56 protein-coding genes and 3 pseudogenes are annotated in these 56,457 nt (G+C 70.9%); 43 read left to right on the forward strand and 16 right to left on the reverse strand.

Annotated elements, in window-relative coordinates; translation table 11 throughout:
* Positions 1–1,220: transposase (locus H958_RS0100005; protein WP_081685452.1), on the reverse strand; the 1,220-nt coding region annotated here is incomplete at its 3' end.
* Between the two features lie 571 nt (positions 1,221–1,791).
* Here H958_RS0100005 and H958_RS0100010 point away from each other — a divergent pair.
* Together H958_RS0100010 and H958_RS0100015 are read left to right on the forward strand one after the other, a co-directional pair.
* Positions 1,792–2,802: an AAA family ATPase gene (locus H958_RS0100010; RefSeq protein ID WP_231379137.1), complete on the forward strand. Its 1,011-nt coding sequence runs from the start codon at positions 1,792–1,794 to the stop codon at positions 2,800–2,802.
* Positions 2,803–2,858: 56 nt separating this feature from the next.
* Positions 2,859–3,512, forward strand: a complete 654-nt coding sequence (locus H958_RS0100015) for a class I SAM-dependent methyltransferase (protein WP_028057151.1) — start codon at positions 2,859–2,861, stop codon at positions 3,510–3,512.
* Here the strand turns inward: H958_RS0100015 and H958_RS0100020 are convergent.
* Complete coding sequence (locus tag H958_RS0100020) at positions 3,505–4,440, reverse strand: SDR family oxidoreductase (protein ID WP_028057152.1); 936 nt, start codon at positions 4,438–4,440, stop codon at positions 3,505–3,507. The two genes, H958_RS0100015 and H958_RS0100020, sit on opposite strands and share 8 nt — an antisense overlap.
* An 89-nt stretch (positions 4,441–4,529) precedes the next feature.
* Here H958_RS0100020 and H958_RS0100025 point away from each other — a divergent pair, with 89 nt between their 5' ends.
* Complete coding sequence (locus H958_RS0100025; RefSeq protein ID WP_028057153.1) at positions 4,530–5,093, forward strand: TetR family transcriptional regulator; 564 nt, start codon at positions 4,530–4,532, stop codon at positions 5,091–5,093.
* A gap of 45 nt (positions 5,094–5,138) precedes the next feature.
* On the opposite strand, the gene H958_RS0100030 is transcribed toward H958_RS0100025, so the two are convergent.
* Positions 5,139–5,804 (reverse strand): response regulator transcription factor, encoded by a 666-nt coding sequence (locus tag H958_RS0100030; protein ID WP_196807129.1) that lies wholly within the window; start codon positions 5,802–5,804, stop codon positions 5,139–5,141.
* Between the two features lie 492 nt (positions 5,805–6,296).
* Between H958_RS0100030 and H958_RS33810 the strand changes: the two genes are divergently transcribed.
* Together H958_RS33810 and H958_RS0100040 are read left to right on the forward strand one after the other, a co-directional pair.
* Entirely contained in the window at positions 6,297–6,617 is a 321-nt protein-coding gene (locus tag H958_RS33810) for a hypothetical protein (RefSeq protein WP_037408754.1), read from the forward strand.
* A gap of 46 nt (positions 6,618–6,663) precedes the next feature.
* On the forward strand, positions 6,664–7,344 hold the full coding sequence (locus H958_RS0100040; protein ID WP_028057155.1) for a helicase-related protein: 681 nt from the start codon (positions 6,664–6,666) through the stop codon (positions 7,342–7,344).
* Positions 7,345–7,504: 160 nt separating this feature from the next.
* Here H958_RS0100040 and H958_RS0100045 read toward each other — a convergent pair whose 3' ends face one another.
* Entirely contained in the window at positions 7,505–7,978 is a 474-nt protein-coding gene (locus tag H958_RS0100045) for a hypothetical protein (protein ID WP_156027545.1), read from the reverse strand.
* Between the two features lie 610 nt (positions 7,979–8,588).
* On the opposite strand from H958_RS0100045, the gene H958_RS33815 reads away from it, so the two are divergent.
* The 4 genes and pseudogenes from H958_RS33815 to H958_RS47205 all read left to right on the forward strand — a co-directional run bounded on the left by H958_RS33815 (position 8,589) and on the right by H958_RS47205 (position 15,330).
* On the forward strand, positions 8,589–11,999 hold the full coding sequence (locus H958_RS33815; protein ID WP_051323621.1) for a WD40/YVTN/BNR-like repeat-containing protein: 3,411 nt from the start codon (positions 8,589–8,591) through the stop codon (positions 11,997–11,999).
* Positions 12,000–12,708: 709 nt separating this feature from the next.
* Positions 12,709–13,038, forward strand: a pseudogene (locus H958_RS42460) (ABC transporter permease); the annotation flags it as partial.
* Positions 13,039–13,147: 109 nt separating this feature from the next.
* Complete coding sequence (locus H958_RS33825; protein ID WP_156027548.1) at positions 13,148–14,791, forward strand: MFS transporter; 1,644 nt, start codon at positions 13,148–13,150, stop codon at positions 14,789–14,791.
* Complete coding sequence (locus tag H958_RS47205; RefSeq protein WP_196807130.1) at positions 14,743–15,330, forward strand: amidohydrolase family protein; 588 nt, start codon at positions 14,743–14,745, stop codon at positions 15,328–15,330. Before H958_RS33825 ends, H958_RS47205 begins: the two co-directional genes overlap by 49 nt.
* Before the next feature lie 16 nt (positions 15,331–15,346).
* Here the strand turns inward: H958_RS47205 and H958_RS0100070 are convergent, their stop codons facing one another.
* The 4 genes from H958_RS0100070 to H958_RS0100085 form a co-directional block, all read right to left on the reverse strand.
* Positions 15,347–16,264: an alpha/beta hydrolase gene (locus H958_RS0100070; protein WP_028057158.1), complete on the reverse strand. Its 918-nt coding sequence runs from the start codon at positions 16,262–16,264 to the stop codon at positions 15,347–15,349.
* A gap of 40 nt (positions 16,265–16,304) precedes the next feature.
* Entirely contained in the window at positions 16,305–17,864 is a 1,560-nt protein-coding gene (locus H958_RS33830) for an MFS transporter (protein WP_081685455.1), read from the reverse strand.
* 10 nt (positions 17,865–17,874) lie between these two features.
* Positions 17,875–19,407: a GMC family oxidoreductase gene (locus H958_RS33835; protein WP_051323624.1), complete on the reverse strand. Its 1,533-nt coding sequence runs from the start codon at positions 19,405–19,407 to the stop codon at positions 17,875–17,877.
* Between the two features lie 77 nt (positions 19,408–19,484).
* Positions 19,485–22,196, reverse strand: a complete 2,712-nt coding sequence (locus tag H958_RS0100085; RefSeq protein ID WP_196807131.1) for an ATP-binding protein — start codon at positions 22,194–22,196, stop codon at positions 19,485–19,487.
* A gap of 127 nt (positions 22,197–22,323) precedes the next feature.
* Here H958_RS0100085 and H958_RS0100090 point away from each other — a divergent pair, with 127 nt between their 5' ends.
* From H958_RS0100090 to H958_RS0100125, 9 genes are all read left to right on the forward strand, one after another.
* On the forward strand, positions 22,324–22,503 hold the full coding sequence (locus H958_RS0100090; protein ID WP_028057160.1) for a hypothetical protein: 180 nt from the start codon (positions 22,324–22,326) through the stop codon (positions 22,501–22,503).
* A 7-nt stretch (positions 22,504–22,510) separates the two neighbouring features.
* Positions 22,511–25,084, forward strand: coding sequence for a LuxR C-terminal-related transcriptional regulator (locus H958_RS0100095; RefSeq protein ID WP_156027550.1), 2,574 nt, complete (start codon positions 22,511–22,513; stop codon positions 25,082–25,084).
* 55 nt (positions 25,085–25,139) lie between these two features.
* A complete protein-coding gene (locus H958_RS33840; protein WP_051323625.1) occupies positions 25,140–25,394 on the forward strand; it encodes a hypothetical protein in 255 nt (84 codons plus the stop codon).
* Between the two features lie 94 nt (positions 25,395–25,488).
* Positions 25,489–28,086: a molybdopterin-dependent oxidoreductase gene (locus tag H958_RS0100105; protein ID WP_028057162.1), complete on the forward strand. Its 2,598-nt coding sequence runs from the start codon at positions 25,489–25,491 to the stop codon at positions 28,084–28,086.
* 12 nt (positions 28,087–28,098) lie between these two features.
* Positions 28,099–28,296, forward strand: a complete 198-nt coding sequence (locus tag H958_RS0100110; protein ID WP_028057163.1) for a CDGSH iron-sulfur domain-containing protein — start codon at positions 28,099–28,101, stop codon at positions 28,294–28,296.
* A gap of 4 nt (positions 28,297–28,300) precedes the next feature.
* Positions 28,301–28,483, forward strand: a complete 183-nt coding sequence (locus tag H958_RS48965; protein ID WP_196807132.1) for an NAD(P)-dependent oxidoreductase — start codon at positions 28,301–28,303, stop codon at positions 28,481–28,483.
* Positions 28,440–28,898 (forward strand): NADPH-dependent F420 reductase, encoded by a 459-nt coding sequence (locus H958_RS33845; protein ID WP_196807133.1) that lies wholly within the window; start codon positions 28,440–28,442, stop codon positions 28,896–28,898. Before H958_RS48965 ends, H958_RS33845 begins: the two co-directional genes overlap by 44 nt.
* Positions 28,899–28,982: 84 nt before the next feature.
* On the forward strand, positions 28,983–29,219 hold the full coding sequence (locus tag H958_RS0100120) for a hypothetical protein (RefSeq protein WP_028057164.1): 237 nt from the start codon (positions 28,983–28,985) through the stop codon (positions 29,217–29,219).
* Positions 29,220–29,433: 214 nt separating this feature from the next.
* A complete protein-coding gene (locus tag H958_RS0100125) occupies positions 29,434–30,171 on the forward strand; it encodes an SDR family oxidoreductase (RefSeq protein ID WP_196807134.1) in 738 nt (245 codons plus the stop codon).
* Between the two features lie 217 nt (positions 30,172–30,388).
* On the opposite strand, the gene H958_RS42465 is transcribed toward H958_RS0100125, so the two are convergent.
* Complete coding sequence (locus H958_RS42465) at positions 30,389–31,003, reverse strand: TetR/AcrR family transcriptional regulator (RefSeq protein WP_051323626.1); 615 nt, start codon at positions 31,001–31,003, stop codon at positions 30,389–30,391.
* Between the two features lie 98 nt (positions 31,004–31,101).
* On the opposite strand from H958_RS42465, the gene H958_RS0100135 reads away from it, so the two are divergent.
* The 5 genes and pseudogenes from H958_RS0100135 to H958_RS0100155 all read left to right on the forward strand — a co-directional run bounded on the left by H958_RS0100135 (position 31,102) and on the right by H958_RS0100155 (position 33,479).
* The gene (locus H958_RS0100135; RefSeq protein WP_028057166.1) at positions 31,102–31,452 is read left to right on the forward strand and encodes a hypothetical protein; all 351 of its coding nucleotides are present in this window, start codon (positions 31,102–31,104) and stop codon (positions 31,450–31,452) included.
* A pseudogene (locus tag H958_RS0100140) lies at positions 31,453–31,632 on the forward strand (MMPL family transporter); the annotation flags it as partial.
* A gap of 115 nt (positions 31,633–31,747) precedes the next feature.
* Complete coding sequence (locus tag H958_RS45760; protein ID WP_156027554.1) at positions 31,748–31,915, forward strand: hypothetical protein; 168 nt, start codon at positions 31,748–31,750, stop codon at positions 31,913–31,915.
* 88 nt (positions 31,916–32,003) lie between these two features.
* On the forward strand, positions 32,004–33,008 hold the full coding sequence (locus tag H958_RS0100150) for an alpha/beta fold hydrolase (RefSeq protein ID WP_231379140.1): 1,005 nt from the start codon (positions 32,004–32,006) through the stop codon (positions 33,006–33,008).
* 42 nt (positions 33,009–33,050) lie between these two features.
* Entirely contained in the window at positions 33,051–33,479 is a 429-nt protein-coding gene (locus H958_RS0100155; protein WP_051323627.1) for a GlcG/HbpS family heme-binding protein, read from the forward strand.
* Between the two features lie 152 nt (positions 33,480–33,631).
* Here H958_RS0100155 and H958_RS45765 read toward each other — a convergent pair whose 3' ends face one another.
* Positions 33,632–33,844, reverse strand: a complete 213-nt coding sequence (locus tag H958_RS45765; RefSeq protein WP_156027556.1) for a hypothetical protein — start codon at positions 33,842–33,844, stop codon at positions 33,632–33,634.
* Between the two features lie 188 nt (positions 33,845–34,032).
* On the opposite strand from H958_RS45765, the gene H958_RS0100160 reads away from it, so the two are divergent.
* Positions 34,033–34,356, forward strand: a complete 324-nt coding sequence (locus H958_RS0100160; protein WP_028057170.1) for a hypothetical protein — start codon at positions 34,033–34,035, stop codon at positions 34,354–34,356.
* Positions 34,357–34,674: 318 nt separating this feature from the next.
* Here H958_RS0100160 and H958_RS0100165 read toward each other — a convergent pair whose 3' ends face one another.
* From H958_RS0100165 to H958_RS0100180, 3 genes are all read right to left on the reverse strand, one after another.
* Entirely contained in the window at positions 34,675–35,025 is a 351-nt protein-coding gene (locus H958_RS0100165; RefSeq protein ID WP_196807135.1) for a DUF3024 domain-containing protein, read from the reverse strand.
* Positions 35,026–35,350: 325 nt separating this feature from the next.
* Positions 35,351–35,890, reverse strand: a complete 540-nt coding sequence (locus tag H958_RS0100175) for a DUF488 domain-containing protein (protein ID WP_028057173.1) — start codon at positions 35,888–35,890, stop codon at positions 35,351–35,353.
* Positions 35,891–35,893: 3 nt separating this feature from the next.
* On the reverse strand, positions 35,894–37,162 hold the full coding sequence (locus tag H958_RS0100180) for a cytochrome P450 (protein WP_051323628.1): 1,269 nt from the start codon (positions 37,160–37,162) through the stop codon (positions 35,894–35,896).
* A 354-nt stretch (positions 37,163–37,516) separates the two neighbouring features.
* Between H958_RS0100180 and H958_RS0100185 the strand changes: the two genes are divergently transcribed.
* From H958_RS0100185 to H958_RS0100225, 10 genes and pseudogenes are all read left to right on the forward strand, one after another.
* Positions 37,517–37,873 carry a VOC family protein gene (locus tag H958_RS0100185; RefSeq protein ID WP_028057175.1) on the forward strand — a complete coding sequence of 119 codons (357 nt, stop codon included), beginning with the start codon at positions 37,517–37,519 and terminating at the stop codon, positions 37,871–37,873.
* Between the two features lie 106 nt (positions 37,874–37,979).
* Positions 37,980–40,364, forward strand: a complete 2,385-nt coding sequence (locus H958_RS0100190; protein ID WP_037408758.1) for an ATP-binding cassette domain-containing protein — start codon at positions 37,980–37,982, stop codon at positions 40,362–40,364.
* A 76-nt stretch (positions 40,365–40,440) separates the two neighbouring features.
* The gene (locus H958_RS0100195) at positions 40,441–40,884 is read left to right on the forward strand and encodes a helix-turn-helix transcriptional regulator (RefSeq protein ID WP_028057177.1); all 444 of its coding nucleotides are present in this window, start codon (positions 40,441–40,443) and stop codon (positions 40,882–40,884) included.
* A gap of 10 nt (positions 40,885–40,894) precedes the next feature.
* The gene (locus H958_RS0100200) at positions 40,895–41,305 is read left to right on the forward strand and encodes a VOC family protein (RefSeq protein WP_028057178.1); all 411 of its coding nucleotides are present in this window, start codon (positions 40,895–40,897) and stop codon (positions 41,303–41,305) included.
* A 254-nt stretch (positions 41,306–41,559) separates the two neighbouring features.
* Positions 41,560–41,991, forward strand: a pseudogene (locus tag H958_RS48970) (ABC transporter ATP-binding protein); the annotation flags it as partial.
* 297 nt (positions 41,992–42,288) lie between these two features.
* Positions 42,289–43,062: an ABC transporter ATP-binding protein gene (locus H958_RS48975; RefSeq protein ID WP_037408901.1), complete on the forward strand. Its 774-nt coding sequence runs from the start codon at positions 42,289–42,291 to the stop codon at positions 43,060–43,062.
* Positions 43,059–43,955, forward strand: coding sequence for a branched-chain amino acid ABC transporter permease (locus H958_RS0100210; RefSeq protein ID WP_028057180.1), 897 nt, complete (start codon positions 43,059–43,061; stop codon positions 43,953–43,955). Before H958_RS48975 ends, H958_RS0100210 begins: the two co-directional genes overlap by 4 nt.
* Positions 43,948–45,024: a branched-chain amino acid ABC transporter permease gene (locus H958_RS33860; RefSeq protein WP_037408759.1), complete on the forward strand. Its 1,077-nt coding sequence runs from the start codon at positions 43,948–43,950 to the stop codon at positions 45,022–45,024. Before H958_RS0100210 ends, H958_RS33860 begins: the two co-directional genes overlap by 8 nt.
* On the forward strand, positions 45,021–46,277 hold the full coding sequence (locus tag H958_RS0100220) for an ABC transporter substrate-binding protein (RefSeq protein ID WP_028057181.1): 1,257 nt from the start codon (positions 45,021–45,023) through the stop codon (positions 46,275–46,277). The genes H958_RS33860 and H958_RS0100220 overlap by 4 nt, the downstream gene beginning before the upstream one ends.
* A 134-nt stretch (positions 46,278–46,411) precedes the next feature.
* The gene (locus H958_RS0100225; RefSeq protein WP_028057182.1) at positions 46,412–46,693 is read left to right on the forward strand and encodes a hypothetical protein; all 282 of its coding nucleotides are present in this window, start codon (positions 46,412–46,414) and stop codon (positions 46,691–46,693) included.
* On the opposite strand, the gene H958_RS33865 is transcribed toward H958_RS0100225, so the two are convergent.
* On the reverse strand, positions 46,621–48,543 hold the full coding sequence (locus H958_RS33865) for an alkaline phosphatase family protein (RefSeq protein ID WP_051323629.1): 1,923 nt from the start codon (positions 48,541–48,543) through the stop codon (positions 46,621–46,623). The genes H958_RS0100225 and H958_RS33865 overlap by 73 nt on opposite strands.
* A 46-nt stretch (positions 48,544–48,589) precedes the next feature.
* Between H958_RS33865 and H958_RS45770 the strand changes: the two genes are divergently transcribed.
* Complete coding sequence (locus H958_RS45770; protein ID WP_028057183.1) at positions 48,590–49,357, forward strand: Fpg/Nei family DNA glycosylase; 768 nt, start codon at positions 48,590–48,592, stop codon at positions 49,355–49,357.
* A complete protein-coding gene (locus tag H958_RS0100240) occupies positions 49,336–50,061 on the forward strand; it encodes a glycerophosphodiester phosphodiesterase (protein ID WP_028057184.1) in 726 nt (241 codons plus the stop codon). Before H958_RS45770 ends, H958_RS0100240 begins: the two co-directional genes overlap by 22 nt.
* A 46-nt stretch (positions 50,062–50,107) precedes the next feature.
* Here the strand turns inward: H958_RS0100240 and H958_RS0100245 are convergent, their stop codons facing one another.
* On the reverse strand, positions 50,108–50,581 hold the full coding sequence (locus H958_RS0100245; protein ID WP_028057185.1) for a hypothetical protein: 474 nt from the start codon (positions 50,579–50,581) through the stop codon (positions 50,108–50,110).
* A gap of 72 nt (positions 50,582–50,653) precedes the next feature.
* Here H958_RS0100245 and H958_RS0100250 point away from each other — a divergent pair, with 72 nt between their 5' ends.
* The 5 genes from H958_RS0100250 to H958_RS0100270 are packed head-to-tail and all read left to right on the forward strand — an operon-like array spanning position 50,654 to position 53,723.
* Positions 50,654–51,169 carry an RNA polymerase sigma factor gene (locus H958_RS0100250; protein ID WP_231379141.1) on the forward strand — a complete coding sequence of 172 codons (516 nt, stop codon included), beginning with the start codon at positions 50,654–50,656 and terminating at the stop codon, positions 51,167–51,169.
* Complete coding sequence (locus tag H958_RS0100255; RefSeq protein WP_028057187.1) at positions 51,162–52,178, forward strand: DUF4349 domain-containing protein; 1,017 nt, start codon at positions 51,162–51,164, stop codon at positions 52,176–52,178. Before H958_RS0100250 ends, H958_RS0100255 begins: the two co-directional genes overlap by 8 nt.
* 36 nt (positions 52,179–52,214) lie before the next feature.
* Positions 52,215–52,910: a Crp/Fnr family transcriptional regulator gene (locus H958_RS0100260; protein WP_028057188.1), complete on the forward strand. Its 696-nt coding sequence runs from the start codon at positions 52,215–52,217 to the stop codon at positions 52,908–52,910.
* A complete protein-coding gene (locus H958_RS0100265) occupies positions 52,900–53,313 on the forward strand; it encodes an NUDIX hydrolase (RefSeq protein WP_028057189.1) in 414 nt (137 codons plus the stop codon). The genes H958_RS0100260 and H958_RS0100265 overlap by 11 nt, the downstream gene beginning before the upstream one ends.
* 11 nt (positions 53,314–53,324) lie before the next feature.
* Positions 53,325–53,723, forward strand: a complete 399-nt coding sequence (locus H958_RS0100270) for an ASCH domain-containing protein (RefSeq protein WP_028057190.1) — start codon at positions 53,325–53,327, stop codon at positions 53,721–53,723.
* Here the strand turns inward: H958_RS0100270 and H958_RS0100275 are convergent.
* Positions 53,720–54,268, reverse strand: coding sequence for a hypothetical protein (locus H958_RS0100275; protein WP_156027562.1), 549 nt, complete (start codon positions 54,266–54,268; stop codon positions 53,720–53,722). The genes H958_RS0100270 and H958_RS0100275 overlap by 4 nt on opposite strands.
* Positions 54,269–54,471: 203 nt before the next feature.
* Here H958_RS0100275 and groES point away from each other — a divergent pair, with 203 nt between their 5' ends.
* Both groES and groL read left to right on the forward strand, forming a co-directional pair.
* Positions 54,472–54,759 (forward strand): co-chaperone GroES, encoded by a 288-nt coding sequence (groES, locus tag H958_RS0100280; protein WP_028057192.1) that lies wholly within the window; start codon positions 54,472–54,474, stop codon positions 54,757–54,759.
* A 15-nt stretch (positions 54,760–54,774) separates the two neighbouring features.
* The gene (gene groL / locus H958_RS0100285) at positions 54,775–56,403 is read left to right on the forward strand and encodes a chaperonin GroEL (RefSeq protein WP_028057193.1); all 1,629 of its coding nucleotides are present in this window, start codon (positions 54,775–54,777) and stop codon (positions 56,401–56,403) included.
* The last annotated feature ends 54 nt before the right edge of the window (positions 56,404–56,457 follow it).

Raw genomic sequence — 56,457 nt, forward strand, 5'->3', positions numbered from 1 at the left:
AGCCGCCGGTTGGTCTTGCGGGCGTGTGGGGCGTGGTGGCCGCTGATGAAGAGCCGGTCGGGTTCGGGCAGGTGCTGGCGGACGGGGCCGGCTGTGAAGCCGCCGTCGAGTGCGATCTCACGTGGCCGCAGGTTGAGCTCGCCGAGTCGCTGGCCGGTGGCCGGCAGCAGCTGGGACTCGTTGAGCGATCCGAGCCCGGTGCTGGCCGGCAGGATCAGGCCGCGGGCGCCGCGGCGCGTGTTCTCGCACAGCTCGGTGAGCTGCATGACGTAGCCGAACTCGGTCGGCTTGTTGAGCTTGCCCTTGCGGATCGGTCGGGCGTCGGGGTCGCTGATCGAGACCAGCCGGTCGGTGATTGGCTTGCCCGCGAGCCGCAGCTTGATCTGCGTGCAGACCTTCTCGGCCAGCACGCAGAACCGCTCGAGCCGGGCGGCCGCCGCCTGTTTGGCGGCAGCGCCGCGACCGCGGGCGCGTTCGCGCAAACGAGCGACGAGCCGGCGCGCTTCGCGGATCGAGGCGGCCAGCAGTTCGCCCGCTTCGCCGGTCAGCCGCAATGCCAGCGGCCTGCTGTGTCCGGTGCGGGCCGCGACCGAGCGGTTGACCCGGCGCAGCCGGCTCGCGATCGCGCGCGAGCGATCCTTGACCCGCGGCGCCCCGGCGCCGGCCAGCCCTCGCGCTTTGACGGCCTCGCGCGCGAGCGCCCGCGCGGCATCCTGCGCGAGCCCGAGGTCGGTCGGATAGCGGATGTCTGACTCCACGACGGTGGAATCGATCCGGCCGGCCCGCACGACGAAGCGCCGAGCGCCCGCCCGAGGGCTCGTCGCCTCGGCGATCACCTGCGAGCAGATGTCCTCGATCACGTCCGCGCCGAGGCGGCGCACGAGCTTGCGGATCGTTGACTCGTCCGGCACTCGGTCCCACAGCCCGATGCGACAGAACCGCCGCAGATGCAGCGAGTCGGAGACCTCCTTGACCAGCGTCTCATAGCCCCAGCCCGACCGCGCCTTGACGATCATCAACCGCACGAACCTGTCCATCGCCACCGTCGGGCGCCCGAACCCCACGGCCTCCGCGGCCCACGACGCCTCGATCGGCGCCAGCAGCCCCGGCGCGGCCAGCAACTCATCCAGGACCGCGAGATCCGCGGGCAGCTCGGCCACGTGCACCGGCAGCCCGAGATCAAACAACGACTCCACCTGTCCGCCCGACAAGCGCAGCACACTCAACCTCCGCAATCGCCCGATTTGCAGGTAAATAATCCCTGCAGCATCGGACGGAACCGCATCAGCGCCCGCGACTATTTCCGGGGGAAGTAGCTAGTACGAGTACATGGCGCCGAGTTACCCGCGCCCCGGCACCCGGCGTGACGGTGATGCCGGTCCGGTGTAGCGCTACATCAGGCGACCGCAGCAGAGATCGGATGCATCTGTAGATTACTCGCGCGTTGATCCGCGTCAAACGAACAGCTTCACCCGCCAACGCCGTCCTGCGCTCGGACCGCGCACAAGCGGCCCTTGAGGCTGCACGCGAGCATTTCAGCCAGGAGGACTCTCGCAGTCGCCAGGCGCGCTTCGAGTTTCCGCCTGTGCATCGCGAGGCAGGACCGGAGCTCGAGCGGACCTTCAACAGCAAGTGCGCGTTCTGCGAGTCGCCAGCCGGCGGAGAAATCCATCTCGACGTGCATCGGTTCCGGCCGTCACAGGAGGCTTCTGACCTCAAAGGTGAAGTCAGCCGAATGCACTACTGGTGGCTCGCGTACGAGTGGCAGAACCTCTACCTGGTGTGCGCGGAGTGCAACAGGTCGGCTGGCCCGGCGTTCCCGGTGGCGGGCCGGCGTGGGCGGATCGACGCGTCGGTGGCCGAGCTACGCCGCGTGGAGCGGTCGCGGTGCTCGACCCGTGCTTTGACAAGCCCGAGAAGCACCTTGCCTTCGATGACGACGGCTTCGTCATGCCGCGCTCCGAGCGAGGTTCGTTGACCATCGATGTCTTCCGGCTCAACCGCGACGCCCTGATCGCTGCCCGCGCGGCCGCGATCGCGGAGGCGCTCGCGTCCGCCCGCACAGCACTGGCGTCTAGGGAGCCACTGACGCAGCTCGCGCCGCTCGTCGACGTGATCCGGCCTTACGCCGGCGCTGTGCGGCCGGCGGTCCGGCGACTCCTGGAGCGCGAAGGGATCGCGCGGCAGCTCGGGCCGGAGCTCGGGCTTGCGGCGTCGCGACCGACCCGGATCGTGACCCCGGCCGTCAGTCCCGAGGTTCAGCCGGTGAAACTCGTCGGACTCTCACTGCGTAACGTGCGTGCGGTCGAGGAACTTGCCCTCGAGTTCCCTGCGGGCGTGGGCGGGTGGAACATGCTGCTCGGTGAGAACGGATCTGGGAAGACCACCGTCCTGCGCTCCATCGCACTCGGTCTCATGGGTGACGCTGCACGGGGCAGGCTTCACCTCAACGCAGACGAGTGGATTCGCGCAGGGGCCGATGTCGCCGAGATCACCCTCCATGTGGAAGGCGTCCGTGAGCCGCGACGGCTGACGATCCGCCGAGGGTCGAACCGGTTCGTGGCCCATGGTCCGGACTTTCCGGCTGCCATGGCGGCGTACGGCGCGGGACGCCTTCCACCGCACCGGGACAGTGGGACGCTCCCGCGGCGTTTGCGCGTCGGCCCCGAATCGAGAACCTGTTCTACCCCCACGCCTCTGGCTGCAGGCCGGCTGGACCGTTCGCACCGAGTCCGAGCGCGACGAGGTCCGGCGGCTTGTCGCCAAGTCCCGCGGGCGCCCCGGTCGGCTGACGCGCGATGAAGCACGGCGGCTCGGGCGGATCGCGGCGAAGGCGGCGCAAGCCCCGCGAAGCGCCAATGACCGGTTGCTGCAACTCCCGTGGCTGCGAATGGTTCTTCAGCGCCCGCTTCGCGCGCCGTGTCACGCAGCGCTATCGCAAGCGCGGTCTCGACAAGCCGTCGCGGCGGATCGTCGAGTTCCTCGAGGCGCGCGGGGTGCAGGGAGCCACGGTGCTCGAGATCGGCGGCGGCGTCGGCGAGATCCAGCTCGAGCTGCTCAAGCGCGGCGCGGCGCGCACCATCAACCTCGAGCTCTCGCCCGCCTACGACGAGCAGGCCGCCGAACTCGCGCGCGAAGCCGGCGTCGCGGACCGCGTCGACCGGCGCCTGCACGACATCGCCGTCGATCCGGACGGCGTGGAGGGCGCCGACGTCGTCGTCCTCAACCGGGTCGTCTGCTGCTACCCGGACTACGAGCGGCTGCTCGGCGCGGCGGCCGATCACGCGGACCGGCTGCTTGTCTTCAGCCACCCGCCGGGCAACCTACTGTGGCGCTCGATCGCCGCCGCGCAGAACCTCGCCTTCCGGGTGATGCGCCAGGAGTTCCGCTCCTTCGCGCATCCCCCGGCAGCGATGCTCGCCGTCCTGGAACACCACGGCCTGCGCCGCACATTCACCCGTCGCGGGCTCCCGTTCCGCGTCGCCGGGCTCGAGCGCGATCGCGTCAGCTGACGAGAGCGTGGAAGTAGTGGCCCTGCTCGAGGTCCTCGATCAGGCCGGGCTGCGTGGGCTGCCACTCCAGCTGCTCGCGGGTCAGGGCGCTGGAGGCCGGGGCGTCGATGCCGAGGAAGCCGGCGAGCCAGGTGAAGTGCTCGGCGGCGTCCTCGGGAGCGATCGAGGCCACGGGGAGATCGAGGTGGCTGCCGATCACTTCGGCGATGTCGCGCAGCGGCACGCCCTCATCGGCGACGGCGTGCAGCGTCGTTCCGGCGGGTGCGTTCTCGAGCGCGAGGCGGAACAGGCGGGCGGAGTCGAGCCGGTGCACGGCGGGCCAGCGGTTGGTTCCGTCGCCGATGTAGCCGGAGACGCCCTTGTCGCGAGCGATGCCGACGATCGTCGTCATGAAGCCGTTGTCGCCGTCGCCGTGATTGGTCGGCGGGAGCCGGACGACCGATGAGCGGACGCCCCGGCCGGCGAGCGAGAGCGTCAGCTCGGCGGTGCCCCACCGGGTCCGCGGGCCGGGGCTCATGGCGGCCACGGTCGACGCCGGCCCATGTCCGTCGCGCTCGGTCGCCAGGCGCCCCGGCGCGACCCCGAGCGTTCCGGAGGCGATCAAGAGCGGCCGGTCGGAGCCCGCGAGCGCGTCGCCGAAGGTCTCGACGGCGCGGCGATCCACGTCGGCGGCGCCCTGGAAGTCGCCCGAGAAGGCGCTCTCGTGCTTGAAGGCGAGGTGGATGACGCCGTCCGACGCGGCCGCTGCGCTGCGCAGGACGTCGAGGTCGTCGAGGGTGCCGCGTTGGACCTCGGCGCCCGCGGCGGTGAGGGCGTCGGCCGAGGCGTCGGAGCGAGCCAGCCCGACGACCTCATGGCCTGCGCCGATGAGCTCGCGAGTGACGGCGGAGCCGATCCAGCCGGACGCGCCGGTGACGAATACGCGCATGTTGAGCCTCCAAATGGGTCGATGTCAGTTGCTGTCATCACCGTAGCACGCGATGTCGGTCGCTGTCATCGCAATATGATGTGACGGGTATGGGCCGCTGGGAGCCAGACGCGCGCGGTCGCCTTGCGGAGGCGGCCATGGCGCTCTACCGAGAGCGCGGGTTCGACCAGACCACGGTGGTGGAGATCGCCGCGCGAGCCGGGCTCACGGAGCGGACGTTCTTTCGCCACTACGCCGACAAGCGCGAGGTCCTGTTCGCCGGCTCGCGGCGCCTGCAGGAGCTGATGGCGAGCGCGGTCGCGGACGCGCCCCAGTCCGCGGCTCCGATCCACGCCGTCGCCGCCGCCCTCGAGGCTGCCGCCGCGGTCCTCGAGGACCGCGAGTTCGCGCGGCAGCGCCAGGCGATCATCGTCGCCAATCCGGAGCTCCAGGAACGCGAGCTGATCAAACTCGCTTCGCTTGCCGCCGCGATCGCCGACGTGCTGCGCCGGCGTGGAGTGACCGAGCCTGCCGCCAGCCTCGCCGCCGAGGCGGGGATCGCCGTCTTCAGGGTCGCGTTCGAACGCTGGATCGACGAGACCAACCAACACGACCTGTCGGCACTCATCCGGGAGTCGCTGGGCGAGCTGGACGCCGTGACCGCCGGTAGGTGAGCGCCGATCCGGCTCGCGGCACGCTGACGGCGGCCACGAGTTGTATTAGAAGGAGTCGGCGATGCGGTACCCCACGCGCGGCGTGGTGGTGATGACCGGCGGCTCGCCGAGCTTGCGCCGCAGCCGGCCGATGGTCACGGCGACGGCGTTGCTGAACGGGTCGGCGTGCTCATCCCAGACGCGTTCGAGCAGGTCCTCGGCGCTGAGGTACGCCGGGCTGGCGCGCAGCAGCGCCTCGAGCAGCTCGAACTCCTTGACCGAGAGGTCGAGCGGCTTCCCGTCGCGCGTAACCGTGTGCCTCAGCGTGTCGAGCTCGATCCCTGCCGCGCGCAGCGTCGGAGCCTGCGCGGCGGGCCGGCGGCGGGCGAGGGCGCGGACGCGCAGCACGAGCTCTGGGAAGTGAAACGGCTTGGCGAGGTAGTCGTCGGCGCCGAGCATGAGCCCGCTGACGCGGTCGCCAGGCGCGTCGGCGGCGGTGGGCATCAGCACCATGACCCGCGTGTCGCGCTCGGCGATCATCCGGCACAGGTCGTCGCCGTGGATGCCCGGCAGGTCGCGGTCGAGGACGACGACGTCGTACCTGGTGAGGGCGAGCTTGGCCGCGGCCTCGAGCCCGTCGCGGGCGACGTCGGTGGCGATCGCCTGATCCCGCAGTCCTCCGGCGAGGACGTCGGCGAGCGGGTCCGCGTCCTCGACGATCAGGACCCTCATGCCGGAACCCTCGGCAGCGCGATCACGACCTCGAGGCCGCCGGTGCCGTCGGCCTAGCCGTGCCCGGGACACCTGTGCTCCGCTGACGAGGGCGACCCCATATGGGTCGCCCTTTTCGCTCCCGGACGAAGAGCGTCCACCACCATCGCGTCTGACATCACCCCAAGGGCCCCTCCCACGAGAGAAAGGCTCCGCCCGCGCGGGCGGACTCCGCGCTCCAGCACCCCTTCACGTAGGACGCAGATCGGGGGACGAAGGGCGGGAGAGGGGCGCCGACAACCGATCACGCACATACGCCTGTAGCTCAGGGCTCCGCACTCCACACCACGACCGCGACGTCAGCTCACCTCCGGCCGCGAGCCGGAGCGGGACGGTTTATCGGGAACAGCGAGTTCAAGTCCGGTGAGGAAGCGCCCACCGGCGATGTCGCTACTGGCGCGCACCGGCTACTGCTGAGAGACTCGCTCCGACATCGTCGACAAAGGAGGAGGCATGCCCGTCGCCGTCGTGCAGGACTGGGTTGAGGAGGAGACCGACCGCTCGACTACCAACTACAACGCCATCCACGAGCGCGTCATGCAGAGTGGACCGATCGAGGGCTTCCTGCTTCACACTGCGGGCTTCACCGGACGCGGATTTCGAATCTTCGAGGTCTGGGAGACCCGGGAGCATTACGACCGCTTCGTCGAGGAGCGGCTGATGCCGATCATCGAGGAGACCGCCCCCTCGGATGCCCGGCAGCCGGAGCTCACGGTCTACGAGCTGCATGGGTTCGTCGTCACACGTCATGCGGCCGAGGTGCCGGCCTTCTAGGCGGCCCTCCACGAACACCTGGTCGACGTCCCCGCGTGCAACAGTCGTGATCGATCCGACCGAGATGCGTGGACTCGGGTTCTGCGTATCGGTCGACCACGCCGAGTTCATGGCGCGCGCGTTCACCGACTCCGGCCTGCCGTCGCGCGCCCTGTCCGGGCGAACGCCTGAGGCCGATCGCGTCGCGACGCTTCGCGCGTTGGAGCGTGGGGAGTTGCGCGTGGTGTTTTCCGTCGATGTGCTCGGCGAAGGCGTCGATGTGCCGAGCGTGGACACCGTGCTCCTGCTGCGACCGACCGACGGCGCGACGGTGTTCACCCAGCAACTCGGGCGCGGCTTGCGCCGAGCCGAGAACAAGCCATATCTGACGGTGATCGACCTCATCGGCCAGCAACACCGCGAGTTCCGGTTCGATCGACGCCTCGGCGCCATCGTCGACCGCCGCCGCGGACCCCTGCGCCAGCAGCTCGACGCAGGATTCCCATTCCTTCCGTCAGGGTGTTCCGTCGATCTCGACCGCCAGAGCCCCTCGCCGGCGACGTTGCGGGCTATAGCGCCGATCGCGCCGCGCAGCAACGGACGGCGCCATCCGGCGGATCCGCCCCGTGGTCGAGGAGATCGTGGCGGTCATGCGGGCCAGCCGGCGTCGGACCTTCGTGGCGAGCGGCGTCGAGGCTTGGTCGTGGTGTCGTGGCGTCCCGGCTTGCGCATCACGAGGCGCCGTTGATGACCGATCACGATCTCGATCCGCGCGCATCGCCTCCGCGGCATGACGCAGAGCCCCATGCGAATTCGGCATCTCGGCTCATCGATCGGCGGCCTCCGCCGGTCTGCCGACTGCTGAACCGGGCACACCACGACTCTCAGGACCATTCCTCGACCGAGCCTTACGAGACCGTGTAGCGGATCTGCAGTTTGCCCTGGCAGAGGGTGATCACCCGGATATGGACCGTGTGCTTGCCGTTGTCCAGTTGGGCCTCAGCCTCTGCGGCCTCCTGGTCTTGGGCGAGCAGCGTATAGCTGTTCTGGACCAGGATGGCGGAGGCGTCGTCGCGCCGCTGGGACAGATCCTGCGGCCCGCCGTCGCTGACCGCGAAGTAGCTCATGGTGTTTTCGAATGGTCCGTCGGATTCGTAGACATGCGCGCCGTCGGGTAGCGAGAGATCGGCGGGTGGCTCGGTCTTGGGTTGCCCCTCGATGTCGCCGACCTGCGAGCACGGGAGGGCCTGGACTCCGCCGCTCGCGATGGCGGCCGCGGTCGACGTGCTGGTGTGCGATCGTGCCGGCTGCTGGTGGTCCCCGCAGCCCGCGACGACCAGCGCGAGCGCAGGCGCGATCAACACGATCGTACGTGAAACCACCTCAACCTCCCTCGGTTCGGACCCTGAGCGGATCGCAGCTTGCCGTACGGAGATGAGGGTCGCGTGCGGCTCGGCGAAACCCTAGCGCGGGAACGGCGACCTCTCCGCAGGCGAGGCGTGACGGGGCTCGCGGCCTCGATGCGCCTTGAATCCGAGCCACGAGAGGAACTTGAGAATCTTGCGTGTCACGTTTTCGAGCTTGGTGGAACCCTGGGGTCTGTAGGCGCCACGCGAGAATCTCGTCGGCCGAAGGGGTCGGGCGCTGCCGTGGGAGAGGTTGAAGCGCGAGCGTGACCGCAATGCGTCGCGGCGTGCTCGCGGAACGTCTGAGGGGGGAGTTCGCATGGGCAGATCACCATCGTGGCGACGCGTTCTGCTGTTGGCCGGCTTGGTTCCGTTGCTCGGCGCCGGTGCCGCAGTCGCTGTTGCGCTGCCGGCACCGCATGCTGCGCTGCCGGCACCGCATGCTGCGGTGCCGGCACCGCAGGCTGCGGCGGCGAAGGCGGCCGCGGCGGTGGCCGGGGATGTCGATCCGTCGTTGTACGGGTCGTTGCAGTGGCGGAACATCGGGCCTTACACGGGCGGCCGGTCGCTGGCGGTAGCGGGCAGTGTGGCGCGGCCGAACGAGTACTACTTCGGCGCGACCGGCGGCGGGCTGTGGAAGTCCACGAACGGCGGGACCGATTGGGCGCCGGTGACCGACGGGCAGATCACGAGCTCGTCGGTCGGGGCGATCGCGGTGTGCCCATCCAATCCGGACGTGGTCTACATCGGGACGGGCGAGACGGCCTCGCGCGGCGACATCATCTCCGGCGACGGCGTCTACAAGACGACCGACGGCGGTGCGACGTGGTCCCACCTGGGCCTCGCGGACACGGAGATGATCGCCAAGATCCGGCTGGACCCGAACGACTGCAACCGCGTGTTCGTCGCGGCGCTCGGGCATGAGTTCGGCAATAACACCGAGCGCGGCGTGTTCCGCTCGACCGACGGCGGCGCGAACTGGCAGAAGGTGCTCTATGTGAGCGCCCAGACGGGCGCCGGCGATCTGTCGATGGACCCGACAAACCCGAACGTGCTGTACGCGTCGATGTGGCAGACCTACCGGCGCTTCTGGACGTTCTCCAGCGGCGGCGACGAGAGCGGGCTGTACAAGTCCACCGACGGCGGCACGACGTGGACGAACATCACCAAGAACGCCGGGCTGCCGGCCGGGCCGCTGGGCAAGATCGGCGTGAGCGTCTCGCCGGCGAACCCGAATCGCGTGTACGCGCTGGTCGAGGCGCATGACGGCGGCCTGTACCGCTCCGACGACGCGGGCGCGACGTGGAAGCTCGCGACCAACGCGGCGGCGATCCGCCAGCGCGGCTTCTACTTCAACGCCGTCATCGCGGACACCACCAACGCGGATCGCGTGTATATCGGGAACGTGTCGTTCATGCGCTCCGACGACGCGGGGGCGACGTTCCGCACCGTCGGCACGCCGCACAGCGACAACCACGATCTGTGGATCGCGCCGGACAACGACCAGCGGCTGATCGAGGGCAACGACGGCGGCGCGGCGGTGTCGACCAACGGCGGGACCAACTTCACGGCCGAGGACTACTCGACGGCGCAGATCTACCAAGTGGTCACCACCAACGACAGCCCGTATCTGGTGTGCGGCGAGCAGCAGGACCGCAACTCGGTCTGCGTCTCGAGCACCGGCGGCACCGGCTCGTTCGGGATCGGCGGCGGCGAGAGCGGCCCGGTGGCCGTGGATCCGGCGGACTCGAACGTGTTCTATGCCGGCAACTACGACTGGCTTCTCACGCGCCTGGATCGCTCGGGGAAGAGCCAGATCGGCACCCGCCGGATCGACCCGTGGCCGGACAACCCGATGGGCTATCCGGCCAGCGCACTCAAGCAGCGGGCACAGTGGACGTTCCCGCTGGTGACCAATCCAGCCGAGCCGAAAGCGGTCTTCACCGGCTCGCAGTATCTGATGAAGTCGACCAACAACGGTCAGAGCTGGCAGCGGATCAGCCCGGACCTGACGTTGAACGACCCGTCAACGACGGGCGACTCCGGCGGTCCGATCACCAAGGACCAGACCAGCATCGAGTACTACGCGACGATCTTCTCGATCGCGCCCTCGACGGTCGATCCGAAGGTGATCTGGACGGGCTCGGACGATGGGCTGGTGCACGTGACGACCGACGGTGGGACGACGTGGAAGGACGTCACGCCCCCGGATCTCGGCAAGTTCACGCGCGTGAGCATGATCGACGCCGGCCACCAGGACACGCAGACGGCCTACGTCGCCGGGCAGCGCTACGCGACCGACGACGACACGAGCCCGTATGCGTACCGCACCCATGACGGCGGCAAGACGTGGACGAAGATCGTCACCGGCATACCGGCGGGCAACTTCCTGTGGACGATCCGCGAGGACCCGGTGAAGCCCGGCCTGCTGTACGCGACCACCGAGCACGGCGTCTACGTGTCCTTCAACGACGGCGACAGCTGGCAGTCGCTGAAGACCAACCTGCCGGACACGCGCGTATATGACCTGAAGGTCAAGAACGACGACCTCGTGATCGCCACGCACGGCCGCGGCTTCTACGTGCTCGACGACGCCGCCGCGCTGCTGCGCAGGCTCACTCCCACGACCACGCCGGCGGACATCGCCGACTTCCATCAGACGGTGCCGCCGGTCACGCCGATCCCCTCGGTCACGGCGCCGCCGGTGGTGATCCCGCCCACGACGCCCGCGGCCGACCAGGAGAACTCCCTGGCGGTCCTCAAGGATCCCAACAACGTCGTGCATGCTGTGAGCAGCAGCGTGTCGGTCAGCTACACGCTCAAGCAGGCTGTCACCTCGGCCCGCGCGGACTTCCTCGACGCGAGCGGCACGGTGATCAACAGCGTGACGCTGCCGACCACGGCCGGTACGCGCACGACGACCTGGAACCTGCGCTACGCCAGCGCCGTGAGCTTCCCCGGCCTGATCTACTGGGCGGGCAGCAACACGGGCCCAAGAGCGCCTCTGGGCAGCTACACCGTCCGGCTGACGACCGACGGGCAGGCTCTGTCGCAGTCCTTCGACATCCTCAAGGACTCGCGGCTGACGAACGTCAGCGACGCGGACATCCGGGCCGAGTTCGAGCTCGCCCTGAAGGTGCGCGACCGCACCAGCGACGCCAACCAGGGCGTGATCAACATCCGCGCCTGCACCGCCCAGGTCAACGCCGCCGTGGCCCAGGCCAACGACGGCTCGATCAGCTCGTCCGGCGCGGCGCTTGACACCTCGCTGTCAAGCGTCGAGAACGAGCTCTACCAGACGAAGTTGCAGGCGAGTGAGGACCCGCTCAACTTCCCGATCAAGCTCGACGACAAGATCTCCGCCCTGCGCGGGATCATCGAGAGCGTCGATGCGCGGCCGACCGATCAGACCTACCAGGTCTACGACGGACTCGCCGCGCAGCTGCAGACGCAGATGAGCCGGCTCGCCGGGATCGTCGCCACCGACGTCTGGAACTTCAACCAGATGCTCCAGGCCAAGGGGATCCCGCCGATCGCGTGCTCCTCGTTCACCGAGACCACGACCACCACCGGCACGGCCGGCGGCACCGTCCCGGCGACGCTCGCGCTCACGCTCGGCACGCCGCCGGCGTTCGGCTCGTTCACACCGGGCCTCGCGATGGACTACGGCGCGACGATGACCGCCAACGTGATCTCCACGGCCGGCGACGCCACGCTCAGCGTGGTCGACCCGAGCGCCACCGCGCCCGGCCATCTGGTCAACGGCGCGTTCTCGCTGCCGCAGGCACTGCAGGCGCACGCCTCCTCGCCCGGCGGCACCGCCGCGGCCGGCGGCGCGATCAGCGGCTCGCCGCTGACGCTGGAGACCTGGGCTGCGCCGATCAGCAACGACCCGGTCGCGGTCGCGTTCAAGCAGAGCATCGCCGCGAACGACGCCCTGCGGACAGGCAGCTACAGCAAGACGCTGACGTTCACGCTGTCCACCACCACGCCATAGGGCAACCGGCGGGGTGCGGCAGCGGCCGCACCCCGCCCCAGGTTTGGCCGGCGCCGTACTTGCCGGCCGGCCGGGACCCCATTTCCGAGATTTCGTCTTCGTACTGACTATGGATGACAAGACTTTGCGGCTCGCTTGCCGCGCCGAACGGACTGCCGGTGGGCGGCGCCGGGCGGACATCAGGTAGCCGTGGCTGCGGTTCGTGAACAGGCACTCCCGAAGCCGCTCGTCGGCGAGGGAGTGCTGGCGGCGCCGCGATCGCGCAATCGCCCGCGGCGCCGCGGTGCGTCCGGGAACTGGCGCTCGCTCGGCGCGAGCGGCCTGGCGATCCTGTTCGCGCTGCTGGGGTGGGAGACGATGGCGGCCAAGCACGTCGTGGCGTCCTACTCGCTGCCGACGCCGCACGCCGTCTGGACGGAGTGGTGGGCGCTGTCGCGCCGCGGCATCCTCTGGCACCACGTCTGGGCCACGGTCCACGTCGCGCTGTTCGGCTGGGCGTTCGCGTTCGTGGTCGCGCTGCTGTTCTCCTACCCGCTGTCGCGCTCGCCGCTGTTCGCGAGCATCCTGGCGCCCTACATCGCCGGCACGCAGGCGATGCCGATCCTCGCATTGGCGCCACTGCTGACGGTGTGGTTCGGGCTCGGGCTGTTCTCGAAGACGCTGATCTGCGCGGTGATCTGCTTCTTCCCGATGATGGGTCACGTTCTCGGTCGGGTTGCAGAACGTCGACCACACGCTGATCGACGCCGCCGCCACCGAGGGCGCCGGCCGCTGGAACAGCCTGCGCTACATCGAGCTGCCGCTCGCCACCCGCACGATGCTCGCCGGCGTCCGCATGGGGCTGTCGCTGTCCATGACCGGCGCGATCGTGGCGGAGTTCGTCTCGGCGAGCGCGGGCCTCGGCTACATGATGGAGCTGGGGCGCAACCAGTACGACGCACCCCTCGTGTTCGCCGCGGCCCTCACGCTGGTGCTGGTCGCCGTCGCCTTCTATGTCGTGGTCGGGCTGCTCGAGCGCGTGCTGATCGACTGGGAGTAGGCGTGCAGGGCCTCCATCACGGGCGCCACGACTGCCGGCACGGCCTGGTCGTTGCCGGGATGCAGCGCCCGGCAGATCTTGGTGACCCATTGCATGCGTGGAGCGCGGCATGAGCGTCGTCGAGGAAGCGAAGAAGTCGCGCCGGCACCGTATCGTCGAGGCGCGCCGGAAGCTGCCTGAGAACGTCCGGCTGCTGAGCTGGGTCTCGCTCGCCAACGACTCGGCAAGCGAGATGATGTACCCGATCGTGCCGCTGTTCCTGGCGCTCACGCTCGGTGCACCGGCGGTCCTGATCGGCCTGATCGAGGGCATCGCCGAGGCGATGGCACTCGGTTTCAAACTGCTGTCCGGTTGGTTGTCGGACCGCTCCGCCGAGCAGCGGCGGCGGCCGTGGATCGTGGCCGGCTACGGCGTCTCGACGTTCTCGCGGCTGGCGATCGCCGCCGCGCCGGCGTGGGGCTGGGTGCTCGGCGCGAAGGTCGTCGATCGCATCGGCAAGGGCACGCGCGGCACGCCGCGCGACGCGCTGATCCGCGACAGCACGCCGAAGGAGCTGGTCGGGTCGGCGTTCGGCTACCACCGCTCGATGGACACGGTGGGCGCGATCGTCGGCCCGCTGATCGCCGTCGTCGCCCTGCTGCTCGGCGCGTCGCTGCGCACGGTGCTGTGGATCGCGGTGCTGCCGGGCGCGGCGACGCTGATCCTGTTCCGGCTCATCCGCGAGGCGCCGCGCTCGGCCGCCAAGGCGCGCCCGGGCAAGCCGTCGCTGCGCTCGCTGCCGAGCTCGTTCTGGTCCGTGCTGCAGGTGTGGGTGATCTTCTCGCTCGGCAACTCGACCGACGCCTTCCTGCTGTTGCGCGCGCACGACCTCGGGCTCTCGACCGTCGCCGTCGTGCTCGCCTTCGCGCTCTACAACGTCGTCTACGCGGGCCTCTCGTGGCCGCTCGGCGCGCTCAGCGACCGGATCCCGCGCGAGCGCGTGCTGACCGCCGGCGTGATCGTCTTCGCGCTCGTCTACGTCGGCTTCGCCGTCGCGCCCGCGCCGTGGGCGGTGTGGCCGCTGCTGGCCATCTACGGCATCTACGTGGCCGCGACCGAAGGCGTCGGCCGCGCGTGGGTCGCCGACCACGTCGAGACCGGCTCGGTCGGCACCGCGTACGGCGTGTTCTTTTCCTCGACGGCCGCCGCGGCGCTCGTCGCCAGCCTCGCCGGCGGCGCGTTGTGGACGTACGTGAGCCCGCAGGCGCCGTTCGTCCTGGGCGCCTGCACGGCCGGCGTGGCGGCCGCGCTGCTGCTCGCCCGCGCGCTCCAGCGCGAGGTCGGGCCGCGCGTCGCCCGCACGTCGCTCGCGGGCCTCGCGATCGCCGTCGCGGTGGCCGCTGTGGCCTTCCACGCAAGCCTCGGCGACCTGTTCCGCCACAGCGGCGAGCAGGAGGTGCCGGTCGCCCTCGCGCGCGCCTGCGGCCCGGCGCCGACCACCCGGGTGGCGCCGCCCAGCGACGTCCCGACGCCGGCAGCCATCACGTTCACCAAAGTCGAGCGCGGCGCCCGCTACGAGGGCTTGAGCTCCGACACGCTACGCGAGGGCCACGACGCCTATCTGTCGGCGCTGCGCGCCGCCGGCTACCCGATCATCTTCGCGCAGGTCGACCCAGCCGACGCAGAGGTCGACTTCGTCGGCGGCTACGTGTCCTTCGTGCAGGAGTGCCGCGGCCGCGTCCACGTCACGTTGACCCTGGACCGAACTGGTTGACCTTGCGCAGCTTGCAGCGGCGAGGCGCGGTGGTGTTCGTCCATCCGACCGCGTCGCCGGACCCGATGGCCCATTCCCTCGGCCTGCCCGATGCGCTGCTCGACTACCCGGTCGACTCCTCGCGCGCGATCGCCAAGCTGCACTACAGCAACACGATCTCGCGGACGCCGGACGTCAAGTACGTGTTCTCGCACGGCGGCGGGACGGTCCCGTTCCTCGCGTCGCGCTTCGCGATCGTCGACGCCATGAACGTGATCCCCGGCGCGGAGGAGCGTGGGTCGTTCGCCGACACGGCCCGTCGCCTGTACTGGGACACCGCCTCGGCGTTCAGCGACCCGGTGCTCCACCTCCTGCGCTCGGTGACCGGCCTCCACAACGTCGTGTTCGGGACCGACTACCCGTATCCGCACGACGACATCTCCATCGGCGGCCTGCGGACGCTGAGACGCACGACCGAACTCGCCGAAGAGGAGCGCAACGCCATTCTCGGCGACACCGCGTCACGGCTGATTCCGCGCCTGGCACGCCAACCTGTCTGACCGGCCGGCAGGTCTCTCAGCCGGCGCTTGACCTGACTCCGACGCGGTCGAGCTGCGCCGACAGCAACCGTCCGGCTCTGTCCAGCGCCGCCGTCGCTTCGTCGAGGATCGGGTGATAGGCCTGGAAGACGTGGGGGACCCCGGGGGTGATGTCGAGCGTGACCTCGACGTCGGCGGTGATGGCTTGCTGCGCGAGGCGGATGGCGTCGTCGAGGAGCACCTCGTGCGTTCCGGCCTGGATGATCATGGGCGGGAGGCCGGAGAGGTCGGCGAAGATGGGGCTGATGAGGGCGAGGGCGGCGTCTTGTCCCGAGGTGTAGTCGGGGATTCGGGCTTGGAGGGCTTCGCGGCTGAGGAGCGGGTCGAGCTTGCTCTTGGTGTCCATGGTCGTCCCGGCCAGGGTGAGGTCGGCGTACGGTGACATGACCAAGGCGGCGGCCGGCAGGGGCAGCCCGTGCTCGCGGGCGTTGACCAGGGTGGCGATGGCGAGTCCGCCGCCGGCGGACTCTCCCGCCAGGACGATGTCCGAAGGGGCGATGCCGTTGTTCAGGAGCGCTTCATACGCTGCAAGGGCGTCGTCGACCGCTGCCGGGTAGGGGTGCTCGGGGGCGAGCCGGTAGTCGACGGAGATGGCCTTGGCCTGCGTCCGCCGGCCGACCTGCGAGGCCAGCTCGGCGGCGAGGAACGCGTCTCCCAGCACGTACACGCCGCCGTGGAAGTAGAGGACGACGTTGCGGGGTTCGATGCCGTCGACGGTGATCTCGGCGGTCGGGACGCCGCCCAGTGTGGCTGCGGTCACGGTCACGTCGGCGGGCAGCGGCTGCGCCGACAGCAGCTCTCGGAGCAGTCGGCGTTGCTCGTTGACGTCGCTGCCGGCGGGGAAGGCGGACTGGCGCAGGATCGCGTCGAGGGTCTCTCGCTGCTCGGTGCTCACGGAGGATCTCCCTTTGGTTGGTCTGGGTGGGCGCGCGCAGCTACGGACGCGGACGGGCGACCGTGTCGCGTACGCGGTGGCCCCATGTGGCGAGGCGCGTCAGGTAGCCGCAGTAGGGCGCGCCCGGGCAGCGCGCGACCGACATCGCGATGGTCGCGATGTGGGCGTCCTGCGGCTCGCGGCGGCGGCCCGGGAGCAGGACCAAGGCCAGCACCGCGGCGGCGGCGCACAGGATCGCGGCAACGACGAACGCTCCGGTGAAGCCGTGCGTCAGCGCCGCGGCCGGCGTCGATCCGCCGTCGAGCGCGTTCGTGATCCGTGACGTCGAGATGGCCGATAGGACGGCGAGGCCCAGCGACCCGCCGACCTGCTGGGTCGTATTGAGCAGACCCGAGGCGAGACCCGAGTCCTCGGCCGCGACGCCGGTCGTCGCGGCGATCGTGATCGGCACGAAGGCCATGCCGAGCCCGATGGCCATGACGATCATCGCGGGCAGGACGCGACCGGCGTAGTCGCCGTCGGGCTGCAGGCGGGTGAACAGCGCGAACCCGACGGTCGCGATCAGCAGCCCGAGGACGAGCACCGGCTTGGGCGTGAGGCGGTCGACCACCTGCGAGGCGAGCGCGGAGCTGGCGATCAGCGTGAGGCTGAGCGGCAGGTAGGCGACGCCGGTCTTGAGCGCGTTGTAGCCGAGCACCTGCTGCAGGTACAGCGTGCAGAAGAAGAACACGCAGAACAGCGCGGCGGCGACGAGCAGCATCGTCGCGTCGGCGGCCGCGAGGCTGCGGTTGGAGAAGATGCGCAGCGGGACCAGGGGGTTCTCGTGGCGGCGCTCGATCCACACGAAGCCGACCAGCAGCACGGCGGACACCGCGAGGCCTACGAGCGTCCGCGCTGACCCCCAGCCCCAGTCGTTGGACTTGATCAGCGTGAAGACGAGCGCCATCGTGCCCAGCGTGATGGCCGTCGCGCCCCCGAGGTCGTAGCCGTCGCGGACGCCCTCGGCACGGCTCTCGGCGAGCGACCGCCGCGCCAGCACGAGGACCGCGGCGCCCATCGGCAGGTTGACGAAGAAGACCCAGCGCCAGCTGAGCAGCTCGACGATCGCGCCCCCGAGCAGGAGGCCGACCGCGCCGCCGGCGCCGGCGATCGCGCCCCAGACGGCAAGCGCCCGGTTGCGCTCGGGCCCCTCCGCGAACGTCGTGAGGATGATCGACAGCGCCGCCGGCGAGACCAGCGCGCCGCCGAGTCCCTGCGCGCCGCGGGCGATCAGCAGCGTCGCCTCCGACTGCGACACCCCGCAGACGAGCGATGCGCCCGCGAACAACGAGATGCCGGCGATGAACAGGCGACGACGACCGAGTCGATCGGCCGCGCGCCCGCCGAGCAGCAGGAACCCGCCGAAGATCAGCGTGTACGCGTTGAGCACCCACGACAGGCTCTGCTCGGAGAAGCCGACGTCGCGCTGGATGCTCGGCAGCGCGACGTTCACGACACTCGCGTCGAGCACCACCATGAACTGGGCCACCGCGACGATGGCGAGCACCGCGTTGGGGCTCACCCGGACTGGGTTGGTAGGGGCGACTGTGACGTCGGACATGGCGAGCAGCTCAGACGATCGGAGTCGCGTGAACTCGACGCCGAGGCCCGCTCGTGTAGACGGCCCTCGCGATCCGCTCGGCGATCATGATCGTCGTGGGGTTGATCGCCACCGATGGAACGTCCGGGATGATCGATGCGTCGACCACACGGAGCGCATCGGTCCCGTTCACCGCGCCAAGCGAGCCCACCACCGCCCACGGGTCCTGGGCACCGCCCATGGGCGCAGTCGCGGTGGGGTGCCCGTAGGACGCGAGGTTGGACGCGATGGCGTGGGCGAGCTGAACGTCGGAGACTGCGTCGCCGGGCAGGATCTCGAGCTCGAGGAACTGCGCGAGTGCCGGGTTGCGGGCGATCCTGCGGGCCAGCCTCACGCCTTCGAGCATCCGGCGCGCGTCACGGTCTTCGGCGAGGAAGTTGCAGTCGATCTCAGGCTGCTCCCGCGGGTCGCGGCTGCGCAGCGTGAGGGTTCCGCGCGAGTCGGGCTTGGCGACGGCGACGCTCAGCGCGATCGATCCTCCGGTCGGGCTGTACTGGGGCGGCATCAGGTGCGTGACCGCGATGTGGAGGTCCAGTTCGTCGCCTCGAGCCTCGTTGGACGCTGTCCAGAGCAGGGCGCCGACCGCCGGCCGCATGTCGAGCGCATCCGTCTTGAGGGCGTAGGCGTTGTAGTAGAAGGGCTGGTCGTGCAGACGCTGCCCGACGGGTAGATCGGCCACGACCTCGATGCCGAGCTGCGCCAGGTCGGCCGCCGGACCGACGCCGGATCGCAGCAGGATCGCCGGGGTGCCGTATGCGCCGCCGGAGAGGATCACCTGGCCTGCAGGGATCTCGGTGCCGTCTGCCGTCAGGACGCCGGTCGCGCGGCGCCCGGCGAACAGGACGCGATCGACGAGCACGTCGCCAGAGATCTTCAGGTTGAGGCGGTTGCGAACCTCTTCGGTGAGATACACGAGGCCGGTGTTCTGCCGCACACCGTCGATGACGTCGACGGGGGACGCGCCGACGCCACTCGGATCCGGCGCGTTGAAGTCCTCGACCCGGGCGAACCCCTCCGCGACCGTCGCGTCGATGAACCCGCGCAACGAGGTGGTCAGATCGCCGTACCGCTGCTGCCGGATCGGGAACGGTCCCGTGCGTCCGCGGTCCGCGTCGTCGCCGTCGGGCGTGTTCTCCATCTCCCGGTAGGTTGCGAAGACGTCCTCGATCGTCCAATCGTCAAGGCCATGACGTTGCCAATCGCGGATGTCGCTCGGTCGTGCGCGCATCGCCACCGTGGCGTTGTGAGCCGAGCAGCCGCCGAGCACCTTTGCCCGCGCCGCCAAGATCTCCGGTGAGGCAGGCCCGCCGCGGGCGGTGAAGCCCCACTCGTGCTCGGGGTTGGCCGGCACGTGTGCCGCATCGGTCAGGTCGTCTGGATAGCCGTCGACGCCGTAGGCCCTGCCTGCCTCGAGCAACAGGACCGAGCGGGTCGGATCCTCGCTCAGGCGGTTGGCGAGGACGGCACCGGCTGCGCCTCCTCCCACAATCACCACGTCGGACATCGGCTTCGCTCTCCTCAGATCGACGGCCCGTATCGTGGCCGGCGAACGGGTGAGGCGTCATCGCCGGATTCCGGTGACTACGACAGTCGTTCCGCGAGCTGCGTGCGCGACTTGACGCCGAGCTTGCGGAACGCCTTGCGCAGGTGATACTCGACCGTGCTGGCGCTGATGAACAGATGCGCCGCGATCGCTCGGTTCGTCTCCCCTTGTCCGGCAAGGCGAGCGATCTGCGTCTCCTGTGGGGTCAGCTGATCCAGGGTGTTCACGGTCCGCTTGCGGGCACGCTCACCTGTCGCCTCCAGCTCGAGCCGTGCGCGCTCGGCGAACGCCTCCATCCCGGCGTCTCGGAAGAACTCGTGGGCGGTTCGCAGTTGCTCGCGCGCATCGAGACGTCGGCGCTGACGCCGGAGCCACTCGCCATAGAGGAGGTGGGTACGCGCGAGCTGAACGCGGATGCGTGTGCGACCGAGCCTGCTGATCGCCTCCAGGTAGAGCGCTTCGGCATCATCGCCATCGCTGAGCAATGCGCCTAGGCGAGCCTCTATCCCCAGCGCCCAGTCGGTGCCGGCGGCGCGAGTCGTCTCTTGGATCCGCTCGAAGGCACGCCGGGCACGCTCCGGCTGGCCGAGCCGAACGGCCGCCTCGATCAGCTCGGTCAGCGCCCAGATCGCCGGCCCTTCGGAGTAGAAGCGCTCGGCTGGAAGGACCGCGGCCAGCGCAGCTTCGTAGCGGCCGAGCCCGTTGTTGAGGCCTCCGCTGAGAAACTCGGCGTTCGTCAGGGCGATCCCCTCCCCCCGAGCCTCAGCGTCGCCGATCGTGGTTCGGATCAACTCCGAGAATTCGGCCTCGCGACCGCGCAGCGCGGCCAGCGACAGCGCGCCACTCGGGTCGGCGGCAACGCCGATCGCCTCGGTTGCCGCGCTCTGTTCCTCCGCGAGGATTGCGGCGGTTCTCAGCTCACCGAAGAACGCGTACACCGCGATGGCGGAACCGAGAAGGAACGCCAGCGCGGAGAGCGCACCCGTTCGGCGCGCCAGTTCGAGCTGCCGGGTGGACAGCACCATCCAGGCGTCGTCGTCCCACATGAACAACGAGATCAAGCTGGCAAACCACAACCACCGGGCGTCATTCGGCGACAGGTCGGACTCACGCTGGAAGGCGTCCAGCGCCTCCTTGAGCAATGGCGCCGCAGCCGCATATCCCTCGGTGGCTTGCACCGCCAACCCCTGTAGGAGCAGATCAGACGGCTGCGGCTTCTCAGGCCGCGGGCCGGCAAGCGCCGCCTCGCTGATCTCGACCAAGTCGCCGCCTCCGATCAAGCGGCCGGCGAACGTCGCCGCAGACAGGGCGTCCAGGTAGGTCGCCCGTGCGAGGCTGGGATCCACCTCCTGGAGCTCGCGCGCGGCCGCGAGCAGCAGCGGGGCGGCGTCGCTGCCTCGGCGCGCTGCGAACGCGACCTGAGCGCGCAGCAGGTGCGCGTGGGCAGCCAGAACGTCGTCGACCGCAGCGCCGGACTCGGCGGTTCTCAGAAGCTCGAGCGCGTCGTCGAGCGCGCCGGCTTGTAATTTCGTCTCCGCGGCGACCAGCGCGCGTCGCGCGCGGCGCCTGGGTTCGGGTGAAAGGGCGACCGCGCGCTCGAGGAAGGCTCCGGCGGCGGCGAGACCGCCACGTGCCTGCGCGCGTGCCGCGGAACGTTCAAGCTCGGCTGCAACCTCCTCATCAGGCTTGCCCGCGGCCTGCGCGCGGTGCCAGGCGCGCCGATCCGGGTCGATCTCCCGGTCGGTCGCCTCGGCGAGGGCGCGGTGAACCTCGCGTCGCGCGTTCGGCTCGGCGGATCTGTAGACGGCCGAGCGAACCAGTGGGTGGCGGAACGCCACTCGGGGAGACAGCGAGAGCATCTCTGCCGACTCGACGGCGTCCGCCGCCGACTCGGGGATCCCGAGCCGTTCGGCCGCCCGCCAGACCAGTGCCGGATCGCCCACGGGGTCAGCCGCCGCGACGAGCAGCAAGCGCCGCGCAGCGGGCGGCAGCTTCGCCAGCCGGCGCGTGTAGCGGTCCTCGATCCCGGCGGACACGGGCGCAGTCGTCGGCAGGCCGAATCCCCCCGCGAGCTGGGTCGGGCTCAGCCCGCGCGGCAGCTCCAGCAGGGCGAGCGGGTTCCCGCGCGTCTCAACGACGATCCGCTCGAGCACGCGTTCATCCAGCCGGACGGGCATGACCGAATCCAACAGCGCTCGCGCGTGCGTGCGCTCCAAAGCGGCGACGTGGAGCTCCGGCAAGCCCGAGAGCGTCGCGCCGAGCTCGCGCGTCGCGAACACGAGCGCGATCTTCTCCGCGACGAGACGACGCGCCACGAAGGCCAGGGTCCGCGCGGACGCACTGTCGAGCCATTGCGCATCGTCAACGGCGCAGACGAGTGCCTGCTCCTCGGCGGCTTCGGCAAGCAGGCCGAGGACCGCCAGGCCAACCAGGAATCGATCCGGCGCGGGTCCCGTCCTGAGTCCGAAGGCGACCTCGAGCGCGTCGTGCTGGGGCCGCGGCAACCGCTCCCTGAGATACAGGAACGGCGAACACAGCTGCTGAACCGCCGCGAACGGGAGCTCCATCTCGGCCTCGACCCCGACGGTCCGGGCGATCCGAAGCTCGCGCGCGGCCTCGACCGCGTACTCGAGCAGTGCGGTCTTGCCGACGCCCGCCTCGCCATGCATGACCAACACGCCGCCACGCCCCGCGCGCAGGCCGTCCAGCACCCGGTCGAGCATCTCGCGCTCGCGCTCGCGGCCGAACAACGTCCTCCCCGAGCTCAGAACCGGTGGCGGCGCTCCGCTCATCCGGCGTAAGGATGACCGAGTGGCGACGCTCGGCCAAGGACTAAGGATTCAAGGATTCGAACGCCCATCGGTAACGTCACGATCCATGGCCGTGGAGGCTGACGACAGAGGCCGGCTCTCGGGGAAGGTGTGCGTGATCACCGGCACGGGCGGAAGCATGGGCCGTGCGACGGCTCTGGCGTTCGCTCGGGAAGGCGCGTCGGTCGTTGGCTTCGACCTGACCGTCGATCCCGCGGGGGCGACCGTGGAGTCGATGGCGGGATGAAAGTCTGGTGACCGCGGGTCTTGACCCGGTCGCCGTCTCGAGCCTGCTCGAACGGCAAGAGCTCCTTCGGCTGCTGGAACGCGCCGTGACCAAGTGCGTCACGGTCATCTCGGCGCCGCCGGGAAGTGGGAAGACCTCGCTGTTGCGCGTCTGGGCAGCGCGCTCGACCGGCCATCGTCGCGTCGCGTTCGTGTCCGTGGACCGCGACGAACGAGATGCGGAGCGGTTCTGGCGCGCCGTCGTGGACGCACTCGCTCCCGAGACCCGAATTGCGCCACTCGACGCCGATCAGCTCGTCGAGAAGGTCCTGTCCGAGCTCGCCGAGCAGGTCGATCCGGTCGTGGTGATCGACGATCTCCACGAGCTGGCGTCGGCCGATGCCCTGAGGCAGCTCGAGCATCTGCTGGCGGTTCTGCCGAGCGCTGCGCGCGTGGTCCTGTCGTCTCGCCGGGATCCGCCGATCAGGCTGCACCAGCTGAGGCTGGCCGGCGAGGTGACGGAGATCCGCGACGGCGATCTCCGGTTCACGGAGCGCGAGACGCGCGAGCTGCTCGCCGCGTCCGAGATCCGTCTGTCCGACACGGGGGTGGCCGCCCTGCGTCAGCGCACGGAGGGCTGGGCGGCCGGCCTGCGGCTGGCCGTGCTCGCGCTCAGCGGCCACCCCGATCCCGAGCAGTTCGTGGCCGAGTTCTCGGGGACCGACCGGGCGATCGGGGAGTACCTGATGGCCGAGATGCTCGAAGGCCAGCCGAGCGAGGTTCGGAGCATGCTGTTGCGAACCTCGCTGGTCGACCGGATGAATGCCGAGCTCGCCGACCTGCTGGCCGGCCGGCAGGGCTCGGAGCAGATGCTGCTGGCGCTGGAGGAGGCCAACGCGTTCGTGGTGTCGCTGGACGCTCAGCGCACCTGGTTTCGCTACCACCATCTGCTGGCGGATTTCCTCCGCCTCGAGCTGCGCCGGACCTCAGCGGAGGAAGTGCCTGAGCTTCACCGCCGGGCCGCGCGGTGGTTCGCCGACAACGGGGACGTCGTCGAGGCGGTGCGGCACATGCTCGCGGCCGGGGATTGGCCCGAGGCGGCCCGGATGCTCGCCGACCACCTGTTCAGTCTGACGCTCGACGGCAAAGAGGGCGCGATCGGCTCGCTGCTCCAGTTGTTCCCCAGCGGCGCCTCGGCTGACCATCCCGATCTGGCCGTGGCACGCGCGGCAACGCACCTCGCCCAGGGACGATTGGAGCAAGCGGCCGCTCAGCTGGCAGTGGCCGAGTCTCAGGTCGACAACACGCGCCTCGCCGTGGCCATCGCCTCTCTCCGGCTGGCGCTGGCACGGCGCAGCGGCCGATTCACTGAAGTGATCGAGCAGGTGAACCTGCTCGACGCTTCGATCGCGGACGAACCGATCGCGATGAGTAGTGAGCTGCGGGGAGTCGCGTTGATGAATCTCGGGATCGTCGAGACCTGGTCTGGGCGACTCGCTGACGCTGAGCGGCACCTGGCCGAGGGAGCCGCGCTCGCCCAGGCGATCGGCCGGCCGTACCTGGAGGTCGTGTGCCGGGCGCATCAAGGGTTCCCGTCGAAGCGGGTCTCGGTCGCGTCCGCACGTGAGCGCGGCCGAGAAGCGGTGGCGCTCGCCGAGCACCATGGGTTTGACGAGCGGCCGATCCTCGCGCCGGCGTTCGGTGCGGTCGGCGGCATGGCGATCTGGATGGGCGAGTTCGACGAGGGCGAGCGCTGGCTACGCCGGGCGCGGGAGGTCGCCGCGGCCGACGTCGACCCGGCGCCCGCAGTGCTTCTGCATGTGGCGACGGGCATGTTGCACGCGGGTCGCGGGCAGCATCGATCCGCACTCGACGAGTTCGCGGCGGCGGCGCGTGCGCAGTCGCGGCTCACCGGCGCGCACGCGCTCGCGCCGCGCATCACCGGATGGCTCGCGTCGATGCAGGCTCGCGTCGGGATGCTCGACGAGGCGCGCGCGACGCTCGCTGGATTCGCCGCCGATACGGAGCGAATGGGTGCCCTCGCCAACGCGCGTGCCGTGATCAGCCTGGCGGAAGGGGACCCGGCCGCGGCGGTGGATGTACTGCGAGAGATCCGGTCGGGCGCGGTCGTTCCCCCGTTCACGCGCGTTGAAGCGCATCTGCTCGCGGGCACTGCGCACCTGAAGTTGGGCGAGCGCGACGCCGCGGTTGCCGCTGCCGAGGCAGCGCTCGCGGACGCCGAGCCGGACCGGCTGATCTTCCCGTTTGCACTGACCGAGGCGGCGGAGCTGCTCGGCGCGCTCCCGCGTCACGCCACGGCGCATGGCGCGCTGCTCGCCGACATCGTCGACGTGCTGCGAGGCACGCCGGCGACGAGCCCCGACCGAGAGCAGAGCGACGAGCTGAGCCCGAGCGAGCTCCGCGTACTGCGATATCTCCCGACCAACCTGACACGGCCCGACATAGCGCGCGAGCTGTACGTCTCCATCAACACGGTCAACACGCACGTCCGCAACATCTACTCCAAGCTCGGTGCGCACGATCGCTCATCCGCCGTCGCCCGCGCACGGGAGCTACGGCTCCTCTCAGCCGGACGCGCCTGAACATCACCGGAATCCGGCGGTGTCGACTCACTCGGTCGCGCTGCACGATGCTCGCATGGACACATCGCCGGGCCTGTACACGTTCCGTATCAAGGGCCGGCTCGGGGCCACGGGTCTGTCGGCCTTTCCCTCGATGGTGTCTCAGCCGGACGGCGGCGCGACCGTGCTCACCGGGTTGCTCGAGGATCGGTCCGCGGTGTTCGGCGTCATTGCGCAGATCGAGGCGCTGGGTCTCGAGCTCCTCGAGCTGCGGCGGATCCAGCCAGGACCCAGGACGCCTGAAACACGAATTCCAGAAGCACCGCTATGAGCAAGACGACGTTCCTCGGCGAGAAGCCGATCAACCGGGAATCACCAGCTTCGGGTGACGACGGCTCACCTGGGTCGCGGCGAGCCTGCGGCGTATGCAACTCGTTGTCAACGGCGCCGATGTCGAGATCGACGACCGGCACGCGAAGACCCCGCTGCTGTGGGTTCTGAGGGACGTCCTCGGCCTGCGTGGCACGAAGTTCGGGTGCGGCGCCGGCTTCTGCGCGGCCTGTACCGTCTTGGTCGACGGCCGCAACGTGAAGTCCTGCCAGACCACGACTGAACGCGCGGTCGGCAAGGCCGTGACGACGGTCGAGGGAGCCTCCGGTCCGGTCGTCGACGCGGTCCGCGACGCGTGGCACCGCGGCAACGTCGTGCAGTGCGGCTACTGCCAGCCCGGGCAGACCCTGGCCGCGGTGTCGTTGCTCGGGTCCGATCCCTCTCCCGACGACCCGAAGATCGACGAGTGGATGAGCGGGAACCTGTGCCGCTGCGGCACCTATCCGCGAATCCGAGCCGCCATTCACGAGGCCGCGGACACGCTCGCCGCGGGCGATGATCCGGCTCCGCTGGTCGCCCCGCCAGAGCTCGACGTGGGCCGCCTGACGCCCGAGGAGGCGAGCGACCCCGTCCATCCGTACATCCGGATCCATGCCGACGGGACGGTCGTGGCGTACTCGAGCCAGATCGAGATGGGGCAGGGGATCCACACGGGGCTGGCGACGATCGTCGCCGAGGAGCTCGACGCGGACTTCGATTCGGTCCGGGTCGTCAACGCCGCGAACGGAGCCGGGCCGAACGGCGACGTGTACGGGAATCCCGCCGCCGGCGGCGGCCTCCAGCTCACGGGCGCGTCCAATTCGATGCGGGGGTACTGGATCCGGTACCGGCTGGCGGCTGCGCAAGCACGGGCGCGACTCGTCGCCGCCGCGGCCGAGGCGTGGGATGCGCCCGCGGTTGAGCTCGAGGTCGAGAACGGCGTGGTGCGCGATAAGCGCGGCCGGCAGGCAGCCTTCGCCGAGCTGGCGGCGCGCGCCGAGCAGCTCCCGGTTCCGGAAGGCGTGGAGCCCAAGGACGCGGCCGACTACAAGTTGATCGGGCGCGAAGGGCGGTTGCGAGTCGACGCGGTACCGAAGATCCTCGGCGCCACCCATTTCACGATCGACCTCAGCCTCCCGGGGATGCTGACGGCGGTCGTCCTGCACCCGCCGAGGTTCGGCGCCACGGTTGCCGCGGTCGATGACCGGGCGGCGCTCGCCGAGCCCGGGGTGACTGCGGTCGTCCCGATCGACGAGGGCGTCGCGGTCGTCGCCGAGGCCATCGCCGACGCGCAGCGCGGACTGCGTGCCCTGGTCGTGGAGTGGGATGAGACTGACGCCGAGCGGCGGAGCACCACCGAGCTGCTGGCCGAGCACATGCGGCTGCTCGAGTCGGGCGAGAAGGCCGTGACGAGCCGGGACGACGGCGACGTCGACCGTGCCCTGGCCGATGCGGGCTCGACGATCGACGCGACGTACGCGCTGCCGTACCTCGCCCACGCCGCGATGGAGCCGAACAACGCGGCCTGCCGGATGCGCGAGGACGGCGTGCTCGACGTGTGGGCCGCGACCGAGGGCCCCCAGTACGTGAAGATGAACGCCGCCTCGATCGCCGGCGTCGACATCGAGCAGGTCGAGGTGCACGTCACCTTCGCCGGCGGATCGTTCGGACTGCACTCGAGCGCCGAACGCGACCCGGTGGCCGAAGCCGTGCAGATCGCGCGCGCGCTCGACTTCAAGCACCCGATCAAGGTGCAGTCGCTGCGCGAGGAGGAGTTCAAGGTCGGTCGCTACCGGGCGATGGCCGTCCACCGGGTGAGGGCCGGAGTCGATGCGGACGGTCGCCTCAGCGCTTGGCATCAGCAGATCGTCGCCGCACCGACGTCCGTCAATCTCCCGTTCGTCCGTGACGTCATGTTCACGAACGGCGTGGACTTCTTCACCACGACCGGCGCGGTCGACCCGCCCTACGCCGTCGAGAACTTCCGGGTCGAGTCGACCAACTTCGAGTCGCGGATCCCGACGATGGTCTGGCGCTCGGTCGGCAACTCGCACACCGAGTTCGCGCGCGAGTCGGCGATCGACGAGCTCGCGATCGCCGCCGGCCGCGATCCCGTCGACCTGCGACGAGAGCTGCTGGCCGGCAGCCCGCGCACGCTGCGCGCGCTCGAGCTCGCGGCGGAGGCCGCCGGCTGGGGAACCCCGCTGCCAGAGCGGCGGGCGCGCGGGATCACTTCCTCCGGCTTCATCGGCCACAGCGCCAACGTGACGGAGATCTCGCTCGACGACCGCGGGCGCGTCCGTGTCGACCGGATCGTGTTCGCGCTCGACTGCGGCAGAAACGTCAACCCCGACCTCATCCGCGCGCAGGTCGAGGGTGGGCTGCTGTGGGGGCTGAGCGCCGCGGCGTGGGGCGAGGTCGTTCTCGGCGAAGGCGGCGAGATCGTCACCCAGAACTTCGACCGCTACCCGATCCTGCGGATGCGCTCCGTTCCGCGGATCGAGATCCACCTGATCGAGTCGACCGAGGCGCCGACCGGCGTCGGCGAGGTCTCTGTCCCCTCGGTCGCGCCGGCCCTGGCGAACGCCATCGCCGCGCTCACCGGCACCCGAATCCGGAATCTCCCCTTCTCCAAGACCATCAAGATCGCCTAGAGAGGCCCCGCCATGCCCGACATCACCATCATCCCCAGCGAAAACGGTCCCTACATCGTCTCCGGCCCGGTAGCCATCGTCGCGCCCGACGGGCATGTGATCGACCACCCCGATCCGGTGGCGATGTGCCGCTGCGGCCACTCCTCCAACAAGCCGTTCTGCGATGGCACGCACGCCACGATCGACTTCGACGGGACCCTCGCGAACTGATCCGATGCAATCAGCGAACGTCAAGAGCGTCGGCATCATCGGCGCGGGCGGGATCGGCCAGGCGATGGCGCGGATCGCGCGCCGTGCCGGCCGGCCGGTCATGATCGCCAACCGGAAAGGGCCGCAGTCCGCTGACCTCACTGGTGCAGGAGCTCGGCGACGGGGTGTCGGCCGGGACGGTCGATGAAGTCGCAGGCGCGGACATCGTGGTGCTCGCGGTGATGTGGCCGGACGTCCCGCAGGCCGTCGATCGGCCGGCATGGGAGGGACGGATCTTGATCGACCCGACCAACGACTTCGACCCCAGCGACCTCAACGGGCGCACGTCCAGCGAAGTCGTCGCCGATCTCGTCGCCCCAGCTCGCGTGGTGAAGACCGCCAACATCTTCGCGGCCGACGTGCTCGCATCCGACCCACGCCAAGCCGGGGGTCAGCGTGTGATGTTCCTGTCAGGCGACGACGCCGACGCCAAACATGAGGTGGGCGGGCTGTTCGAGGCTGCCGGATTCTTCGTCATCGACCTCGGTGGGCTCCGCGAGGGGGGACAGATGCAGCAGTTCGGCGGTCCGCTCGCCGGCGAGAACCTGATCCGCTTCGCTTGAGTGGATCACCAGGATCCGGCGATGTCGGCTCACGACGCGTGATCGTCCCGCCGGTCACGGGATGAGGACGATCTTCCCCGCGATGTGACCGGCCTCCAGCTCGGTGTACGCCGCTCGAACCTCGTCGAGCGGTACACGCGCTGGATCGGCACGACGAGGTCACCCGCCGCTATCGCCTCTGCCAGTTCGGCCAGGGTCGCGGCGCTCGCCGCGGCCGCGCCGCCTTCGCCCTTGACGCCGTGCTTCTCGATCGAGGGGAAGTCGACGATCGTGTCGATCCGATCGGAGGCGATGCCGAGCTCGAGCGCCAGTTCGACGTAGCCGCCCCCGACGAGGCACCGGCGAGGTCCGACCCCTGGCCGCTGGGAAAGGTCGCGGGGAAGATCGCGCGAACCAGGCCCTCGCGGATCTTCCCCTCGCTCGGATTGATGCCGGCGGGTCGCTTGCTGGGAAGTCACGGAACCACCGGGATCCGGCGATGACGGAGCACCCGCGCGGTGGCGAGAATTCACACCCCGGCCGAATCGAGGATTCGATGCGCAAGATGCGAGCCAAGCAGCGAAGTGCGGTTGTGTTCGGAGCGCGCAATCTGGGTCGCGCGGTCATCGAGCTGCTGGTGAGCGACGGCTGGGCGGTGACCGGGGTCGCGCGGTCGCGACGCACGCTGGACGGCGTCAGCGAGTCCGGCGCGCTCGCGCTGGAGGCCGACGTGACAAACCCCGCGAGCGTGTACGGCGTGCTCGAGCAGGCGGCCGCTGCTCACGGTGGAGTCGATCTCGTGGTGAACGCTGCGGCCGCTTACGGCGGCGACCGCTCCGGGCCCTTCGGCGGCGGCCCGATTGCCGAGGCCGACCTCGACGGCTTCGACTCGTGGGCTGCGGCTCCGGCCCGCGCCGCGTTCTCGTTCTTGTCCGCCGGCGGGCAATTCGCGATCGCGCAGGGCCGCGCAGCGACGCTGGTGCAGGTCACCGGCGGCTCGGCACGGCGCGCGCTGCCGGGCCGCGGCCTGTGGGCGGCCGGATCGTTCGGCGTGCGAGCGATCACCAACGCCGCCGCGCTCGAGTTGCGCCCCCGCGGCATCCAGGTCACGTTGCTCATCGTCGACGCGGGCATCCAGCCGCTCGACGGGTCCACACGCGGCGGTGTCTCGCCGGAAGCCCTGGCCGATCCGCGCAGGATCGCCGACGCCGTCCTCTTCCTGGCCAACCAGGACGCGCGCTCCGCGTCACACGAGCTCCAGCTCACCCCGCTCGCCGAGAGCTGGACGCCCTGAAAATCGAGCGACGCTTGCAGCCAGCGTCCCTTATCGAGCCCCGTCCGCGCTCGAGGCTCACGATCTCGTCGCTGGGGTGGGGACGAGACCGGCCCGCGCAACGAGCTGTAGGAGCCGGCTGTGCCGCCCGCCGCCCGCCGCGGCGCGCGCGCCCGCCGTCGCGCTGCACGACGCGACCGCCCGCCGCACGCTGGCGCCGCCACCGGCGGCGTCTGGGTCATCCGCCGGCGACGCCCGAGCCTGAGGCAGGTGGAGCCGCGGCGGCTGGAGCGCCGCGCGCGGCGTCCCACGCGGCGAGGCCGGCGCGCAGGACGGCCTCGAGGTCCGCGTCGCTGAACGGCGCCTCGCGCCGCAGGCGCGTGCCGAGGATGCCGCCGCGGACGGTGCCGAGCGCGCAGCGGACCGCCAGAAGCTCGCGCGGATCGCCGGCGGCCAACGCATGCTCGAGCCGCTCCACGCGCGCGCGGATGTCGAGCCGCTCGGCGGTGTCGTGCGTGGCCGACGGGTCGTCGGCGAGGATCGCGAACGTGGGGTTCGGATCGGCGAGGAACGCGATCATGCGCCGCAGCGCCTCCTCGCGGTTGAGCGGACGCTGGTGCTCGGCCCAGCCGGCGATCTCGTCGAGCTCACGCAGCCGCGGCTCGACGAGCGCGGCAAGCACGTCGAGCTTGCCGGGGAAGTGGTAGTAGAGCGCCGCCTTCGTCATCGAGACACGCTCCGCGATGTCGCGAATCGACGTTCCTGCATAGCCGCGTTCGGCGAAGAGATCCTGGGCGGCGGCGAGGATCCGCTGCTGCGTAGCCTCCGCCGTCGAGCCGATCGTGCGGGCCATAGTGGCTGGAATTTTACCCGCCGCTCGTTTAATTCCTGGACACCAAGGACGCCGGCAAGCCGCTGACGGCGGCCGAGCAGGCCAAGGTCGGCCGGCTTGTGAAGGGCAGCGAGGGCAAGCACATCGGCACCGTCGAGCGCGTCGTCGCCGGCCAGCCGTCGCCGAACAAGCTCGTGCAGACGATCGCGCTCCAGATGCCGGACGTCACGCAGTCCAATCAGGACGAGCTGCTGGACTCGGTCAAGACGCTGCGCGACGACATCAAGCCGCTCGTCGCGGGCACCGGACTGCGCGCGGAGACGGCCGGCCAGGTCGCTCAGAGCTACGACCAGCGCGAGGCGTCCGGCAACGCCGACGCGGTCGTCGCGCTCGGCATCGTCAGGCGAACCGGACCCATCAACGCCCGCCGAGCGTGTCGGTCAAGCGGCGGACCGCCTCGAAGGCGCTGAGTGTCGCAGATGGGCTTCGCGATCGCGTTCGGCATCCTCGTCGCGGCGTTCGCGATGGCGACGTTCTGCACGCCGCCGATCACGGCGCTGATCGGCCACGCCGCGTGGTGGCCGGGCCACGCCGACGAGGCGCGCGAGGACGACGACATCGCGCTCGAGCCGGTGCGCGAACCGGTCTGAGCTGGAGGGCGCGAACATCCGCCCGGATCGCGAAGGCGGGAGGAGTGACCGCTTGCAATCCCGGCGCAGGCGAGGAACATGGAGAGACCCAGCTCCCCGAAGGAGGTCACGGAGCATGTGTTACGACTACCTGCGCCGCCACCGCCGCGAGGCGGATGAGAGCGCGAGCATATGGCAGGACTTCGAGCGGACGCGTCCGATCGCCGACCCTGAGACGCCGCCCGACGTGACGTCGCCGGAGCCGACCGAGGCGCACGAGGAGACCGCGGTCTCCGAACGCTGACCGTGCGGCCGGGCCGCGTGAGCATCAGCGGCCCGGCCGGTCCGCGAGGGGTGCGCGGCTCGATTGCTGGGGCGATGCCCACGCCGCGATGAGCATGCCGCCACTGTGCCCGACGTGCGGCCAGCCGGCGAGCGAGGCGCTCGGCGGCCCGGCGCACGACTGGGAATGCCGGAACGAGGCGTGCCCCGAGTTCGGCCAGCCGGTCGATCTGCGCGCCCGCGTACGCCCGTCATGGGTGCCGGGCGAGCTGTATCCCTTCGCGGATCACTACGCCGAGGCGGCGGGCTGTGTCGTGCATTACGTCGACGAGGGGACGGGGCCGCCGTTGTTGATGTTGCACGGCAATCCGACGTGGTCGTTCTTGTACCGCGAGATCATCGCCGGCGTGCGTGATCGCTTCCGCTGCGTCGCCGTCGACTATCCGGGGTTCGGGCTCTCGCAGCCGCGGCGCGGGTACCGGTTCACGCCGGCGGAGCATGCCGACGCGTTGGAGCAGTTGGTGCTGCGGCTGGACTTGCGCGGGGTCACGCTGATGGTGCAGGACTGGGGCGGTCCGATCGGGTTCGGGGTCGCGACGCGTCATCCGGAGCGCTTCGCGGCGTTCGTGATCGGCAATACGTGGGCGTGGCCGAAGGCCGATCCGGCGACGCAGGCGTTCTCGCGCTTCCTGGGCGGCGCGGTCGGGCGCCGGTTGATCCTCAACCGCAATCTGTTCGTGGAGGGCGCGCTCGGGCGCGGCGTGCGCCGGCCGCTGCCCGCGGCGGCGATGGATGCGTATCGGGGCCCGTTTCCGACGCCTGGTTCGCGCTGGCCGACGGCGGTGTTCCCGCGCGAGATCCTGGCGAGCCGGCCGTTTCTCGCGGATGTCGAGCAGCGTCTACCGGTGCTGCGTGATCGTGGCGCGCTGATCGTGTGGCCGACGCGCGACGTCGCGTTCCGAGGGCGCGAGCGGCGCCGCTGGGAGCAGCTGTTCCCGGATCACCGGACGGTGATGCTCGAGGGCGCCGGCCATTACATCCAGGAGGACGCCCCGGACGAGATCGTCGCGGCGATCCGCGAACACGCCGCGCCGGTCATCACGACCGGCGGCTGATCGAGCGGGAGTACCGCGACTCCGACGGAAGAAAGGTTGTGAATGTCTTCCGAGTCTTTCACCCATAAGAAGAAGGACGTCAGCCTCGATGCGGCGCGCCACGTCATCGACAGCGCTCGCCGAGCCGCCGAGGCGATCGGCGTTGCCATGAACATTGCGGTCGTGGACGACGGGAACAATCTCGTCGCATTCGAGCGCATGGACGGAGCCTGGCTCGGAAGCATCGACATCGCTCAGGGAAAGGCGTACACGGCGCGGGCGTTCGACATGTCGACCAGGGACCTCGCCCCACTGTGCCAGCCCGGGCAGTCGCTCTTCGGGATCCACGCCACCAACGACGGACGACTCGTCGTCTTCCCGGGCGGGATTCCGCTCGAGAAGAACGGCGAAGTCGTCGGCGCGATCGGGGTGAGTGGCGGCGCGGTCGAGCAGGACCAGGTGGTCGCGGAGGCCGGAGCAGAGGCGTTCTAAGCAGGACGCGGCCACGAAAGGAAGCGGACGCCGAGCCCGACACGCAGAAGGCGGTCCAGATGACCCGCCGGAGCAGCTCCGAGAACCGTTGCCCGCCGCGCTCGGCGAGCTGGTCGGTCAGCCCGTTACGCCGGGCCGTCGCACTGACGAGCTCATCCACCACTACAAGCGCGCGAGCAGAAGCTGTGGAGCTTCTGCACCGGCCCCGCGTCGAAGCGGGCAAGGCCTTCGCGCACGCGGTCGATCAGCCGCGCCAGCTCCTGCTCGTGGTTGGCGCCGACGGCGGCGCGCGCGGCACGTCGCTCGGCCTTGGACGACGTCGGCCGCCCACCGGTGCCCGGAGCGTTGGGAGCGATTGCGGTCACGCTACTCCCCGACGCTGCCGGATGCACGCCACGGGCGCCGGACAGGAGCGATGATTGCCGGCGGCGCGTGGCGGCGAATCGATCCGAGCTCATGGCGATCATGCCTGCCGATGGCCAACCGCGCCCGTAGTCGCCGCGCACGCGGCCGAACCAGCCCGGAGCGTCCCGGGACGGCCGCTCGTGCGGCGATGGAGGACGAGCGCTCGCTGCTCGACGCGATCGCCGGTGGCGAGCTCGATGCCCACCTCGGCGCGCTCGCGGCGGCGATCGACGCGCGCCGGCAGCTGCGCTACACCGTCGACTCGAGCCACGTCCTCGCGACGCTCTGCGTCGGTGACCGCGTGCGAATCAACGACCGGATCCGCCCGCGCTACCTCGCCGGACTCGGCGCGACGATCATCGAGCTCGACGACCATGCCGCCGCTATCCGTCTCGACCACCCCGTCGGGCGCTTCGAGAGCGGGCGCGTCCGCTGCCCGCCGCTGGCGCTCGAGAAGCTCCCGCCGGGCTGAGCGGACTGACCGCGCCCGCGGTGCGGCACGAGCCGAGAATCCGCGGGCGCGCGGAGAGGCCGCGGGCTCGCGGCCGCCCTGCGGGATCGGCGAACTGGCCGAGACGCAGGCCGGCAGCCGACCGCTCGCTGGCGCGTCGGCGGCATCCCAGTCACGCGAGTCGCACCTCGCTGTGAGGTGTAGCGCCACGGGAATCGCGCCTTCGCATCGAGCCTCGGACGCGCCGCTCGGGCTACTTCGGCCTGCCGCAGGGGAAGATCGAGGTCGACGGTGGCCACCACGCTGTGCCTGAGCGCCGTGCTCGCCGTTGTGAGCCGCTCAGCCCCAGAAGATGCAGGTCGGGTCCTCGCCGATCTCGGCGAGAAGCGGTCCGACGTCCGGCGCGGGCTCGACGTCGTTGTAGAGGAACCAGCGCTCGTTGCGGTCGGCGGCGTAGAGCGACCAGGTCCGAGAGCGCTCGTCGTAGCGGAGCTGGGCGATCTTCATGCTCGTCCAGTCCGGGCCGACGAGCTCGCTCCACGGCGGCCGCCGCTCGACGATCGTGATGCTGTTGCCGCGAACGGAGTGCTCCAGGCGGACCTCGTCGCGGGCGTGCTCGGGGACGCGGTTCTCGCAGAACAGCGAGACGTGACGCATCGCGTCGTCGCGGATCGCTGCCGGCATCGGCATGCGACAACCGTACCTCGCCGCGGTTTGTGACGACTCTGCGAGGAGGGGCCGATCCGCGCCCGGCTTGTCGGCATTCGCGACGACAACCCGGGACTGGACGGGCACCCGTCGCGCAACTCCGGTGAGCAGGGCTAATGGGAGTCGGTCCAGTATGTGAAGCGCAAGATGCGGGCCGCCGGATACGACGTCAAGATCCAGTCGTACACGTTCACGTACACGTCGTTCGCCGGGACGCCGACGTGGCACCAGAGTACGCCCGCCGCGCGGAACTGTCCGGCGCCCGCCGAGCGACACGGGAGCGGACGCGAATCCGCGTTCAACTGCGCTACAGCCCGGGAAGGGCGCCCTGTGCCGGAGGATAGGTGACGGTGCCGTCGGCCGTGACGACGGCGAACGGCGGCAGTTCGTGCTCGGCGAGGCCGCCGTCGGACGCGATGTGGCAGACGGTCCAGCCGAGCGCGGTGAGCCGGTCGGCGATCAGGCGGCGATGGCAGCGCCACCACGGCGCTTCGGCGCACATCGCCGCGGTGGGGCGCTCTTCGGCGAGCGCGCACAGCTCCGCGAGCCCGGCGGCGAACTCGTCCGTCAGCGCGTAGTCGGCGTAGCCGCGGAACGCCGGGTGCTCCCAGCCGCCGTTGGGTGAGCCGGGGCTTGCCCGGCGCCGTCCGCCCAGCGCGGGGAGGTGGCGGTAGTCGATGGCGCGCTGCGCGAGCTCGCCGGCGAGGGTCTCGAGGTTGAAGTGCGGATGGCGGCTGGATCGCGGCGTGCGCCGCACGTCGGCGACGCGCTCGACGCGGTGCTCGGCCAGGAGCGCGGCGAACGTTTCGAGCGGGTGCGTCGAGTGGCCGATGGTGAACGCCCGCATCCGCTAGCGCCGGCGCACGACGACTCGCGTGCCGTGGCGAGGCGAGAACGTGACGTTGCGCCGCGCCACCAGCTCGCGCCGCCGGCTCGCGGGGCGCAGCTCGAAGCGATTCAGGATCTCGTCGAGCACGGTGCGCATCTCGAGCTCCGCGAACGCCGCGCCGATGCAGCGTCGCACGCCCCCGCCGAACGGGATCCAGGCGTACGTGGAGGGCGCGTTCTCGAGGAACCGCTCGGGCCGGAACGCGTAGGGCTCCGGGTACTCCTGCGGGCGCGTGTGGGTGAGCCAGATGGCCGGCGTCACGTCGGTGCCCGCGGGGAGCGAGAGCCCGTCGACGTCGAGATCAGCGACAAGGCGCCGGCCGGCGATCGGCACGACAGGACGCAGGCGCAAGGACTCCGAGACGACCGCGCGCAGGTACGGGTCACCGTCCGTTCGCGCGCGGGCGATCACGTGGGGGTTATGGGCGAGCAGGTCCAGCGCCCACGCGAGGCCGGTGGCGGTCGTCTCGTGGCCGGCGATCAGGAGCGTCATCAGCTGGTCGCGGATCTCCCGGTCGTCCATGCCGGTCCCGTCCTCGAAGCGGGAGTGGACGAGCAGCGAGCAGATGTCCTCGCCCGCGGCCGCCCGGCGGCGCTGCGCGATTTCGGCCAGCAGCAGCTGGTCGATCTCGTCCGCGTTCTCGCGCAGGCGCTCGAGCGGCCGGCGGCGCCCGAACAGCACCGACACCTGCAGCCCGGTGGAGGTGGTGCCGGCGAGCAGATCGCGCAGCAGCGGCCTGAGCTGCTCGCGGCGCTCGTGGTCGGCGACGCCGAACACGGCGCGCATGATCACGTCGAGCGTGATCGCCTGCATGCCCGGATGCACGGGGAACGGCCGGCCTTCCGGCCACGCGGCGAGCTCGCGCGCCGCCGCCTTGCGCATCACGGTCTCGTAGGTGCGCATCCGCTCGCCGTGAAATGGCGGCAGCATCAGCCGCCGGCGCGACAGGTGCTCCTCGCCCTCCAGCAGCAGCAGCGACCGCGCGCCGACGAGCGGCTGAAGCGTGACCGTGCGCCCGGGCGGCAACCCGTGCCGGCGCTCGCTGTACAGCGCGCGGATGACGTCGGGCCGCGAGACCATGACGAGCGGGGCGCGGAAGCCCCGCAACGTCACGCTGAAGGCGTCGCCGTAGCGGCGCCGGCAGTCCTCGAGGAACCGGATCGGCCGCGCCACCCAGCGCGCCGTCTGCACGATCGGCGACTCCGTCGGTCCGGCGGGAAGTGCGCTCACGTTTCGACCGTACTGGCCGGACGACCCACATGCCACGGGCAACTCACGATGCGGAGGGCGTGAAGTCGCCGTCGCGGAGGTCTGTTTCGGGGTCGCTTGGCACCTTCAGCACGCGACCAGATCGATCAGGAATCGAGAAGCGCGGTCACCTGGCCGCCCTTAGCATGACCCGCATGGACATTACGATTCACGCGTCCTTGTCCCCGCACGACGACCCGGACGCATCGCTCGCCTGAGACCGACCGGAAGCCTCCCGCGATCAAGCGGAACTCCCCGTTGGCCGCGCCACCGCTTCAGGGGCCGACGGTCGAGTCCGCGCCTTGCCGTTCGTGACCCACGACTTCAGGAGTGACCATGACCGATTCTTCCACGCAGGGAATCAAGACCGTGCTGCATCCCGTGTCCGACCTGGCGACGGCCAAGGCGGTGTACGCCGCCCTGCTCGGCGTAGCGCCGCAGACCGACGGGTCCTACTACGTCGGCTTCGACGCCGGGGGCCAGCACATCGGGCTGGTGCCGGGCGGTGGACCGCAGGGCATGACCTCACCGGTGGCCTACTGGCACGTGCCGGACATCGAGGCCAAGCTGGCCGAGGTCACCGCCGCGGGTGCCACCGTGAAGGAACCCGCGCACGACGTCGGTGGAGGCCGCCTGGTGGCGACCGTCACCGACCCCGATGGCAACGTCCTCGGGTTGCTTCAGGACCGGTGAGCGCCGACCCCCGCTCCCGCCAGGCGTCCTGCTCGAAGCCGAGCCAGGCGACGCCGACGGAGACCGCGAAGGCGGCCCCGCCTAACAGATGGAGAGACGATTGAGCATGGCCACGAGAACGGACACGCAGTCGCCTGCGCTGCACGTTGCCGACAACCACGATCTGATCCGCGTGCATGGCGCGCGCGTCAACAACCTCAAGGACATCAGCGTCGAGATCCCGAAGCGCCGGCTGACGGCGTTCACCGGCGTCTCCGGCTCGGGCAAGAGCTCGCTGGTGTTCAGCACGATCGCCGCGGAGTCGCAGCGGCTGATCAACGAGACCTACAGCGCCTTCGTGCAGGGCTTCATGCCGACGCTCGCCCGGCCCGAGGTCGACGTACTCGAAGGGCTGACGACGGCGATCATCGTCGACCAGGAGCGGATGGGAGCCAATTCTCGCTCGACCGTCGGCACCGCGACCGATGCCGACGCGATGCTGCGCATACTCTTCAGCCGGCTCGGGGAGCCGCACATCGGCGGCCCGGGCGCGTACTCGTTCAACGTCGCGTCCGCCCACGGGAGCGGCGGGATCACGGTCGAGCGCGGCGACAAGACGATCACCCGGTCGGCAAGCTTCAGCCGCACCGGCGGCATGTGCCCGCGCTGCGAGGGCCGCGGCTCGGTCAGCGACTTCGATCTGTCCGCGCTCTACGACGACGCCAAGTCGCTCAACGAGGGCGCGCTCACGATCCCCGGCTACAGCATGGACGGCTGGTACGGCCGGATCTTCCGCGGCTCCGGCTTCTTCGACGCGGACAAGCCGATCAAGAAGTTCAACAAGCGCGAGCTCCACGACCTGCTCTACAAGGAGCCGACCAAGATCAAGGTCGAGGGGATCAACCTGACCTACTCGGGGCTGATCCCGGCGATCCAGAAATCGATGCTCTCCAAGGACGTCGACGCGATGCAGCCGCACGTCCGCGCCTTCGTGGAGCGGGCGGTGGTGTTCACCACCTGCCCCGACTGCGACGGCACCCGGCTCAGCGAGGCGGCCCGGTCCTCGAAGATCGACGGCGTCAGCATCGCCGACGTCTCCGCGATGCAGATCACCGATCTCGCGAAGTGGGTCGCGAGCCTGGAGGAGCCGTCCGTCGCGCCGCTGCTGGAGTCGCTGCGGCACACACTCGACTCGTTCGTCGAGATCGGTCTGGGCTACCTCTCGCTCAACCGCCCGTCAGGCACGTTGTCGGGTGGCGAGGCGCAGCGCACCAAGATGATCCGCCACCTCGGGTCCTCGCTCACCGACGTCACCTACGTCTTCGACGAGCCGACGATCGGCCTGCACCCGCACGACATCGAGCGGATGAACGACCTGCTGCTGCAGCTGCGGGACAAGGGCAACACGGTGCTCGTCGTAGAGCACAAGCCGGAGACGATCGCGATCGCCGACCACGTCGTCGACCTCGGCCCGGGCGCCGGCACCGAGGGCGGCGAGGTCGTGTTCGAGGGCACCGTCGAGGGGCTGCGGACCAGCAGCACGATCACCGGGCGGCACCTGGACGACCGCGCCTCCCTGAAGCCATCGGTGCGCACGCCGTCGGGGGCGCTGGAGGTGCGCGGCGCGACCACTCACAACCTGCAGGACGTCGACGTCGACATCCCGCTCGGCGTGCTCGCCGTCATCACCGGCGTGGCGGGCTCGGGCAAGAGCTCGCTGATCCAGGGCTCGGTGTCCGGACGGGACGGAGTGGTCTCGGTCGACCAGGGCGCGATCCGCGGCTCGCGCCGGAGCAACCCCGCGACGTATACCGGCCTGCTGGACCCGATCCGCAAGGCGTTCGCGAAGGCCAACGGCGTCAAGCCGGCGCTGTTCAGCGCCAACTCCGAGGGCGCCTGCCCGAATTGCAACGGCGCCGGGGTCGTCTATACCGACCTGGCGATGATGGCCGGCGTCGCCACCACCTGCGAGGAGTGCGAGGGGAAGCGGTTCCAGGCCGAGGTGCTGGAGTACACCCTCGGCGGCAAGGACATCAGCCAGGTGCTGGCGATGCCGGTCAGCGACGCCGAGCGGTTCTTCGCCGAGGGCGAGGCGCGCACGCCGGCGGCACACAAGATCCTGACCCGGCTCGCCGACGTCGGCCTGGGCTACCTCAGCCTCGGCCAGCCGCTCACCACGCTGTCCGGCGGCGAGCGGCAGCGGCTCAAGCTGGCCACCCGCATTGGCGAGAAGTGCGGCGTCTACGTCCTCGACGAGCCGACCAGCGGCCTCCACCTCGCCGACGTGGAGCAGCTGCTCGGCATGCTCGACCGGCTCGTCGACTCCGGCAAGTCGGTCATCGTCATCGAGCACCACCAGGCTGTCATGGCGCACGCCGACTGGATCATCGACCTCGGCCCCGGCGCCGGCCACGACGGCGGCCGGATCGTCTTCGAGGGCACGCCCGCCGACCTCGTCGCCGCCCGCTCCACCCTCACCGGCGAGCACCTCGCGGCCTACGTCGGCACCTGACCGGGGCCTTCGCGGACACCGTAAGACGATTCGCCGGCTTGGGAGTGGGGCGGGCGCGACGTGGCATGATTTCGCAGTGACCAGCAGACCCGCCGCGGCGCAGAACCTGCGCGACCTCGCGCGGCTGCGCCGCGTCCGCGACCGGATCGACCGGGAGTACGCGCAGCCGCTGGACGTCGAGGCGCTCGCCCGCGGCGTGCACATGTCGGCCGGGCACCTCAGCCGCCAGTTCCGGCTCGCCTACGGCGAGTCGCCGTATGGCTACCTGATGACGCGGCGGATCGAGCGCGCGATGGCGCTGCTGCGTCGTGGCGACCTCAGCGTCACCGAGGTCTGTTTCGAGGTCGGCTGCTCGTCGCTGGGCACGTTCAGCACCCGCTTCACCGAGCTGGTCGGTATGCCGCCCAGCACCTACCGGCGCGACGCGGCGGGCGCGACGGCGGGGATGCCGCCGTGCGTCGCGAAACAGGTGACGAGACCGATCAGGAATCGAGAAGCGCGGTCACCGAGCCGCAACTAGCCTGACCGCCATGGACATCACCATTCACGCGAGCTTCCTCCCGCACCACGACCCGGCCGCCTCCCTGGCCTTCTATCGCGACACCCTCGGCTTCGAGGTCCGTAACGACGTCGGGTACAACGGGATGCGCTGGATCACGGTCGGCCCCGCCGACAAGCCCGGCACCTCCATCGTCCTGTACCCGCCGGCCGCCACCCCCGGCATCACCGACGACGAGCGCCGCACCATCGCCGAGATGATGGCCAAGGGCACCTACGCCAGCATCAACCTCGCCACCGCCGACCTCGACGGCACCTTCGCGCGGCTGCAGGCCGGCGACGCCGAAGTCGTCCAGGAGCCGACCGATCAACCGTACGGGGTCCGCGACTGCGCCTTCCGCGATCCCGCGGGCAACCTGCTCCGGATCCAGGAACTGCGCTGAGCCGTCGGGCGATCGCAGGCATGGCGCGTTGGCGCTCCCTCGCGCGCATACCGAAGGTAAGCGGCTGACCTGGGAGGCGGCGCGGACGCCGGATCGCTTGCTTGCGTCCCCCCGGGGGTAGGACGCGCCACGAGGCGAGTGAAGTGAGGGCACGCACCGCGAGGCTGCCCGGGACCAGTAAGGACACCGCCGCTCCCGCGCTTGAAGTCGACGACCTGCACGTCGCCTACGGGGGAGTGAACGCGCTGCGGGGTGTGACCCTCGCCGTGGCGCCCGGCGCGATCGTCGCGGTGCTCGGCAACAACGGCGCCGGCAAGAGCACGCTGCTGCGGGCGATCTCCGGGACGCTGCAGCTCCAGGGCGGCTCGATCCAGCGAGGCTCCGTGCGGCACGAGGGGCGAGCGCTGTCGCACATGGATCCGGCCGACATCGTCCGCGCCGGCGTCGTGCAGGTGCCGGAGGGGCGTCGCGTGTTCGCCGAGCTCACGGTGGAGGAGAACCTGCGTGCCGGCGGCCTCTCCTCGCGCGGGCGCGCCCGCAGGTCCGCGGCGAGGGCGCGCGTGTACGAGCTGTTCCCGCGACTCGACGAGCGCCGCAGGCAGCGGGCCGGCCTGCTGTCCGGCGGCGAGCAGCAGATGCTGGCGATCGGCCGGGCGCTGATGTCCGAGCCGCGCGTCCTGCTGCTCGACGAGCCGTCGCTCGGACTCGCGCCGCAGGTCGTCGAGCGGATCGGCGAGATCGTGGTGAAGATCAACGAGCAGGGCACTGCGGTCGTGCTGGTCGAGCAGAACGCGGCGATGGCGCTCGAGATCGCCGACCACGGCTACGTGCTCGAGGTGGGTCGCGTCGGCCTCGAGGGCCCGGCCGCCGAGCTCGCCGCCAGCGACGAGGTCCGCGCCCGCTATCTCGGGACCGGCGGCGAAGCTGCCGCGCCTGCGGTCGAGCACGGGTCTGCGCCGCCCGCGCGCCGCGCCGCCCGCGACCTGGTCGCCGAAGGCGTGACCGTCCGCTTCGGCGGGCTCACCGCCCTCGACGACGTGTCGCTGACCGTGGCGGCGGGATCGGCGCACGCGCTGATCGGGCCCAACGGCGCCGGCAAGTCGACGCTGCTGAACGTGCTCACCGGCGTCTACCGGGTCAGCGCGGGCACCGTGCGCTACGGCGACGCGTGCCTGACCGGCCTCCGGCCGCCGCGCATCGCGGCGCTCGGTGTCAGCCGCACGTTCCAGAACATCGCGCTCTCGCCGACCTCGACGGTGCGCGACAACCTCCTGCTGGGGCGCCACCGGTTGACGCGGACCGGCTTCGTCGCCGCCGGCCTGCGGCTGCCGCGTGCGCGTCGCGAGGAGGCCGAGCAGGAGCGCTTCGTGGCCGGGATCGCCGAGCTGCTGCAGCTCGAGGACGGCCTCGACCGCCTGGTGAGCGGGCTTGCCTACGGCGACCGCAAGCGCGTCGAGCTGGCGCGCGCCCTGTGCACGGAGCCGTCGCTGCTGCTGCTCGACGAGCCCGTCGCGGGCATGAACGCCGACGAGTCCCTGCGCATGGCGCAGTCGATCGCCCGCCTGCGCGAGGCGCTCGGCATCTCGATCCTGCTCGTCGAGCACGACATGCAGTTCGTCATGGGCCTGGCGGATCGAGTGACCGTGCTCGACTTCGGACGCGCGATCGCCGACGGCCCACCTGACAAGGTCCAGCGCGATCCCGAGGTCCTGCGCGCGTACCTCGGCGCGCATGAGCGGACGGAGGAGACGCTGTGAGCCAGTTCCTCGAGCTTCTGATCGGCGGCCTGTCGCTCGGCTGCATCTACGCGCTGATCGCCATGGGCTTCGTCGTCGTGTTCAAGGCGACGAAGGTCGTGAACTTCGCGCACGCGTCGGTGCTCATGCTCGGGGCGTATCTCGTCGCGCGGTGGCACGGGAGCCTCGGGTTCTTCGGCGCCGTCGCGCTGGCCGCGGTGATCTGCGCGCTGGTCGCGGCATTGTGCGATGTGCTCCTGGTCCGGCCGCTGCGGCACAACCGCGGCGGCGTGGACGCGCTCGCGATCCTGACGATCGGCATCAACATCGTGCTCGGCACCGAGTTGACGCGGCGTGTCGGGACCGACCTGCTGCCGACGGGCGCGCCGTGGGGATCCGACGTGACGCACGTGCTCGGCGTCGCGGTACCGCAGACGCGCATCGTGGCCGCGAGCGTGGCGATCGTGCTGATGGCGGGCCTCTGGGCGGCCTTCACCTACAGCGACTGGGGCGTGGCGATGCGCTCGACCGCGGCCGACCCGGAGACCGCCGCGCTGATGGGGATCCGCCTCTCCCGCGTCGCTGCCGGGGCGTGGGCGCTCGGCGGCGTGCTCGCGGCGATCGGGGGCGCGTTCTTCACGAGCTTTCCGGCGGCGGGCGTCAACAACGCCACGGGGCTGCTTGCGCTGACCGCGATCCCCGCCGCCGTGCTCGGCGGGCTCGACTCGGCGGCCGGCGCGGTGGTGGGAGGGCTGACGATCGGCGTCGCGACGACCTTCGCGGCCGGTTACCAGGACGAGATCGCGTTCCTCGGCCGCGGGCTGTCCGAGGTGATTCCGTACATCGTCCTGTTCGCGGTGCTCCTGTGGCGGCCCTCGGGGCTCTTCGGCACGCGGGAGATCACCCGTGTCTGAGCGCCTCCGGACGATGCTGGTCCCTGCGGCGCTCGTGCTGTTCCTGCTGTGGCTGCCGCAGTACGCCGAGAGCTTCTGGCTCCAGACCGGCCTGTTCGCGATGTCGGCGGCGATCGGCGCGATCGGGCTGACTCTCCTGGTCGGCGTGACGGGCCAGCTGTCGCTGGCGCACGCCTTCTTCGTCGCCATCGGGGCGTACGGCTACTGCTTCCTTGCCGGTGGCGGCGCCGCCGCCGGGGCGAGCGGCGGGCCCGGCGGCGCCGGCCTTCCGCCGTGGCTGGCGATGATCGGCGCGGTGCTGCTCGCCGGGCTGGCGGGCGCGCTGTTCAGCCCGATCGCCGGGCGCCTGCGCGGCATCTACCTGGGCTTGGCCTCGCTCGGGCTCGTGTTCATCGGCCAGCACATCCTGTTCAACGCCAAGGACATCACGGGCGGGTTCAACGGGAGAGACGCGAAGCCGTTCAGCGTCTTCGGCTTCACGTTCGCCGACACGAACCCGGACCGCTTCGTCGTCTTCGGCGTGCCGTACGGCCAGCTCGAGCGCCTCTGGTACCTCGGGCTCGTGCTCGTGGCGCTTGCCTGGTGGTTCGCGCACAACCTCGTGTGCAGCCGGCCGGGGCGCGCCATGCACACGGTGCGCGACAGCGAGGTCGCCGCGGCCGTGATGGGCGTCAGCGTCCCCGGCTACAAGGCCGCCGCCTTCACCGTGAGCTCGATGTACGCGGGCCTCGCGGGCGTCTTCCTCGCACTTGCGTTCGGGCGGATCGTGCCCGACTCGTTCGGCTTCCTGGTCTCGATCGACTTCCTCGTGATGATCGTCATCGGAGGCCTCGGGTCGATCGGCGGCGCCGTGGCCGGCGGCCTCATCGTCTCCGCGCTGCCGCTGCTGCTCGACCACTACAGCGGCTCGCTGCCGCTCGTGGCGGAGGCCGGCGGCGACGGGCTGCAGCCGTCCGAAGCCGCGCGCTTCCTCTATGGCGCCGCCGTCGTCGCGGTCGTCATCTATGCGCCGCACGGGCTCGCGGGACTGAGCCACCGGCGCCTCCAAGCCAAGGAGAAGGTCCCATGAGTCGTTCCATCCAGTGCATCATCGGCGTCCTGCTCGCGCTCTCACTGGCGGCCTGCGGCAGCAAGGGCGAGGAGTCGGGCGGCGGCGGGAACGCGACCGGATCGGTCAAGACCGGTCCGGGGGTGACCGACAAGACGATCACGCTGGGGCTCCTCACCGACCTGTCCGGCGTGTTCGCGCCGCTCGGGAAGCCGATCGTCCAGTCGACCCAGCTCTACTGGAAGGAGCGCAACGCCCAGGGCGGCGTGTGCAACCGCACGGTCAAGCTCGTGGTCAAGGACCATGGCTACGACCCGCAGAAGGCGGTCGTGCAGTACCGCGAGATGGCGAGCGGCGTCGCCGGGTTGCAACAGCTGCTGGGGTCGCCGATCACCGCCGCGCTGCTGCCCACGCTCAAGTCGGACAAGATGCTGGCGCTGCTCGCCGCGTGGCCGTCGTCGCTGCTCCCCAACGACAACATCGTCATCACCGGCACGACGTACGACGTCGAGATGATCAACGGGCTCGAGTACCTGCTCCAGAAGGGCAAGCTCAAGCAAGGGGACAAGATCGGGCACGTCTACTTCGAGGGCGAGTACGGCGAGAACGGCCTGAAGGGCTCCAAGTACTTCGCTTCCAAGCACGGCATGACGGTCGTCGAGCAGAAGATCAAGGCGACCGACGAGGACATGTCCGGCCAGGTCGCCGCGCTCAAGCGCGCGGGCGTCAAGGCGATCGCCGTGACCACCGCGCCGACGCAGCTGGCGTCGCTCGCGGGCATCGGCGCGGCGCAGGGACTCAAGGTCCCGATCCTCGGCAACAACCCGACCTACGACCCCGCGCTGCTGAACACGCCCGCGGCCAAGGCGCTGAAGTCCAACGCCTACATCGTCACCTCGATCGCGACGTTCAACCTCGACAAGCCCGCCGTCAAGAAGACCTCCGCCGACTTCGAGAAGGCGTATCCGAAGGCGCTCCCGAAGGCCTCGGTGCCGTTCGGCAATGCGCAGTCGAGGCTGATGGACGAGATCCTCGGCAAGGCGTGCGAGAACAAGGACCTGAGCCGGCAGGGCCTCGTCACGGCCGCCCACCAACTGTCCGGTGTGGACATGGGTGGGCTGACCGCCGCGCCGCTGGACTACACGAAGCCGGGGCAACCGTCGGAGCGGGCGGTCTACATCACGCGACCGGCAAATGTCCCGGGCGGTCTGCAGGCCGATCCGGAGACCTACGAGTCAGACACGGCCAAGAACTACGACGTCGGCGCCCAGTAGCGCGCCTCGGCCGGCAATGCGGCGCGAGCGACCAGCGTCGCGACGCGCCGCACGCCGGCCTGCGGTCCTGTCACGTGAGATGAGCAGCGGCCCGGCCACTGATACCGACATGGGCGAGGCGTAGCGTTCGAGCCATGGACGAACGCGCACGGCGGGTGAGCGAGCTGCTGCACGAGGTCGGAGAGGTCCACCACGCCGTGTACCGCATCACCGACGGCGCCGACGAGGACTGGGCGTCGTTCTACGCCGACTGGCTGACGCGCCATTCGGAGCTGGGCGACGTGCTCGGTGCGCTGCCGGTCCGCAGCCAGCTGGTGCACGCGCTGGTCGAATGCGACCGCGACTACACGGCCGGCGCGCCCGCGGAGCGCTGGGAGGACTGGTACGCGGGCCGGCTCATCGAGCGCTTCGGGTGAGCCGGTCCGCCAGTTCCGTTGCACGGCAATCCGACGCGCCATGACGCCCGGTGGCTGATCGAGCGGATGCCCCGAGGGCGTCCGCGCGATCCGGCGAGGGCTTGGCCGCTGCGCCCCGGATCCCGGCGCCCCGCCGCGGGTGGTTCCGCGCGGCGGCGCGGTCCGGCGCGGGCCTGGCCGCTCGGCCGCGGGTCCCGGCGCGCCGCCGCGGGTCGTTCCGCGCGGCTGCGCGGTCCGGCGAGGGCCTGGCCGCTCGGCCGCGGGTCCCGGCGCGCCGCCGCGGGTCGTTCCGCGCGGCTGCGCGGGATCTCTAAGATCGACGTCGTGTCGTGCGAGGCGTGATCGACGACGAGCTTGCGCCGCAGCCCGGGAGCCAGGATCAGTGCCGGGATGCGCGTCCCCGGGCCCATCGCGTCGCTCGGGCCGGGCGTCGCGCCGCCCTGCCCTGGCGGGGGCACGTGGTCCCACTGGCCGCCGAACTCGTCGTAGGTCACCACGACCATCGTGTCCTTCGCGCAGCGGGAGCCCTCGATGCGCTTCAGCAGCGAGACGAGGTGGTCGGAGCCGGTGTGCTCGCTCGCGTAGCCGGGATGCTCGTTCTCGGCGCCGATCGGCTTCACGAAGCTGACCGGCTTCAGGCGGCAGCTGTGCTTCGAGCCGGCCGCGAGCGCGGTGAACTCCGCCTCGTCGCGGAGGTGGTGAGCGCGCATGGCCGTGCCGGGCGCGAAGCTCGCGAAGTAGTTCAGCGGCTGATGGTGGAACTGGAAGAGCTTGTCCGGGCAGTTCGGGTAGACGGCCGTGGCGAGCGCGCCCGGGTCCGAGCAGGCCGGGCCGTGGCCGTTCGTCCAGCCGGGCGCGCCGACGTCGCCGGCGGCGTTGGACCAGCCGCCCGAGTACCACGCCCAGCCGATGCCCTTGGCGCTGAGCCGGTCGCCGATCGTCGCGCCCTTCTGCGGCGGGAGCCGGCGCGCGTCGGCGGTGCCCGGCGCGTAGGGCTGGTACGCCGGCTGGCTCGTGTTGACCGCGTAGTCGCCGCACGTCACGCCCGCCGGAGCGGGGCAGGCCTGCGTCAGCGCGCCGTCCTTGACCGGGCCCGTGGCGGTGTAGAGCGGGTAGCTCGTCGGCATCCCGTTCGCGTCGACCAGCGAATGCTGATCGTTCGCGCCGCCGTCCTTGGCCGCACCGTAGAACACGGGCGACGCGGCGGCGACGAGCCACTGGTGGTTGAGGAACGAGCCGCCGAACGCGGCCTGGAAGAAGCGATCGGCGATCGCGTAGCGCGGATGGCGGCGCGCGTGCAGGTACTCGTAGATCGGCAGCCGGCGCGTGTCGTAGTGGCCCATCGTCAGCCCGACGGCGTCCGAGCCGGTCACGTAGCGATCCTGCTTGCCGCCGTGCAGCTGGTAGCGCTCCTGGTAGTAGCGGTGGACGAGGTCGCGCGTGCAGCCGCCGGGGAGGCCGCTGCCCTTCGCCACGCCGTTGGCGGCGGACGCGCCCGGCGCCGGGCAGCTCTTGTCCTCCGGCCCGATGTAGTCCTCGATCCGGAACGGGGCGTTCGGGAAGTGGCTTGCGAACGCCTCGCCCGTGCACGCCGCGGTGAGCGGCGGGGACGTCAGATTGACGTCGGCCTGCGGCAGGCACCTGTACGGCGCGCCGGCCTGGTTCACCTGACGCGTGGCGCGCAGCCCGTCGACCTTCTCCCAGCCGCCGTAGAGATTGTCGAAGGAGTGGTTCTCCTCATAGATGACGACGACGTGGCCGATCCGGCCCAGGCCTTGGCCGGCCAGGGCCGCCGGCGCGGCGAGCAGAGCCGCCGCGAGGGTGCCGCATAACAGGACGAACGCGCGCATGATCGACCTCCGTCGTGGACCTGGCGGGCGATCGTACCCTCAGGGGGTGCCCGAGGGCGACACCATCCACTACGCGGCCAATCGGATCCGGCCCGTGCTCGAGGGTCGCGTCCCGGACGAGCTGGCCACGCCGCATCCGCGCTTCGGGCGCGACCGCTGGCCGGAGCGGCTGGGCGGGCGCGCGGTGACGAGCGTCGACGCGCTCGGCAAGCACCTGTTCCTGCGCTTCGAAGGCGCGCTGGTGATCCACTCGCACCTGCGCTTGACCGGCAAGTGGCGCGTGCGCGACGCGGGCGAGCCGCGACCGCCGCGCACGTGGCTGGCCCTGCGCCGCGGCGACCGCCAGGTGCTGCAGCTCGGCGGCCCGGTGCTCGAGCTGATGACCGAGTCGCGCACGCGGCTGGATCAGCGCATCGCGGGCCTCGGACCCGACATCCTGGCCGGAGTATTCGACGAGGAACGGTTCCTGCGGCGCCTGCGCGGCGACGACCCGACGCGCCCGATCGGGGACGCCCTGATCGACCAGCGCACGATCGCCGGCATCGGCAACCTGTGGAAGGCCGAGGGCTGCTTCGCGGCCGCGATCGACCCGTGGCGGCGCACCGGCGACGTCTCCGACGAGGAGGCGCTGGCGATCGTGCACGCCTGCCGCCCGGGCATGCAGGAGTCGGCGGCGAGCGGGATGCAGGAGCGGTTCAGGACGATCTACGGCCGCGCGGGCCAACCGTGCCCGCGCTGCGGCGCGACGATCCAGGCGCGCGGGCAATGGGACGACAACCGGAGGACGTATTGGTGCCCGAGCTGCCAGCACTGAGGCGCGTCGGCCACAAGGGCGCGGACCTGATCGTGCCGGGCAACACGCCCGCGTCGTTCGACGCCGCGCTCCGGGCCGGCGTGGACATGATCGAGTTCGACGTCCTGCCCGAGCGCCACGAAGGCCCGGACCACGGCCGGCTGCTGCTCGCGCACGACTACTCGATCGACCTCGGCGGCGCGCCGACGCTCGAGGACGGGCTCGCCCACCTCGCGTCCGCCCCGTTCGACGGCGTCGAGCTCGACGTGGACCTCAAGCTGCCCGGCTACGAGCAGCGCGTCGTGGCCGCGCTGCAGGAGCACGGCCTCGTCGAGCGCACGCTGATCTCCTCCAACTGGATGCGCTCACTGGTGGCGATCCGGGCGCTGGAGCCGCGGCTGCGGCTCGGATGGTCGGTCCCGCGCGTCAAGCGCGACTGGACCGCCTCCACGCTGACCAGGCTGCCCGCCTACGTCGGGATCCAGGTCGTGCGCCGGCGGCTGCCGGGCCTCGTGCGCCGCCACATGGCGGCGGGCCGCTGCGACGCGCTGATGGCCCACTGGCTGATGGTCACGCCCCCGCTCGTGGACGCCGTCCGCGACGCGGGCGGGGAGCTCTACGTGTGGACGGTCGACGAGCTGCCGCGCATCGGCAGCCTGCGGACGCTCGGCGTCACCGGGGTCATCACGAACGACCCGCGGCTGTTCGCATATCTCAATCCGTAACCCCCGTGATCGAACCGGGGTCGCCCGCAGGGCGAGAGCCGGGCGATCAGCTCCCGAGCGTGCAGGTGGCCACCGAGTAGCTCGCCGGGTCGGCCCCGGCGCTCGAGCGGTGGCCCGGTTCCGTCGGCAGCTCGGCCTGGCGCACGACGGTCGCGCCCTTGCGCCAGCGCAGCTGCACCATCCCGCGCAGGACCACGGGCGAGCTCGGGTGCGCGAACGAGAAGCTCCAGCCCGATTCCGCCGGCAGCCCGCTTGCGATCCCGGCCCGCTGCCAGCCCGAACTCGCGCCCTTCACGTCCTGCCACCCGTCGTCGCCCTTGTACTGCACGCGGAAGCGCATCGCCATGTGCGCTCCCTTCGGCGTGCCGGGCATCGACGCGCGGATGCCGATCGTGTCGGGACGCTTGAGGGTGTCGCACAGGTTGACCGTGGCCCACTGCGCGGGCGGGGGCTGCTTGGCCGAGGCGACGGACGGCGCCAGGACGGCGATGATCGCGGCTGTGAGGACGGCAACTCGCATGGACGACCGCATTAACACGCATACGGCGCGCGAGTTGTTGTGATGGATCCACAAGATGGCCGTAGTAGGGGTGTGACGGCAGCCATCGTCGACGAAGCCTCGCCCCGTACGCTCGACTTCGACGCGCTCTACCGCGCCGCGCGCGACGACGTGTACGCCTACGCGGCCACGCTGCTCTCCGACCGCGCGGCGGCCGAGGACGTCGCCGCCGCGGCGTTCGAGCGCGCCTACCGGCGCCGCGACCGCTACGACGCCCGCCGCGGCTCGCCGCGCGCGTGGCTGTTCGGCATCGCGCGCAACGCCGCGCTGGATGAGCTGCGCCGCCGCACGCGCGCGGCGAGCGCCGAGCTCCCGCCGCCCGCGGTCGAGCCGGACCCCGGCGAGGCGGCGGAGCTCGCCGTCCGCCGCGCGGCCGTCCGCACCGCGCTCGGCCGCCTTCCCGGGCGCGAGCGCGAGCTGATCGCGCTCAAGTACCACGCCGAGCTCTCCAACGCCGAGCTCGCCGCCGTGCTCGGAGTCAGCGTCTCGAACGCCGGCACGCTCGTGCACCGCGCCATGACCAAGCTCCGGGAGACCCTCGATGCCTGACCAGTTCGACCTCGAGGCCTTGGTCCGCGAGACCCGCCCCGCGCCCGACCCGCGCTGGACCGGCCGGATGGACCGGCGCGTCGCCGAGGGCTTCCTGAAGCCGCCGCGCCGGCACCGATGGGAATCGTTGCGCGGCGGGATCCTCGCGGCCGGCGCGGCCGCCTCGGTGATCGCGGTGCTCGTGCTGATCATCGGCGTCGCCTTGCGGTCCGGCGGGGGCGACGACGTGTCCTCGAGCTCGGGCGGCAGCTCGACCGCGGCCCGCAAGGCCGTGCCACCCGGGCGCCCCACGAGCGACTCGGCGGGCTCCGCGGGCGCCGTCGCCCCGCAGGAGCGCGACGTGATCCGCAGCGTGTCGCTGACGCTCTCGACCACCCGCGCGGACGTCGAGGGGGTCAGCGACCAAGTCATCCGCGTCGCCGACACGCTCGGCGGCTACGTGCAGAACAGCTCGATCACCGCCCGCCAGAGCGCCGACATCACGCTGCGGATCCCGTCCGCGAAGCTCCAGCAGGCGCTGGCCCAGCTCTCGCGGCTCGCCCATGTCCGCTCGCGGACGCAGGAGGCGCAGGACGTGACCGACCAGCGCTCCGCGCTCGAGGCCCGCGTCCGCGACGCGCGCGCCTACCGCGACTCGCTGCGCAACCGGCTCGCCCGCGCCACGAGCGACCGCGAGGCGTCGAGCCTGCGCGGCCGGCTCGCGCGGGCCGAGCGGACGCTGCGCGCGCGCGAGCGCGACGTCGCCCAGCTCGCGCGCGAGACGTCGTACGCCACGCTCGACGTGCGCGTGCGCGGGGACCGCTCGAGCGGCGCGGCGCCGGCGCCGGCCGGCCGCTGGACCACGGGCGACGCGCTGCACGACGCGGGGCGGGTGCTCGAAGTCATCGCCGGCGTCGCGCTGATCGCGCTCGCGATCGCCGCGCCATTGGCGCTGCTCGCGGCCGCGGCGGCGCTCGTCGGGCGGATCCTCACCCGTCGCCGCAGGGAGCGAGCGCTGGAGCTCGCTTGAGGTTGCGAGTCGCCCGGGAGTGGTAATCCTCCGGGGATGACGGCGAGCGCGCAGGACAGGGTGGGGCTGCTGGGCCGCGTGCCGATGTTCGCGGACCTCTCGGCCGACGACCTGGAACAGGTCGCCGACGTCGCGCATCCCCGGCGGTTCGCGGCGGGCGAGGTCGTCTTCCGCGAAGGCGACGCGTCGAACACGTGCTACATCGTCCGCTCCGGCCACGCGCGCGCGGTCCGCGAGCACGGCGACGGACGCCAGCTCGCGCTCGCCACGTTCGGGCCGGGCGACATCTTCGGCGAGCTCGCGATGTTCGACGACGAGCGGCGCTCCGCCACGGTCGAGGCGATCGAGCCGCTCGAGGTGCTGGGGATCATGGGCGCCGACATGCGGCGCGCGATGGAGCTCCGGCCGCAGCTCGCGATCGCGCTCGCCGCCGCGCTCTCGCGCCGCCTGCGCGCGACCAACGAGCGCCTCGCGAGCCAGTCGTTCCAGACCGTGCAGAGCCGCGTGGCGAACGTGCTCGGCCAGCTCGTGGAGCAGGCGCGCGCCGAGGGCGCCGCGAGCGCCGACGTCCCGATCACGGTCACCCAGGCCGAGGTCGCGCAGCTGGCCGGCTCCTCGCGCGAGTCCGCCTCGCGCTTCCTCGCCGTCCTGGAGCGCGCAGGCGTGATCTCGCAGGGGCGCGGGCGGCTGACCGTCCACGACCCGGACGCGCTCCGCAACTATGTCTATTGAGCTCGAGACCTCCTACGGCGGCGTCGTCGTGCGCGGCGACGACGTGCTGGTGATCACGCCCGCCGGGCGGCACGTGACCGGGCTGCCGAAGGGCGGCCTGGAGGCGGGCGAGACGCCCGAGCAGGCGGCGGCGCGCGAGGTGCGCGAGGAGACGGGCGTGGAGGCGGCGGTGCGCGAGCCGCTCGGCGACGTGCGCTACACGTACCGGCGCGACGGCCGGCGCGTGCGCAAGACCGTCCACTTCTTCCTCTGCGAGTACGTCGCGGGCTCGACCTCCGACCACGACCACGAGGTCGACGATGCGCGCTGGATCGCCATTTCCGGCGCCCGCCAGGAGCTGACGTACCCCGGGGAGCGGGCGCTGATCGACACGCTGTTGTCCAAGATGGCCTGCGGCCGCTAGTCTGCCGCCCCGTGCAGGTCCTCAACTTCTACTCGACGGTTTTCGCCGACCAGATGAAGCGCGGCCGCAAGACGGCCACGATCCGCCTCGGCGACAAGCGGCATAAGTACCGCAAGAACCAGGTGGTCCTCGTCACCGTCGGCTACCAGTACTCGCCGCGCGAGAAGCTCTTTCACGCGGTGATCGACAACGTCGAGGTCAAGCGGGTGAAGGACCTCTCTCCGCGCGACATCGAGCACGACAACCCGGAGTTCCGCCGCACCGAGGAGCTGGTCCACTTCCTGGAGCAGATCTACGGGCGCGAGGTGGCGCTCGAGGACACGGTGACGGTCGTCCGGTTCTCCCAGATCGTCGAGAACCCGCCGGACTTCCAGGACCGCCTGCGCGGCGTCGGCGGCGCCCAGAACTAGCCTGGCGGCGGCGTCGAGCCCGTGCTGTCGTAGCTCGGCGGCGGGGGCGGCGGCACGTAGACGCCAGGATGACCGAAGCGCGGTGCCGCGCGGCGCTTGACCGGCGCCGCCGCGACCGTGAACGCCGCCACCACCAGCACCAGCGCGGCGGCGCCCGCCATCAGCGCGCCGTGACGCAGCTCCTCCTGCGGGTGCGAGACGAGCTTCCACGCCACCAGCCCGAGCGCGGCGAGCGCGCCGAGCCGCAGCCCTTCGCGCGCCACGCCCTGCACCGGGGCGATCAGGCACAGCAGCGTCATCAGCGCCGTGAAGGCGGCGACGGCGCTCAGCGCCGGCGCCCAGCTCCCCAGCGCGTCGCGGCCGGCGACGCCGTCCGCGGCGACGACCGCACGCCCGATCGCGGCGAAGAGGTCGTCCATCGGCCCGTCCAGCCCCGAGTCGCGTTTCCCGGAGCTGCCGTACCACGGCATGTTGAGCGCGGCGGCGAGGGCGCCGCACGCGGCGAGAGTCAGCAGGACGTGGGTGCGGAATCCCAGGGTGCGCATCGTTGAATCGTTCATCGGTGCGGCCCAGCCGCGGCTCGATCCGGGCCAGACCCCAAGAGCACGCGGATTGGCACTCTCGTGAAAAGAGTGCCAACGCCCCTTGACGACCTGGTCATTCGTCGTATCATCCTCCCGCGGCTGGCACTCTCAGCCCGAGAGTGCCAAAGAATTCGCTCCGTACGAACTGAGTGGGAGGTCACTCGATGAATCTCAAGCCCCTGGGCGATCGCCTGATCGTCAAGGCTGTCGAGGAGGACACGACGACCGCTTCTGGGATCGTCCTTCCCGACACCGCCAAGGAGAAGCCGCAGAAGGGCAAGGTCCTGGCGGTCGGCGACGGGAAGCTCGACGACAACGGCAAGCGCGTCCCGCTCGACGTCGCCGAGGGCGACGAGGTCCTGTACTCGAAGTACGGCGGCACCGAGATCGTGGTCGACGGCGAGGACCTGCTGGTCCTGCGCGAGTCCGACGTCCTCGCCAAGGTCAGCTAAGGAGACTTTGAACCAATGGCTCACAAGGAACTGAAGTACGACGTCGAGGCCCGCAAGGCGCTGGAGCTCGGCGTCGACGCGGTCGCCAACGCCGTCAAGGTCACGCTCGGCCCGCGCGGCCGCTACGTGGTCCTGGACAAGAAGTTCGGTGCTCCGACCATCACGAACGACGGCGTGACCATCGCTCGTGAGATCGAGGTCGAGGACGTCTTCCAGAACCAGGGCGCGCAGCTGGTCCGCGAGGTCGCGACCGCGACCAACGACGTCGCCGGCGACGGCACGACGACCGCGACCGTGCTCGCCCAGGCGATCGTCCGTCAGGGCCTGAAGAACGTGGCCGCCGGCGCGAACCCGCTCGGCCTCAAGAAGGGCATCGAGCTCGCCGTCGAGCAGGTCGTGGAGCACATCCGCTCGCAGTCGAAGGAGATCTCCGGCAAGGAGCAGATCGCCCGCGTCGCCACCATCTCGGCCGGCGACGAGGAGATCGGCGACGTGATCGCCGACGCGATCGAGAAGGTCGGCAAGGACGGCGTCGTGAACGTCGAGGAGGGCCAGACGTTCGGCATGGACCTCGAGTTCACCGAGGGCATGCAGTTCGACAAGGGCTACATCTCGCCCTACATGGTCACCGACCAGGAGCGCATGGAGGCCGTCCTCGAGGATCCCTACATCCTCATCGCCAACCAGAAGATCGGCTCCGTCCGCGACCTCCTGCCCGTGCTCGAGCAGGTCATCCAGTCCGGCCGCCCGCTGCTGATCATCGCCGAGGACGTCGAGGGCGAGGCCCTGGCGACCCTCATCGTCAACAAGCTCCGCGGCACGTTCACCGGCGTCGCCGTCAAGGCTCCGGGCTTCGGTGACCGCCGCAAGCGCATGCTCGAGGACATCGCGATCCTCACCGGCGGCGAGGTCATCACCGAGGAGATGGGCCTCAAGCTCGAGAACACCCAGATCTCGCAGCTCGGCCGTGCGCGGCGCGTCGTGGTCGCCAAGGACACGACCACGATCGTGGACGGCGCGGGTGACGCGGACGCCATCAAGGGCCGCATCAACCAGATCAAGGTCGAGGTCGAGAACACCGACTCCGACTTCGATCGCGAGAAGCTGCAGGAGCGCCTCGCCAAGCTCTCCGGCGGTGTCGCCGTCGTCAAGGTCGGCGCGGCCACCGAGACGGAGATGAAGGAGAAGAAGCACCGCGTCGAGGACGCGCTGCAGGCGACCCGCGCGGCGCTCGAGGAGGGCATCGTCCCCGGCGGCGGCATCGCGCTCGTCGAGGCGACCGACGCCATCAACCTCGACGCCACCGGCATCGACGACGAGAAGACCGGCCTGCGCATCGTCCTGCGCGCGCTCGAGGAGCCGCTCCGCCAGATCGCGGAGAACGCCGGCTTCGAGGGCTCGGTCGTGGTCAACGAGGTCCGTCGCGCCGACGCCGGCATCGGCCTCAACGCGGCCACCGGCGAGTACGTCGACCTCGTGTCGGCGGGCGTGATCGACCCGGCCATGGTGACGCGCTCGGCGCTCCAGAACGCCGCCTCGATCGCCAAGAACATCCTCACCACCGAGGCGATCGTCGCCGAGGTGCCCGACAAGGAGTCGGCCGGCGCCGGCGGCGGGATGCCCGACATGGGCGGGATGATGTAAGCAGCGCTCTCGCGCTGAACGCCTTCGGCTCGCGGGCCCGGCTTTGTGCCGGGC

Origin of the sequence: Candidatus Solirubrobacter pratensis, from assembly GCF_000425945.1 — a bacterium.
Lineage (GTDB): Bacteria > Actinomycetota > Thermoleophilia > Solirubrobacterales > Solirubrobacteraceae > Solirubrobacter > Solirubrobacter pratensis.

What these genes read in the sequence shown, in the direction of transcription:
- H958_RS0100015 (WP_028057151.1), top strand. Translation starts at nt 2,859, where the DNA reads ATGACCGGTTGCTGCAACTCCCGTGGCTGCGAATGGTTCTTCAGCGCC.
- H958_RS0100020 (WP_028057152.1), bottom strand. Translation starts at nt 4,440, where the DNA reads ATGCGCGTATTCGTCACCGGCGCGTCCGGCTGGATCGGCTCCGCCGTC.
- H958_RS0100025 (WP_028057153.1), top strand. Translation starts at nt 4,530, where the DNA reads ATGGGCCGCTGGGAGCCAGACGCGCGCGGTCGCCTTGCGGAGGCGGCC.
- H958_RS0100030 (WP_196807129.1), bottom strand. Translation starts at nt 5,804, where the DNA reads ATGAGGGTCCTGATCGTCGAGGACGCGGACCCGCTCGCCGACGTCCTC.
- H958_RS33810 (WP_037408754.1), top strand. Translation starts at nt 6,297, where the DNA reads ATGCCCGTCGCCGTCGTGCAGGACTGGGTTGAGGAGGAGACCGACCGC.
- H958_RS33825 (WP_156027548.1), top strand. Translation starts at nt 13,148, where the DNA reads ATGAGCGTCGTCGAGGAAGCGAAGAAGTCGCGCCGGCACCGTATCGTC.
- H958_RS33830 (WP_081685455.1), bottom strand. Translation starts at nt 17,864, where the DNA reads ATGTCCGACGTCACAGTCGCCCCTACCAACCCAGTCCGGGTGAGCCCC.
- H958_RS33835 (WP_051323624.1), bottom strand. Translation starts at nt 19,407, where the DNA reads ATGTCCGACGTGGTGATTGTGGGAGGAGGCGCAGCCGGTGCCGTCCTC.
- H958_RS0100090 (WP_028057160.1), top strand. Translation starts at nt 22,324, where the DNA reads ATGGCCGTGGAGGCTGACGACAGAGGCCGGCTCTCGGGGAAGGTGTGC.
- H958_RS33840 (WP_051323625.1), top strand. Translation starts at nt 25,140, where the DNA reads ATGGACACATCGCCGGGCCTGTACACGTTCCGTATCAAGGGCCGGCTC.
- H958_RS0100105 (WP_028057162.1), top strand. Translation starts at nt 25,489, where the DNA reads ATGCAACTCGTTGTCAACGGCGCCGATGTCGAGATCGACGACCGGCAC.
- H958_RS0100110 (WP_028057163.1), top strand. Translation starts at nt 28,099, where the DNA reads ATGCCCGACATCACCATCATCCCCAGCGAAAACGGTCCCTACATCGTC.
- H958_RS48965 (WP_196807132.1), top strand. Translation starts at nt 28,301, where the DNA reads ATGCAATCAGCGAACGTCAAGAGCGTCGGCATCATCGGCGCGGGCGGG.
- H958_RS0100125 (WP_196807134.1), top strand. Translation starts at nt 29,434, where the DNA reads ATGCGCAAGATGCGAGCCAAGCAGCGAAGTGCGGTTGTGTTCGGAGCG.
- H958_RS42465 (WP_051323626.1), bottom strand. Translation starts at nt 31,003, where the DNA reads ATGGCCCGCACGATCGGCTCGACGGCGGAGGCTACGCAGCAGCGGATC.
- H958_RS45760 (WP_156027554.1), top strand. Translation starts at nt 31,748, where the DNA reads ATGTGTTACGACTACCTGCGCCGCCACCGCCGCGAGGCGGATGAGAGC.
- H958_RS0100150 (WP_231379140.1), top strand. Translation starts at nt 32,004, where the DNA reads ATGAGCATGCCGCCACTGTGCCCGACGTGCGGCCAGCCGGCGAGCGAG.
- H958_RS0100155 (WP_051323627.1), top strand. Translation starts at nt 33,051, where the DNA reads ATGTCTTCCGAGTCTTTCACCCATAAGAAGAAGGACGTCAGCCTCGAT.
- H958_RS0100160 (WP_028057170.1), top strand. Translation starts at nt 34,033, where the DNA reads ATGGAGGACGAGCGCTCGCTGCTCGACGCGATCGCCGGTGGCGAGCTC.
- H958_RS0100165 (WP_196807135.1), bottom strand. Translation starts at nt 35,025, where the DNA reads ATGCCGATGCCGGCAGCGATCCGCGACGACGCGATGCGTCACGTCTCG.
- H958_RS0100175 (WP_028057173.1), bottom strand. Translation starts at nt 35,890, where the DNA reads ATGCGGGCGTTCACCATCGGCCACTCGACGCACCCGCTCGAAACGTTC.
- H958_RS0100185 (WP_028057175.1), top strand. Translation starts at nt 37,517, where the DNA reads ATGACCGATTCTTCCACGCAGGGAATCAAGACCGTGCTGCATCCCGTG.
- H958_RS0100190 (WP_037408758.1), top strand. Translation starts at nt 37,980, where the DNA reads ATGGCCACGAGAACGGACACGCAGTCGCCTGCGCTGCACGTTGCCGAC.
- H958_RS0100200 (WP_028057178.1), top strand. Translation starts at nt 40,895, where the DNA reads ATGGACATCACCATTCACGCGAGCTTCCTCCCGCACCACGACCCGGCC.
- H958_RS0100220 (WP_028057181.1), top strand. Translation starts at nt 45,021, where the DNA reads ATGAGTCGTTCCATCCAGTGCATCATCGGCGTCCTGCTCGCGCTCTCA.
- H958_RS0100225 (WP_028057182.1), top strand. Translation starts at nt 46,412, where the DNA reads ATGGACGAACGCGCACGGCGGGTGAGCGAGCTGCTGCACGAGGTCGGA.
- H958_RS33865 (WP_051323629.1), bottom strand. Translation starts at nt 48,543, where the DNA reads ATGCGCGCGTTCGTCCTGTTATGCGGCACCCTCGCGGCGGCTCTGCTC.
- H958_RS0100245 (WP_028057185.1), bottom strand. Translation starts at nt 50,581, where the DNA reads ATGCGAGTTGCCGTCCTCACAGCCGCGATCATCGCCGTCCTGGCGCCG.
- H958_RS0100255 (WP_028057187.1), top strand. Translation starts at nt 51,162, where the DNA reads ATGCCTGACCAGTTCGACCTCGAGGCCTTGGTCCGCGAGACCCGCCCC.
- H958_RS0100260 (WP_028057188.1), top strand. Translation starts at nt 52,215, where the DNA reads ATGACGGCGAGCGCGCAGGACAGGGTGGGGCTGCTGGGCCGCGTGCCG.
- H958_RS0100265 (WP_028057189.1), top strand. Translation starts at nt 52,900, where the DNA reads ATGTCTATTGAGCTCGAGACCTCCTACGGCGGCGTCGTCGTGCGCGGC.
- H958_RS0100275 (WP_156027562.1), bottom strand. Translation starts at nt 54,268, where the DNA reads ATGCGCACCCTGGGATTCCGCACCCACGTCCTGCTGACTCTCGCCGCG.
- groES (WP_028057192.1), top strand. Translation starts at nt 54,472, where the DNA reads ATGAATCTCAAGCCCCTGGGCGATCGCCTGATCGTCAAGGCTGTCGAG.
- groL (WP_028057193.1), top strand. Translation starts at nt 54,775, where the DNA reads ATGGCTCACAAGGAACTGAAGTACGACGTCGAGGCCCGCAAGGCGCTG.